Here is a 42,385-nt window from a genome sequence, read left to right on the forward strand (position 1 = left end):
AGACTGCGCGTGCTGTCTGCGAATCAGACGGAGCAGATTCGCAAAACTGTGCGGTTGCTTGGGATAACGTCGAGGAGCTACAAGCTGAAGCATCGCACCAGCGCGAAGAGCCGAAGAAGAATTCACTCGAAGCATACTGCGACGACAACCCCGATGCAGCAGAGTGTCGCGTTTACGACGATTAGTGCGTGGCGGACGACTCCAAATTTCTAATTTTTTTGGGAGATGGAAGGGACGACTTGCAGTCGTCCTTTTTTTGCTTCCGAATCGCGTGGGGTTGCGCAACCGAACCCCACCAATGTCCGACGTCAGTGTCGGTCGCTGCCGTCGATGGGAGCGGCAGCCCCAAGCCAGGGGTTACAATCAAAAACCGTGCAGAAGGGAACGCATTTGAGGCTCGTGTTATGGGGGATTTGTGGTTCCGTCCGCTCGTATGGGCGGATTACCGGCTGGCGGTGTTGTTTACCGTCATCTTGCCTCTGGTACTGCTGCTTTGGTCGCTAATTCGAAACGCGATCGCCATGCAGAGCCTAATGCTGGTTTATTGGCGTGTGGCTAGTCTGCTGGCAATTTCGGTGTACCTATTGATCCCGGGCTGGCGGATTGGATTTTTGACTGGGTTGCTGGCACGCATCTTCATTCCGATTTCCCTGTGGTTCTGGGTCGATCTGAACGAGGAAATCGACGACCAGCCACCGCGCCCGCTGAAGCTGGCACTGACGGCATGGCGCTGGGCGGTAACGCTTTACTGTCTGCTTGGCGCGGCCATCACCCTACCCTTCGCAAACTGCATTTTCGGTTCTGAGCTCGCGTCACCCTACTGCCAGGTGTGGCGCGAGGCCCCGCTGCTTTACAAACAAATGTTGCACCCGAACCAGACGCCGGGTTTTCTGGGCTTCATCGGCGGCATCGGGCTCTTTTTCTACGGGTTATCACTGTTGTACTTTTTGGTTTTTCGCCTAACCAAAAGCGGTCGCACAGCCCTCGAAGATCGTTAACCCACCTTGCTATTGCATCCGAATCGGCATCTGGGTCCGCTCATTCTAAAGCCAAGGAATCCCAGTCCTGCAATCCCCACAGCTTTGAAGGCGATCGCGCGTGCCAAGGCTTAGCCAATACGCGCTCCAGACCAGCACATCGTGCCCTACGTCGGTTATTAGCAAGTGCCATTGCTGCGATAAGGGCGGGATTGCATCATCGTTCGCGATTGGGGGGAGGGCGTGTCGATCGGACCGGACAAGTTCTGCAAGTACATCATCTCGCTCAGGAACGTTAGGGGTTCTCGCGCCAGGGTCATCAGCACCACGGCAATCCGCGATCGCCCCCGCTTTAAACCATTAGGCTCGGCTTCCAGACGGCGACGGACGTTGTCGAATGGCAACCCTTTCAGTGCAGGAGACCAACTCAGCTCGCTTGGCGAGAAATTCGGCAGCATCCGAAAGGGGTAAAGGTTCCTGGCAGTAACGATCGAAAAATTCAAAAAAATCGCATGTGAAGCCCGTATGCTTTATACCTATTGAAGATCCGAATCGCAACTCAGGCGGAGCGCGGGCACATCTGCCCCGGGGACGGGGCGGTGATTGCAAGCTCCGATCGCGCCCGCTCTCCACCTTCGTCGTGGGATTTTAGTGCAGTTAGCTAGCGGCTCCGAGTTCTCGGTCAAACACAAGCTGCGCGACCCTCAAGCAGGGGCGGCCACGCGATCGCCGCTTGGTTGATAGTGCTGGAAGAGAGCGTTCGCCTCGAGATCGCCGAGTCGGAGGGCCGCAGCACATCCTTGGCGCGCTCCTTCTGTTGTTCGAATCGAGCTGGTGGAAACCATCCCGGGTGGCTGGAACATATCGATTTACTGCGTGGCGATCGCCTGGGTCCGCAAGTAAGCCAAGACGGAGCTCATCAGTAGAATGTAATTTAATTTCTAACAGCAAGTAGGCGCAACCCCTTCCTCGTATAGCGTGTTGCCTCAGGCACGCCTCTTGTCAGGATGACCCCCCGATGCTTCGAGGCAAGGCCGATCGAGCTCAGGTGCCGCCGATTCCACGAACGGCACCAGCCAATCCATAGCAACCGCGCCCGACTACCCGACCGACGCTGCTACTACATCTCCTCGTCAGACCTCCTCGTCATCAGCGCGATCGGCCGCAGACGGTTCGTTGATTTCCTCTTTAAAACCACGCAGCGTTTTGCCCAGGGCGCTGCCCATTTCCGGAATCTTCTTCGGACCGAAAATCAGCAGGGCAACGACGCCAACAATTGCGACTTCTGCCCAACCCAACCCAAACATGTGCGTTCTCCTGTCCCTGCGGTAATCTAGCCAACCGTAACAGTCCGTTGCCCGTGCCAACGGCAGTACATCCAGCCAGTATATCCTCAAGAAAAACCCCGAAGAAAAACCCGCTCTCATCAACATGGTGGAAACCCCGTCCTTGTCGCTCCGCAGCCAGCAGCATCCGCTGATTCGCAGCCTTGCCGACGCGATTGAGGCAATCTGGCGCGAACATCTGGAGCTAGCACCCTACGAGCTGCCTGGCGACCTCGGTTACGTGGAAGGTCGGCTGGACGGCGATCGCCTGACTATTGAAAACCGCTGCTTCCAGACATCGCAGTTTCGCAAATTACACCTGGAGTTGGCTCAGGTCGGACAAATGCTGGATATTTTGCACTGCGTGATGTTTCCGCGCCCGGAGTACCCATTGCCAATGTTCGGCTGCGACTTGGTGGGCGCTCGCGGTCAAATCGGTGCAGCGGTCGCGGACCTGTCCCCGGTGAGCGACGATCGCGCCTTGCCGACGGCCTACCGCGACGCTTTGCAACATTTGCCCCCTGAAATCTTCTCCCAACCGCGCGAACTGCCCCCGTGGGGTGACATCTTCTCGGAGTTTTGTGTCTTCGTTCGCCCTGCCGGTCCCCAAGAGGAAGCAAGATTTCTGCAGCGCGTGCGCTCGCTGCTGGAGATTCACTGCACTCAAGCTTCGAGATCGGAACCGGGAACGCCCGACCAACGCCGCACCAACTTTGCCGGCCAACAGCGCTATTGCCTACAGCAGCAGCAAAATGACAAAACGCGTCGCGTCCTTGAAAAAGCCTTCGGCGTCGAGTGGGCAGAAACCTACATAACGACCGTGCTATTCGACCTGCCGGTTGCATGAGTTCCCGCTTGACGGCAACGGCAAACTGGCAATCGCCCACCCCCACCACAACGCGAGCGATCGCGCCCGACAACATTCACCTGTGGCGCGTTGGCCTGACGCGATCGCCTGCCGAACTAGCTGCTTGTAACGCCCTCCTGTCACCGAACGAACGAAAACGACGCGATCGCCTGCGCGGAGAACCCTTGCAGCGCCGATTCGCGATCGCTCGCGGTATCTTGCGTTACCTGCTCGGGCGCTACCTTAAATGCCATCCGGCGGCTATACAGTTCGGGTACGGCGATCGAGGCAAACCCTATCTCGCCGAGCCCGCTGACGCACTACAGTTCAACCTCTCGCACTCCCACGAGCTAGCGCTTTATGCGATCGCCCCACCTACCTGTCGAGCGATCGGTATAGACGTGGAGCAGCTGCGGTCGCGCCCGAACGCCGATCGGCTCGCCCGCCGCTTCTTCTCCCCAAGGGAAGCCGACGCGATCGCCGCACTTGCCGGAACGCGACTCGATCGGGACTTCCTGCGGCTGTGGACGGCGAAGGAAGCCTATCTCAAAGCTACGGGAGCTGGGTTGCGTGGGGCGATCGAACAAGTAGAAGTCGATCTCAGCTCGCCGATCGGGCAAGCCCAGCTTCTGGGCGCGGACAACTGGACCTTACAGGAGTTGGCGCTCGGCAACAGCTACATCGGTGCGGTGGCGATACGCGATCGCGACTGGAAGTTCGCTTACTGGGATTTGGATCTTCGCGATCGAGCGGAAATCCTGCTAGTCGACTAGATTACGTCATCAGTTCGCGCCAGATGCCACCTGAAGGAGTTTCAGCACTAGTGGTTTTGGTAGCTAAGAGCACCCGAAACCCGACTCCGGCAGACAATTTGGCTCTGTACGATGACAGGTTCTACATGTGATACCAACTCTAGGAAGTTCCGCGACAGATGGCAGATTGGGATCCTTGACTCCTAGGAATTGTTTGCCTCATCTGTCGTAGGAATTGTGAAAATTGGTATGACTTGCCAAAGAATTATAAAGACTTGAGGGTTTAAAAACAGATAAAGCGCAATCAGATGGATGGCAATAGGGCAAAAGCAGGGAACGTCTAGACAACTTTCAGAAAGGAAGTCACGATGCGCTCGCGTTTCAGGCTTAAAGTTTTCAAACCAGCCCCTCACAACAAGTCCGGGGAATGACTCAGAATAACCAAACCCCTCCAAGCTAATAAGGTGGGGCTTTTGGTATCCGGTTAGGATAATATACCCACGGATTTTTTCATATGCTATGTTTCCGAACTTCTAGAGTCCTAAGTTCTAAGCTAGAGAATCAAAAAAATTAGGGTTGCATTACCCTGTTTGATAGGTGTTCAGGCTCTTTCGAGAGTTCAAAACCATTGTGGATCTAACCCCACTGGCTGATTGCTTCAGTATCCTTAAGCTTCGTCGTTGGCACAAGGTGGTAGAGGCGGAGATGAACCGCTCGCTCAATAAAATTTTTGAGACGCTAGCGAGCCTCAGACGTTAGGGCTGTCGGAGGCTTTCTCGTAGGGGCGATCGCGTCGGTCGGCATCTTCTGGAAGCGCTTTGGACGTGTCACCCGTCTCATCCGGCCGCGTCCGATGGTAGGCCCCTACGCTCGGGCGATTGCCTGCAGCGCTAGTGCTTTGTTTTGCATCATCCGGAAAATGTTGTAGAACCCATTGGCTCGCGACGGCGTCAGGCTCACCTGCAACCCAGTTTCCTCGATGAAGTCCGGCGTGACCTGAACAATTTCCTGCGGCGTCAGCCCGTTGAGACCCGACACGAGTAACGCCAGCAACCCTTTCACGAGTTGCGCGTCTGATGTGCCGCTATACATGACCTTGCCATCCTCTAGCACTGCGGTCACGTATACCTGTGACACGCAACCGGACACTTTATTTTCCGGAACCCGATCTTCTGCGGGCAAATCGTCCAAACGCTGAGCATATGCCAGCAACTGCCGGTAGCGCTGCTTGGGATCGCTGTGGCGTTGGAAACGTCGGACGATGCGATCTAGGCTGGCAGGTCTGGACGCGGCGGCCGAGGTCATCGCTACTCCTGAAAAATACTTGGCTATTGGTTCCCGCGAACGGGATGCGCCATCAGTGCGGCAGGACCGCTTAACGCATCGCTCAAAAAGATCTTAGCGGGCGATCGCTTACCCTTTCAGTGCTAAGTGGGTGACTGCAACTCCTCATTCGTACGCCGAAAATAATCTGCCCACAAATCCGGGCGGCGCAATTGAGTACGGGCGACCTGCTCCTCCTTGCGCCAGCGAGCGATCGCGCCGTGGTGTCCGGAACGCAGCACATCGGGCACTTCCCACCCGCGAAACACAGCGGGTTTCGTGTACTGCGGGTAGTCGAGCAGTCCCTCCTCGAAGCTCTCGCTTTTGAGCGACTGCACCTTGCCGACCGTTCCTGGGAGCAAGCGCACGATACCGTTGATCAGCGCGAGTGCAGGAATCTCTCCACACGTGAGCACGAAGTCTCCCAAAGAAATCTCGCGCGTCACTAAATGTTCGCGAACGCGCTCGTCTACTCCTTCGTAGTGGCCGCATACTAAAACAAGCTGCGCGCGCGCGGTTAGCTCTTTCAGTAGCGGTTGCGTCAGCGGTTCCCCTTGCGGTGTCAGTAAGATAACCTCGCGTTGGGGGATAGTCGGCAGCGACTCAACCGCTGCGAATAGCGGCTCGGGTTTGAGCAACATGCCGACACCGCCTCCATAAGGTTCGTCATCGACGCGCTGGTGCTTGTCAGTTGCAAAGTCGCGCGGATTTAAGAGTTCTACGCGGGCAATTTGCTTATACAAAGCCTTGCCGAGCAAGCCGGATTGCAGTGGCGATACAAAAAAATCTGGAAATAAGGTAACAACGTCAATACGCAAAGAATCTTGCACCTTGGCAACGAGCGAAATTAGCGGCCACTGCCTCACAAACTAATCAGCGACGGACTGTGGCTCGGAGTTGCGAGTGACACCGCTGTCGATCGCAGGGCTATCGTCGATCGACCGCAGATAGCTAGCGGCAAGACGATCGGGGAACGGGGAACACGCGGAAAAGCACATGTATAATTATAAGAATTTTGTGAAGCTTCTAGCCGCCCGATCTCCGCATTTACTGCTTCGGCGATCCCCTTTGCCTCAAAGCCGCAAAGGTTACCCTGTTACCCGTGGCGAGGGGAGCACTTCCCCGTTCTTGAAAGTATGTACCGTCTGCAGGCATAGCAAGCAGGGGTAGATACAGATCGACAGCTGTAGCCGAGGTTGAGGCCGCTAGGACGGACTGTCCAAGAATCGTTTGTTGTCAAGAGCGATCTAAATGCTGCACATCGAGACCCAACCGACCCAAACGCCAGTATCGCCTCCCACTACGTCCGCCATTCTCGTCATCGGCGGCGCAGAAGACAAGGTTCACGGTCGCGAGATCTTGCGGACGTTTTGGCGGCGGGCAGGTGGGAACGCTGCAAGGATCGCAATCGTCCCCTCGGCATCGCGCGAACCGACGATTATTGGGGAGCGTTACCGCAGTATTTTTACAAACATGGGCGTCCGGCAACTCGAAGTTCTCGACATTCGCGATCGCGACCAGTGCGAGGACGACCGCTACATGAAGTTTGTGGAAACCTGCACGGGTACCTTCCTGACGGGGGGAGACCAATTACGCCTGTGCGCGCTACTAGCCGATACTCCTTTGATGGAGCGCCTGCGCCTGCGCGTGCAGCGCGGCGAAGTAACGCTAGCCGGGACGAGTGCGGGGGCTGCAGTAATGGGACACCACATGATAGCTGGCGGCAGCAGTGGCGAGAGTCCGAATCGCGCGCTGGTGGACATGGCAACGGGATTGGGCATCATTCCCGAGGCAATCGTCGACCAGCACTTCCACAACCGCAATCGCTTCGCCCGCCTGCTCAGCGCGCTCTCCATGCATCCAGATCGAATCGGTATCGGCATCGATGAAGACACTTGTGCCGTGGTGGAGCACGATAGCAGTATTGAAGTCGTCGGGCGCGGAACGGTCACCATCGTCGACCCTGCTAAACTTTCGGGGAACAACTGCGATCGCGTCGGAACCAGCGACCCGCTGAGCTTGCACGACCTGCGGTTGCACGTCCTCTGCCACGGCAATCGCTACCATTTGCGCACCCGCCAGCCCCTATCGTGAGCGACCCGCACGGATATCGCGGACCAGAAATGTTCGCCGCGAACAGTCGCGCCCGATCCCCGAGGGCGACACTCAGGAATTGCTGCGCGACTTAGTTCACCGGCAATTCGTCCGCTTCCAACCCTACGGAATTTTCGCAGTCGCCCCTCGCGTCTTTCCATCCTCACTATCATCTGCCTTGCCGTTCGAGTCCGGCCGTTCCTCCGAAACGCTGCCATGAAGATCCTTCGCACCCAGACCCTGCGCGGACCGAACTATTGGAGCATCCGCCACCATAAGTTGATTTTGATGCGCCTCGATCTCGAAGACCTGGCTGAAACGCCCTCCAACCAGATCCCGGGGCTTTACGACGGATTGCTCGACGTATTACCGAGCCTGGACGAACACTTTTGCTCGCCGGGTTGTCGGGGGGGGTTCCTGATGCGCCTGCGCGAGGGCACGCTCATGGGTCACGTTGTCGAACACGTGGCATTAGAACTGCAGGTGCTGGTAGGCAAGAACGTCGGGTTCGGACGCACGCGCGAATCCGAAAAACCAGGCGTTTACAACGTCGTGTTTCAGTACCGCGACGAACAAGTCGGTCGCTATGCCGGTCGCGCCGCCGTGCGCTTGTGTCAAAGCATTATCGACGCCGGGCGATACCCGCAGGACGAGCTTGACAAGGACCTCGAAGACCTGCGAGACCTTGCCAACAGCTCAGCGCTCGGACCCAGCACCGAAGCCCTTGTCGGCGAAGCCGAGGCGCGCGAAATTCCCTGGATGCAGCTGTCGGCTCGTGCAATGATCCAGCTCGGCTATGGGGCGTGCCAGCGCCGTTTGCAAGCCACACTGAGCGATCGCTCCAGCCTTTTAGCGGTCGAGTTGGCTTGCGACAAAGAAGGAACCAAGCGAATTCTTCAAGATGCGGGCATTCCCGTTCCGCGGGGCGTGACAATTCAGTACCTCGATGACTTAGAAGCGGCGGTCGAGGACGTGGGGGGCTATCCGATCGCGATCAAGCCCCTCGACGGCAACCACGGACGCGGCATCACCCTTGATATCACCTCTGCAGAGGACGCCGTGGCAGCCTACGACACGGCAAGTGCAGCATCGAAATCCCGCACGGTCATTGTGGAACGTTTCTATCGCGGGCGCGACCACCGCGTTTTAGTCGTGGACGGCAAAGTCGTTGCCGTATCCGAACGCATTCCCGCTCGCGTGTTGGGCAACGGGCGCTTGACTATTGAGGAATTAGTCGAGCGCGCCAACCGCGACCCCCGTCGGGGTGAAGGGCACGACAACGTATTGACACGAATCAAAATCGATCGCGCGGCAATTGCGTTGCTAGAGCGTCAAGGGCTCGCGCTCAATACCGTGCTGCACGATGGCAAAGTTGCCTATTTGCGGGCAACGGCTAACCTCAGTACCGGAGGCATTGCGGTCGATCGCACCGATGACATTCACCCGGACAATGTCTGGCTGGCCGAGCGCGCCGCCAGAACCATCGGGTTGGATATCGCAGGCATCGATTTAGTCACAACGGACATCACGCGTCCCCTGCGCGATGCAGATGGCGTGGTCGTAGAAGTCAATGCCGCTCCCGGCTTCCGCATGCACGTGTCGCCCAGCGAAGGGACGTCGCGCAACGTCGCCGCCCCAGTCATGGACATGTTGTTCCCGCCCGGAACTACCAGCCGCATCCCGATCTTGGCCATTACGGGTACCAACGGCAAAACTACGACCACCCGCCTGAGCGCACACATCATGGCACAAACGGGTCGGACGGTCGGCTACACCACCACCGACGGTATCTACATTGACGGTCGCTTAGTTGAGAAAGGTGACACGACCGGACCGCAAAGTGCGGGTGTTATTTTACGCGACCCCACCGTGGACGTTGCCGTGCTGGAAACTGCGCGCGGCGGCATTTTGCGCTCGGGACTGGCCTTTGAAGTCTGCGAAGTCGGTGTGGTGCTAAACGTGGCAGCGGACCACTTGGGGCTCGACGGTATCAACACCATCGATCAGATGGCGCGAGTAAAAAGCGTGGTTGCTGAGGTAGTCGCACCTGAAGGCACGGCAGTACTCAATGCCGACGACCCGCGTGTCCTATCCATGGCCGAGCGCGTCCCCGGCAAGGTCGCGTACTTCTCCATGGATGCAAAAAATGAGACGGTCAAAACCCACATAGCAGGCGGCGGCTTGGTAGCGGTCTATGAAGGGGGCTACCTAACCCTCCACGACGGTCAGGAGTCCCATCAGTTGGAATTTGCCGAAGACCTGCCGGTGACCCTCAAGGGCAAGGCGCCGTTTATGATCGCCAACGCGCTGGCAGCGGTGGCGGCCACCTACTCGTTGGGGGCTGATTTAGAGTCGATTCGCAAGGGACTGCGTACATTCAATCCGTCCGCGGCCCAAACGCCGGGGCGCATGAACTTGTTTGACATGGGCGACTTTCACGTATTGATCGACTATGCTCACAACCCAGCTAGCTACGAAGCCCTCGGTGGTTTCATCCGCAACTGGGATGGCAATCGCGTCGGTGTTGTTGGCGGTCCGGGCGATCGCCGTGACGAAGACCTCGCATTACTTGGAGAGCTGTCGGCTGGCTTTTTCGATTACATCATCGTCAAAGAAGACGACGACACGCGCGGTCGCGCGCGCGGCAATGCCGCCGACTGTATTGTTGCGGGCATTCAAAAAACCAATTCCAAATGCCGCTTCGAGACCGTTCTTGACGAGACGCGAGCAATTGAAATCAGCCTTAAGGAAGCAAAACCGAAAGAGTTGATCGTTATCCTCCCTGAGAGTGTCAGCCGCGCTGTCAGCCTTGTTGAGGCATTTCAAACCCTCCACGCGCGTGCTTAGCAGCGAGCAACACCCAGTTCGGTCCCGATCGAACTGTCGGACGGACACCAGCGACTGCAGCAATCAGATAGGCAACGTTTTGTGCGCTAGTCCAGGTGCAGTTAGCTTGCGGCCGACAAGCGATCTCGCAAGGCGTTGCTTTCGCAGCTTGGCATTTAGTGAAGCCTGCACTATCATTGATATCCGCACGCCAGTGTAGCTCAGTGGTAGAGCACTCGATTCGTAATCGAGCGGTCAGGGGTTCAAATCCCCTCACTGGCTTACCCATTCAGATATCTCGGGCAGATAGATGTCGGGTTTGCTCTCCAGCACCCGAACGCATCTGCACTCTAACCCGGAAATAGCGCGATCGGAAACCGCTGTTTCTCAGCATTAGCGATCCGGAGAAGTGGGATGAATCCCGGTTGCGGAAGCCCGGGAGTGACGAGTACCTCAGCCGGGATTACTCCGCCAGTCTACGTTCTGGGCTCTAGCTTGGATTATTCATGAACTCTTATGCGGAGACCCTGAACCTTTTTCCGTGAAGGGCTTGCAGACTTTTTCGCTCAATGACAGTGCGTTTTTATACACGTAAATGGAGCGTAGTCAGAGCAAGAGTTTGAGGCTTCTTCAAAATCTTCGTGAATAATCCAGGCTAGGGTGTGAGGCAGAAGTCGATGCTGCCCTGACCGCCAGGTAGCTCGTGGTAGCAAAGCCACTCGCCTTGCTCGAAGTGGGTTTTAGGGTAGCGAACGCCACCGCCATAAGACTGACCCTGAACGTTGATGTGGCGTACTTCCACCCAAGAGCCCGATTGTGTCTGATTTTCTACAATTGCCGTGCGCTCGCCGTCTGGCCAAGTCAACATGAACTGTGACGGTCCCTGGGTTTGCAGGTCGCAAACTTGATAGCTTCCATCATTATCGATGTAGCACTGGATAGGAGCTGCGATCGCTGGCTTCGGGACTGCAACTCCCAAGCCGAGTGTCGCGATCCCCAAAAGCAACTTTTTCATATCCGAACCTCTACATGTCTCGCTAGGCGTGTTGATGTCTAGCTAGGATAGGCTGGCTTTGCCCACAAGACAAGTTCGTTACGAATGCAGACAAAATTCAGTTGCGTTAGCTGCTCGCATTTGCAAGTACATGGGGTCGGACTATCTTAGACGTACTCGAACCATTTGCTTTCAAGTTCTGCCAAGTGCTCGAACCACAAATTCACCGGGCAATCATCTACCTGCAAGCTTCATAGAACGTGCAAGATACAATTGCGAGCTTTTCAAATGCTCTCATCAAACGTTGCTGCCGGGCAGATATGGGTTCATCCCAACTCTAGAAAGTGACGCGACAGATGGCAGATGGCGAACCTATACTCCTCGGGATTGTTTGACTCTTCTGTCATAGGCATTGTGCATATTGGTAGAACTTAAACTCCTATCTCTAAGGGCAGCCAAATTCGGATAAGGTTGCGTAAGGCATCGGTAAAATTTGCTTGCTTTTTCGGACTGGAAGGCACTCGTGACCCAGACTGCTTCCCCCCTAGCACTTGGGATTGATTTCGGAACCTCGGGTGCGCGCGCGATCGCGGTGGTAGCAACCGGTGAAGCAGCTGGCAGCATCCGCGCCATGGCTGGTGCCAAGTACGATCTCACTCAAACCTCAGCCCGAGACTGGCAGCTTGTGCTGGAAGCGCTCCTAGCCGATCTGCCAGTCTCGGTAAGATGCAATCTCGGCGCGATCGCCTGCAACGGGACGTCGGCGACGGTGGTGCCTTGTGCGGCAGATGGGGCGCCGCTGGCCGACCCGCTGCTTTACAACGACAGTCGGGCTGCAACAGTGCTGCCGGAACTGCGCGCGATCGCGCCGCCCGAGCACGCAGTCCTAAGCGCCTCGTCAAGCTTGGCGAAGTTGCTGTGGTGGCAGCAACAGCCAGAGTTCACGCGGACCCGCTGGTTTTTACATCAAGCTGATTGGGTGGAGTTTTGCCTCCACGGGCAGCTCGGTATCAGCGACTATCACAACGCGCTCAAACTCGGTTACGACCCCGCTCGGTTGCGCTATCCCGACTGGTTGCAGGGCTTGGCAATCGCGACGCTACTCCCCCGCGTACTCGCACCTGGCACGCCAATTGCGCCGATCGACGAGGCGATCGCGCTGCGGTTCGATCTACCGGCTGCCTGCACCGTCCGGGCGGGCACAACCGACAGCATCGCTGCGTTCCTAGCTGCTGGGGCACTCGCGCCGGGTACGGCGGTCACCTCGCTCGGATCGACGTTGGTGCTGAAGCTACTGAGCGAGCGGCGGGTGGAGGCAGCGCAATACGGCATCTACAGCCATCGGCTCGGGCATCTGTGGCTAGCCGGCGGTGCGTCGAATACGGGCGGGGCAGTGCTGCAGCAGTTCTTCAGCGCTAACGACCTGCGCGATCTCAGCGCGTGCCTCGACCCCGAGCACCCCAGCGAGTTGGACTACTACCCACTGCCGCGCGCGGGCGAACGCTTTCCCATAGCCGACCCCGAGTTGCTGCCGCGTCTTCAGCCGCGTCCGGACGATCCAGTTGCGTTTCTGCACGGTTTGCTGGAAAGTATGTCTCGCATCGAAACCTTGGGATACTGCCGCTTGCAGGAACTGGGCGCGACGCCATTGCAGCGAGTTTACACGGCCGGCGGCGGCGCGTTGAATGTTGCTTGGGAGCGCATCCGCGCCCGCCACCTAAAGGTTCCCGTCGCAGCAGCACAGCACTCAGAAGCAGCCTACGGGACGGCACTCTTGGCAGCCGGGCAGTTTGACGCGATCGTGGCGCGGTTGCCGCGCTTGGCGGAACCCACACTAGAATAAGGACCGTCGTCGATCGCCTGCCCGCGGCACGCACTTGTCATGTCAGATCCTCCTGAAACGTCGGAGAACATCCCTACGCCCGAACCTTCGGTGTCGCCAGCACTTGCAGAGCCGAAGTTCGGCTTCCACATCTATGCCGAGCGCCTCAACGGTCGCGCGGCGATGATCGGGATTGCAGTCATACTGGCAATCGAGTATTTCACGGGCAAAGGGTTGCTAACTTGGCTGGGATTGCGGTAAGTCTCAGGAGCGGCGCGATAAGCTGGAACCAACAGGGGAATATCCGCCCGCATGCAATTCCAGATATCTAGGGATTCACGAGACTTGCCATGGATCGACTTGCGTCGCGCTTGTGGCGTTTGGCATATCGCAAAGACCCGCTGACGGGCTTCATCTTGATTGTCGGAGCCGTAGATGCCGTCATCGGGGGAGTTGGGGAGCGATGGGGACTGTTTGCCCTGGGAGCGATGTTGGCGTTCGGCGCGCTCGGAATCCGCTGGATGCAGTTACAGCGCACTCGCCAGATCGCTGACTTGCCGCTCCCCCGCCGTTTTTTACCGGCCGCGCGATCGCCGCACCCGCTACCGACCCTGCAGCGCAAGCGCCACCGCACCCACTACTAGCTCTATCACGGCAAAACGGGCTAGCTCGCGCCGGTCTGGCAATAATTTTCCACTCGCATCGAGGTGGCAGCTGCGCGTACCGCTGCCAAGTAGGCATGATGAGAACGGCGTCGACGCTCAACCCATCCGAGCACAAGCCGTAACAGCTGTTGTCCGGAGAAGTTCGAGGGACTCGCCACCCAGCGCACCGAGTGCGGCAAGACTCTCTCTCGCCGAAGACGCTGTCCCCAAATAGCAACCCTGTCCCTTCACTTGTCGATAATCTGTATGGCCGACGACGCACCCGCTCGCTTGCTGGATCGCGCGCTTCGAGCGGGTGCGACCCACGCCGAGGTCTATCACGTACAGTCGCGATCGCGGCCCGTTGCCTTCGAAGCCAATCGCCTCAAGCAACTGGAATCGTCTGAATCTACGGGCACGGTCCTGCGGGTATGGCGCGACGATCGACCGGGTACGGCCGTTGCCTGCGGTCCGAGCGAACAGGACTGGCTGGTGGAGCGCGCGCTGGCTCTGGCTCGACTCAACGAGCCCGAGCCAGCCGATCTAGCTGTTGGCACCCCCTTAGAGTTTCCAAGTGTTGGCACGCCGACACCGCTCGAAGCGCAAATCGAGCAAGGGCGGGAGGCGATCGCGATCGTCCGCGATGCCTATCCCGAGGTTATCTGCAGCAGCGAGTGGGACTGTGAATGGCATACCACGCGACTGCTCAACTCCACCGGACTCGATTGCCAGTATGCCGAAACGCTCCTCAGCGGCTCATTAGGGGTGGAGTGGATTCGCGGCGATGACTTCTTGGCGGTCGATTACGGGCAGCAATCCCGCGATTGCTTGGATGCCGAGGCAATTGCCCGCGCAATCCTTCAACGTCTGGATTGGGCCGCCACCAACGTGGCGCCGCCGACGGGTCGTGTGCCGGTCGCGTTCGGTGCCGGGGCCGCACCATTGCTGTGGGACACGGTTGAAGCCGCTCTTGATGGCAAACGCGTGCGGGAGCGCTCCTCACCTTGGAGCGACGCATCCGGCACCAAGGTGGTGGCGGCAGGCATCACCGTTACCCAGGAGCCCGCGTGCGGACCTGCCAGCTGTCCGGTCGATGACGAAGGGACCCTCACGCAAGTCCTGACACCGATCGATAACGGGCGGTTGCAGCAGTTTTACTGCGATCGCGCAACTGGTCGTGCCCTGGGATGTGCCAGCACGGGTAACGGATTTCGACCGGGGTTAGGTCGGTCGCCCACCCCGCAGCTCGTCAACTTCATTGTCGCGCCGGGGCGCGGTAGGCTCGTCGATCTAGCCCGGCAGCTTGGTGACGGACTATTCATTGACCGCGTGCTGGGTGGTGGTGCCGATATTTCCGGCGACTTCTCGGTCAATATCGACCTCGGCTACCGGATTGCCGGCGGCGAGATCGTGGGGCGCGTGAAGGACACGATGGTAGCCGGTAACGTTTACTCAGCATTGGAAAACCTCATCGCGATCGGCGAGGATGGCGAGTGGAGCGGCAGTTGCTACACGCCCTCGCTGGCCGTCGCCGGGCTCTCTGTCGTCGGATAACTTCGTGCAGCTGGGGAGTAAACTTGGCGGGAGCAATAAATTCACCCGCGGTCGGATGAGCGATCGCCCCGTTCGTCCTGCTTTATGAGCCGCTTTCTCTCTCGCGCTCGGTCGCGGGCGCTGTTGCAGTCCCTGCGCTTGCGCCCCGGCGAGCGCCGCTATGCCCTGTTGGAAGCCTGCGCGATCGGGATCGTGTCGGCCGTGGCTGCACTGGCCCTCAAAGAGGGGGTCGACTTACTTAGCACCTATCGCATCCAGGCTGCCGTTCGCTTTGGCTGGATCGCACTACCGCTGGCCGGAGCGATGCTCGGCTTCCTGGCAGGCGTCATCGTCGAGAACCTCGCACCGCAAGCCACGGGTGGCGGCATCCCGCAAGTTAAAGCCATCCTCGCGCAGTTTCCGCTGCCCATGGGACTGGGCGAGGCAGTCGTCAAGGCGATCGGCACGATTCTCATCCTCGGCTCGGGAATGACCCTCGGGCGGCGCGGACCGACTGTCTACATCGGGGCTGCCCTCGCCGCGCAATTGAGTGCTTGGGTCCCTACCTCACCCGTTCACCGCCGCCAGATGATCGCCTCGGGGGCAGCAGCTGGTTTAGCAGCGGGATTTAATACGCCGATCGCGGGAGTCTTCTTCGTCGTGGAAGAACTCATGCGCGACGTGTCCGGACTGACCCTAGAGACGGCAATTTTGGCATCGTTTACCGGTGGCGTGGTATCGCAGTTGCTGGGTGCGACGGACGGCCAGCTGCCCGAGCGCCTGATGGAAGTCGGTCTGCGAGCGAGTTTCGAGACGCGTGAGCTTCCGTTTTACTTGCTGCTCGGCGTACTGGCGGGAGTAGCGGGCACGCTGTTCAGTCGCGGCATACTGCAGGCGCTGGAGTTCAACCGCCGCCTGCGGAGATCGCTGCCATGGCGCATCGCCTTAGCTGGGTTGGTGTCGGGCGGCTTCATCGCGCTGTTGCCGAATCTGTTCCACAATCAAGCTGACTTGCGTGAATTTATCATTTTCGGCCAGGGCGACTGGCAGATCACGGCAATCGCCTTTTTTGCCTACTTTCTTCTGACCATATTGGCTTACGGTTCGGGCGCGCCGGGCGGGCTGTTTGCTCCCGCGTTGGTTCTAGGTGCGGCGCTGGGATACCTAGTTGGGACCGCAGAGGTAGCACTGACCGGACAAGGCGCGTCATTTACCTACGTGCTGGCGGGCATGAGTGCCTTTTTTACAGCCGTGGTGCGCGTGCCGGTGACGGCAATTGTCATCGTCCTCGAGCTGACAGCAGATTTCAACGCCGTTTTACCACTAATGATTTCGGCTGGTATCGCCTACGTAGTCGGAGAAAGCGTCCGCGGCGCCTCGCTGTATCAATATTTGCTCGCTGCCCAAGGGATCGACCTCGATGACGACGCTAGCGCCAACACCTTGCTCGACAATCTCGACGCGTCCGACATCATGCACTCCCCTGTAGAAACGCTCTCTAGCGCCCTTGTGCTGGAGGACGTGCGCCACATCTTCGCGCGATCGCGTTATCGCGGGTTCCCGGTCGTGACCGACAACAAGCTGGTGGGCGTGGTAACCCAAGCCGACATCACGCGGCTGGCCTCGCGTCCGGGCACGATGGCGCTCGAGCAGTTGATGACCGCCCGCCCGATTTCCGTTCAGCCGTCGGCGTCCCTCAGTGAAGTGATGACCTTGTTCAACCGCTATCAACTCTCGCACCTGCCTGTGGCACGCGAGCGCGAGCTGTTGGGCATCATCACCCGCAGCGACATCATCCGCGCTGAAGTCGGCCGTCGCAGCTCTCAGTTGCCGCCGACAGAGACCGGATTCAGGGGTTCGGAGCCGTCCTATCTGGTCTACCAAACGCGATCGCCAGCGTTGGGGGACGGCCGCCTATTGCTACCCCTGGCCAATCCCAACACTGCCCCGTTCTTAATGCGCATGGCGGCCGCGATCGCCCGGATGCGCCGTGCCGAACTGGAATGCCTGCGGGTCGTTCCCGTCCCGCGCCATCAAAACCTCGCTCGCACCCGGGTTACCACCGAACAAGCTCGCACTCTGATGCATATGGCTGAGGCAATCGGGCTAGAGTGGGATGTACCGGTTCACTCAGAGATACGCCTTGCCCATGACGTGGCGCATACGGTCCTCAATTCAATCCGCGATCGCCACATTTCGCTGGTCTTGGGAGGATGGCAGGGGACTGAACCGAGCAGTAGTCCGCTGGCCGCGATCGTGCGACACGCATCGTGTGATGTGGTGCTCGTGAAGCCAGGGGATACTGCGACCGCGACCGTCGCGCGACCGTCGCGCTGGCTGATTCCGATTGCAGGCGGGCCGAATACCCAACGCGCCCTCGAACTCCTGCCCGAGCTGAGCGGCTGGACGCCGGAGCCGGAGTTCTGGCTGTGTCAGGTCTTTCCGCCCGATGCCAGCGATCTCGATTCGTCGCCGCTCGATGCAGCTGCCCGGGAACTCCAACAGTTCGCTCCCAACCGCGTCACCGCCATCCCCATTCGCGCCCACTCCGTCACCGAGGCAATCGTTAAGTTGGCAACGACAGAAGCCTGCGATGTAACTCTCCTGGGAGATAGCCGCGAGAGCTTCCTCCAGCGCGCTCTCCACGGCAACTTGCCCGCCGCGATCGCCCGCGAAATTGACAGCACTGTCATCCTCGTGCGTGCGGCCAGCGATCGATCGGCGTAGCAATGCTGACTGCATCTACGACCGAGCGCGACTCGGTATCACCGTTCTACGAGCTCCCAATACTGCTGCAAGCGCCGATCCCAGGCATCCCAATGTTGACCGAGGGCATCGGTATCGAACCAGAACAGTTCCGCCGGACGATCGGGCAATGCCACGGCAACCAGCGCGTGGTACACCTCCAACCCGTAGTCGCGGTAGATCTCGTTGGCAGCCACGCTATAGGCCGCAAGTTGCAACGGGGCATCGCGCAACCTTTCCACATTTCCGCGCGGCGTATCGGCTGTTTTCCACTCGCACACACAGGGTACGCCGTCGAAACTGGCGATGCAGTCCACGCGCCCGCCATAGCCGTAACCTGCGTGGGCGACGAAGCCTTCTACAAGCTGGACGCGATCGAGCTCGTCCAGGACGGATCGCACGCTTTCCCAGTAGGGCAGCACCGCATCCGAGCAATCCACCGATTGACCGAGTAGGTAGCGCTGAATTTGCTTGTGCGTGCCCGTACCGCGGCGGCTGGCTGTCGTGCTGATGCGCTGGGCTTCGGTTGCACCCACGCGCTGTCGCCACGCCCGCAGCGCCGCGCGATCGGCTTCGGGCTTGGTCGCGTTCAAAATCGTCGTCACGCTGGGAACACGATCGCCGCGATCGGTCACGAAATACGAGCGCCCGCCGCCGCGTACGAGTTTTGCCGAGAAATGCGGTAACACCTGCTCACCTGCCCAATTCTGTGCACGAGTCTAAGCCATATCCTCGCCCGAGCCCTCGCAGGCAGGGCTAGTCGGAGGATCTGTCGTCCGACGACTGCCGAGCAGCTTGCGCGATCGCCCAGGCTGTTTGACGCAGGACACCGCGCAACAACGCAACTTCTTCGGCCGTTGGCTGAGCGCGAGCGTAGAGGCGGCGAAATTTTTCCAGGCGCGCAGCGGCCGTGTGCGGGTAAAGGAAACCTATTTGCAAAAGAACTGCTTCGAGATGCTGGTAGTAGCCTTCCAAAGTAGCTAAATCTGCGGGGGGCTCAGTCGGCAAAGGTGTGGGGAGTGATGGGGCAGGCAGGTGAACATCGCCAGCAGCGGTCGCGCGCGCGCTCCGAGCGAGTTCGTAAGCACAGAGCGCAACAGCCGTTGCAAGGTTGAGCGATGGGTAATCTGGGTTAGTGGGAATGCCGACGCAGCGCTGGGCATAGTTCAACTCGGCGTTGCTCAACCCGCGATCCTCGGGTCCGAAAACCAGCGCCGCCGCAGCGATCGCCGGATCGAGCAGCCAAGGTAGAGCACTCTCAGGCGGTTCGAGGGCAATGGCGGCAGTGCGCGCGCGGGCAGTAGTGGCGATCGCGCGCTGACAGCCTTCGAGGGCAGCAGGCAAGTCGGGCACGCAGCGGGCAGCTTCTAGCACGTCGGCAGCATGCACGGCCATCTGTCGCGCCTCGTCGCCGAGAGGATCGCAGCGAGGTTCGACGATCGCTAAGTGCTGCAACCCGAAGTTCTTCATCGCCCGCGCGATCGCACCAACATTGCGCGCGCCAGCTGGCTCGACCAGAACGATGCGCACCTTAGACAGGGACATTCAAGCACCTCAAACTATCCACACGACTGCCGGGGCACATGCGACTGATAATGCTTTCGCACTGACCGATCGCACCGCCCTCTACTCTGAATACCTAACAAGCCGCCGACGGATAGCTGTTGTCGATCGGCCGAGAGCGACTGCGAGTAAGTCGGAGTTAGTTGCACGGGATGGCTAATAGCGGACAAGGCGAGCGGTGCAGAACTTGTTCGGTTGTACCCCCGCGGAGGGCGCCGAGGACGCCGTGGTGTCCGACCGTTGCCATCGCAATCGAGTCGAAGTTGCCCTCGCTTGCAACCCGCACGATCTCGTCTACCGGATCGCCCTTGCGGTGAATGCGCTCCCACTGACAGCCCTCGACTTCAGGCAGGTTCAGGTCTGGCATCTCGGCATCATCGCCCACGTGCAACACGCAAACTGTAATTGGCCTGTCCCGCATCAGCTCGTAGGCGCGCGCGGCACGCAAGAGTGCGGGCATCGGGTCGGGCTCGCGCGCCACCGGAACCAATATGCGGCGGAGCGTCACGTCCCCCGTTGCCAAGTTGACAAAGTCTTTGCCAGACTGCGGTACAAACAGCGCCATGGTATGGGTCTTGCGCGCCAACTCCTCGGCAAAGGAGTGGTGCAGCCAACGCGGCAGCCCCTTACGACCCTCCGTTGCCAACACGAGCGCATCAGTCGGATGGTCGTCCAAGAATTTCACCACTGCGTCCATCGCCTTGCTGCCACCTACATCGACCTTGCTGACGCGAATGCCCAACCGGTCGAATACATCTGTTCGCGAGCTGCCTTGCTCCAAATATCCCCAGCGCTCCAGCGTACCGCGAACGGACGGCGCATTGCGCCAGTCGGCATAGCGGCTGGTCTTAGCATGCAAGATAGTTAGCGCCGCCGCTCGGGCCAGGGAAATGGCCAGAGCATGGGCGAAGGCGCGAGCGCTGCTATCGGAAAAGTCGGTCGGGTGTGCGATTGACTGGATAAAGGGGGCAGTCGAACGGGTGAATTGACTCACGAAACCTTGCTCCTCCAATTCCTGACAAGATCGACTGGTCGTTGACTCGCTCGGACTCGGGCATGCCTACAGCACGCTCACAGCTCGTTGCGAACGCGATCGGGGACGCCCACGGGCGTACGATTGGCCAGCGATCGCAACTGTTGGCTGCGAATAAGTTCCACAAAGTTCTGACTCGATCGCCCTTCGAGTTCGGCGGCCGAGGCAATTGCGTTCAGCAAATGGTCGGCGGCAGCCACGGCACTGTAGCCGCGCCGTTGCGCCACTTGCAAAGCAGCTTCGTCAGCCCCAATCTGCAAGCGCGTACCGCGTGCCTCGCGCCAAATGCGGTTGACGGCGAGTGCGGTTACCCCAGCCGCCGCAGCGACTCCGACTGCATCGCCTTGTGTCAGTTCGGCAATGCTCGCGATCGCGCCAGCCAAGGCGATCCCTTGGTACAAGTCCGGCTTGAACCAGCGCACCTTCAGCAGCCAGCTGACTTCGCGCAACAGCAGCAAGTCGCGTTGAGGTTCCGGCAACTGCTGCCAGAGTGAGAAGTTGATTTGAATGCGGCGAGCGTCCCGGTTCCAAGGTCCGGGAAAAGGCACCTCAATGACTCGTGACTGCTGAGGCTTGGAGACGATCTTCGTCAACATCCGGCCTGAGGCAGGCATTAAGTCGAGCAAGCGGCGAATTTCGGTGTCGGGGTGCATCGCTCGGTCGGTCGTGCTTCCACTCAACATAGCTCAAATTATCATCTCGCGAAGATTTCGCGGATCGTGCCATCTAGGTAAAGTGCGCGACGCCGCTCGGCGCTCTGCTGGCGATCGCGGCCCGCACCCGCTGCCTACCGTTGCAGATTGTTAGCGCGGCAAGGGACGACCGTCGCACCGACCAAGATGAAATAGCCAAATCCGCGCTGCTGGTATTGCCCATCAATGGAGCGTGCGAGCCTCGCACTTCAAAGCATCCCATAGGTGGCGGCTGCTATGAAGGTAGCCGACAACCACCAGCCCAAATCCACACGATTGAGATACTCGACAAAACCCCTAGCAACAAACTGAAAGGTTTCCATAATCCAACGCAAACCTGCCAAGCACGCGCCCAGAAAAGCCCAAACTATTGCGGCTAGCGCCAAGCTTGCTACCACGCCCAGGTTGACATTGTCCTGACGCTAGTGGCGAACCGCTCCAATCACCCTGACGATCCCCACTGTCACCAGACTCATCGCGATCGCAGCTTGAGGCTCAAACCCCAACACGTAGCAGAGGATCGAAACGGCGAAATTCGCGACGTCGCCGATCGACCCGAGACTGATGTCCAAAATGGAGCGGTCGTCGATCGATCTGAGACTGACGTCGGCAGCTACGGCGAGGACGCAACCGAGAATGAGGGGCATCATGGGCATTGCCGCCTCGCGAGCGCGGCGGGCAGAATCGCAGCGGACGCGGTCGTAACTGCTGGCATGGCGGTTGCCATCAGTCCGCACTCCCAAACGCGAGGGTGACTTTCCCGCAAACTTAGTTGGCGGGGAATGCCTCCATCATCTTCTTCGGGTCGGGCAAGTTGAAGTTTTGCGTTAAGCCAACGAACTTCGTGCGATCGCGGCTGGCAAAGCGGCGGTTGCAATTTGGGAATTGCAACCCGGCAACAACGCTTGACACGAAAAAACCACGCTGCCCATAGCGAGTGCCATCAATAGCAGTTGAGGGGCTGGTCCGGACACATCAAGCCTGAAATGAAGGTGCATCGAGACTTCCACCCCGAGAATTGTCCGGATGCTCTCTTCCATTGCCGTAGAACAAACTTGCCCGGCACTCCTGCAATTTAGAGCACTCCCAAAAATGGCTGCAGCTGAACGCACGAGCGGATCGGACAGCTCGACTAAGCTTGCTCGGGTGCACCGCGCCCCGATCGATTCCTCGACCTCCCAATCTACGTGCGACGGGATAGACGTGCGACGACTCCCAGCAAGCCACCGGTAACGCGACTTGCGAGAGTTGGTATTTGCATTAGCTGTCGAGCGATCGCGCCAACGCCGCTTCCAACGCTTGCTGGCTCAGCTCGGTAAGTACGAACACTTCCTGCACGGTTTTGCCACTGCGGGCAATGACTTTAAACCCGCCGCGGATCGGCACGGATACGCGCAACTGCAACTTAGGCACGCGTCCTTTCGAACGCCCGATAACACCCGGCGTTACCGTGCGCACTGCTGTCTCCCGCGCGAGCAATCGCTCCAGCACCGGAATAAGCCCTGACACGTGGGTGGAATGATTCCAGACTAGACGGCCGCGATCGCGATTGCCCATCATGCTAAGCAGCCTCGAGCGGGGCCATTGTCAACCCCTCGCGGCGCAGTTGCTGGTGATAAAGTTCGGCTGGCTCTTGCGGTCCGATCCAGACAACCGCTTGCCCTTCGAAATGTACCTGCTCGGTCAGGCTCCGAGCGCGGTCGGGCGTCATCCCGGGAATGTGCTTTTGCAAGCAGTTAGCAACGTGATCGAACGTGTTGAAGTCATCGTTCAACACGATGACTTTGAAGTTGGGATAGGGTTTGCGCGCGGTCTCGCGCTGGCGCTCGATCGTGGTGAGCGGTGAAGGGGTTGCCCGCACGCTGGAAATTGCGATCGCCATAGCGTCCTAGCTAAATCCACTCGATAGAACTTGATAGATATAGAACGGCGCTGATGCTACCGTCAACTGCTTCGCATCCAGCCTAAACGGAGCAATCACAGGCTGATTTCATTTTACCGGGGTCCGAACGCCTTCGAGGGTAGCGACTTTGCCAATCGCCGGCCACCCGGTCGCGGCAACTCTCGTCCCGGCACCTACGCTGGACTCAAGGCAGTTACTACTGCTGGGATAAACGCTTGACGGCCTTGCCGCCGAGTCGGCGGTGCGCGTCTGCTAACAGAGCCGGAATGCGGTCGGCATGCGGGCTATTCGTCAGGCAAGGGCGCAGGTCAAGCTGACCGACGCGTTCGGCACGCTGCCCGCGAAACCAGTGACCGCCATTCCCGAGCAAGTTATAGCGTGCCTCGGCAAACTCGTTCATATCGTAAGCAATCGCCAAGTTCCGCATCCATAAGATCGCGGGAATGTTAATGTTTCCGGGCGTTTGCTCCGGGGTCGGCAACCCTTCGTGCCACGTCTTCCACCAGGTTTCGCCGAGGGTATCGATCGCTACCTGCTCCAAGCGCTCTTCAATCGGCGGCAGCAGCTCGTCGGCCCGATCGAGCAATGCCAACACCTTCAGATGCTCGTCAAAGTCGCTCGGGCGCGCGGCACCCAATGACAGCGTATGGACTTGCGGGTGGCTGAGACAAAACAAATCGTTAAACGCCATCGGGCTCAGCGGACGGCATAGCTCCACGAGCTTCGGTGGTGGCGAGTACAGGCGACCGCCTTTATCTGAGGGGCTAATGATAAACACGCCCATGTCATGACGGCGGGCCGCTTCAATCGCGCGCCAGTTGTCCTGGAAAACGTAGTACCAGTGTAAGTTGACGTAGTCGAAACTATCGGTGGCGATCGCGTCGCAAATGACGTCAGTCGGTCCGTGGGTCGAAAACCCGACGAACCGAATCTTGCCCTGCTTTTGGAACTCGCGCACTACCTCCAGGCAACCGCCGGGTCGGACCGCGTGGTCGAGCAACTCCGGCGTGTTGATGCCGTGGATGCCCAACAGGTCGATATAATCCAGCTTCAAAAACGCCAGCGATCGCTTCAAGGTGCGCTCGAACTCCAGCGGGTCCACCTGCGGCGACACCTTGGTCTGCACGATGAGACGATCGCGATCGAGCTGCGGCAGCACCAGCCCCAGTTGCAGCTCCGAGCTGCCGTACCCGCGCGCGGTCTCTACGTGGTTGATGCCCACCTCAACCGCCCGTCGGATCGTAGCCTCTAAATTTTGCTGATTGGCTGCCGGCACGTCTGCCAGCGGCACATCTTGCCACTTGAACTGGTAGCGCATCCCCCCGCAGGAGAATACCGGCATCCGTAATTCTGTGCGACCGAAGCGGCGATAAAGCATCGGTGATATTCGTATGGCGCAGGGCTGGATTGCTGGCAACGGCAAGCGATGCGATCGCCCTACACCGAAAACGTGATAGCCACGCCCATCACCATAGCGAATGGTCGAGCCAGCATGCAGAGAAATTTTGACGATCGCAATCCTCGCTGCGATTAAAACTCGCGGACTCGAGGCTGCCCGTCGACGATCTCGCCGACGAGAACGATATCGGCAACGCCGACAAACAATCCGTTCTCCAACACGCCGGGGATGTTGTTGAGCGCGCGCTCTAGCTCGCCCGGATCGGCAATTTGGTCAAACTTGACATCCAGAACCAAGTTTCCTTGATCGGTAATGACCGGACCGGCTTTTTTTACGCCCATCCGCAACTCTGCCGTACCGCCCAGATTGGCGATCGCGCGCGTCACCGGAGCCAAGGCCATCGGAATAACTTCTACCGGCAGCAGAAACGACTCGCCGAGCCGGCTCACCAGCTTGCCACTATCTACAACGACAACAAAACTCTCCGCTGCCGCATCGACCACTTTCTCTCGAGTATGAGCTGCCCCACCGCCCTTGATCAAATTTTTCTGGGGATCGACTTCATCCGCTCCGTCGATTGCAACGTCAATGCGCTCGACTGCGTCTAATGTCGCCAACGGGATTCCGTACTGCTTGGCCAATACCTCTGCCTGAAACGACGTAGGAATGCCAACTACATCTTCGAGTTCGCCGCGCTTGAGGCGATCGCCGATAAACTGAACGGCATACGCTGTCGTCGAGCCCGTACCCAGCCCCACAATCGAATGAGACCGCACGCGATCGGCAGCTGCTTTGCCGACCTCCTGCTTCACGACCTTGACCGGATCGGCTGCCTGACTCATAAACTTCCTCTTTTTGGTGCGATTGCCTAGCAACGGAACCAACTCTACTACGAATTGCTTCCCGGTACTTTTGCACCATTGGCTGGGAACGATTTCGGAAAAAACGTGGAAAAGGAAATAACAAGAGCTCAAGCACACTCGCAGAGTGGAATCGGCGAGAAAGCATCTAAAGTAAGCATTACCTTAGGTGTTTTGCTCCCGGTTCACCTCGGAGGAAATCTTATTTACCAATCTCACAGGGTCAGTGCACCAAAAGCTCTTACTTATAAGGTACAACGATAAACCTAGCTGGATGCCAGCCGCATTTATTGCCCGCGAAAAAACTTTGGAACGACCCCTTGACTGGATGGCGAGCTCCTAAGAGTTGGTAGTTTGAGCGGCAAGCATTTCCTTGAGCTTGGCAAGTTCGCCTGCCCAACGCGGATCGGGTTGAACAGGACCCGCTTCCGTTACGACCTTTGCACCTCCCTTGCCTTGACCGCCGCGCGGCTTCTTACTGCTGCGCTTCTTGGGTGCGGCAACCGTCGATGTTTCCGCACTGTCGCCGTCGGTGGCATCTTCGGATTTACTGCTGCGCGGTTTTGCTCGCTCGATCTTAAGCGGGCTGTCCATAAACGTCTGACCGTTACATTTCTCGATCAACCGATCTGCTAGCTCATCAGTGGGAACGGTCACGAAAGCAAACCCGCGACACTTGCCGGTCTTGGGATCCTTCATGATTTTGACCGAGAGTCCCTCAATCTCCTCGCCGAATGTGGCTTGCAGCTCTTGACGCTCTACATCTTCTCGGGGCAAATTCCCCACATATAAGCGGATGGACATCAGATACTTACCTCCAGACGTTTACATGAATTGCCAACTTCGCAAAACCTTTCTACCGTAACATGCCGTTCATTAAGACATCAGCCGTAACGCACTCAAGCTGAATCGGGCATTACCACACGGCCCGCCGAACGATATATAGAAAACTCGCCAATACTATCCTTTAGTTGCAGCATCTACAAGCTGCCCCGCTCCCACCCTTCAGTCGTGGTAGCGGCTGCCTTACAACAAAGCGATAGCACTCCAAACTAGCTCGCTTAGAAAACGCGAGCAGCGCTACAACACACCTCAACCAACCTACCACGCCATCTACCCAGCAGCCAATGCTCTCTCACGCGATATCAGGTCCCAGCTGGCAATCGCTTGCAGTCACAATGGTGGCGGACATGCCTGGGTATAAATGCTCATGACGTGTTCGTGCTGAGCATTTTTAGTTCGATTGTCTTGGTTATACTGGCGCGCAACTCATGGTTTCGGTCGGTAGTTGCGATCGCGGGGTCTATCTCTTTTGAGAGTGGCTGTTTTGTAAGGGGTTTGTTATCAATTTTCACATTAACCCTCGCAAGGCAGCGTTGATGTCCGAGATTTCGACTGCTATCTCGTTCCACTCGTAGCGTTTACTACGCCAACACAGGAGGATCCACTATGGAGCTATCCCTCGAACAAAAGTTCTCTCTCCGCTCCTTCGAGTCGCAGGTTCAAAACATGAGCCGCGAGCAAGCCCAGGAGTTCTTGGTCAAGCTCTACGGACAGATGATGATGCGCGAGAACATGTATAAAGAGTTCCTGAAGCACGAATGGGGGTTGGAGAAGTAGCCCCATCAGAGTCTGACTCAGCGGCGACCTCTTTCTCTTGCTTGATTCGATCGGGAATGAAGCTTGGGATGGTGGCACCTCAGCCCTTTTAGTCTGTCGGCTAAGGCAGCGGCATCCAAATTTTTAAAAAACGGATATTTGATTTTGAAGTTTGATATCGGCATTAATATGCTGGGATTTACATATAAAGCTCTTATGCAGAGTTCATTCACGAATATCGCACGGATATATTTGACATCCTGATGAGGAACTGTACCCTATCCGTAAGCGATAAGCGCAGCCGAAATCCCTCTTACACATTTTGCCCAACTGTTTGCAGCCAGCCTCCCACAAACATCGAGTGAATTACAATTAATGCGATCGCCTAAACGGTTTCAGACATCGATGGGCTCATCAATTGAGGATCTATGGACTCCACATTCGAGAATGTTTTCCAGCTTGCCCAACGGGGGTTCCGGGTTGCAGTTGGTGCAGTTGCGACTTTCAGTGAAACGCTGCAGGATCCGCAGCAACGCTCGCGTTTGTTGTCACAGCTCAATGCGGAGCTGGGGCAGCGCGCACAGGAATGGGAAGGCAAGGGCGAATTCACCGAGCGCGAAGCCCGTCGCTTCGTAGAAAATCTGATGCAGCAGCAGTCTGGACCGGCTGCTCCTCCGACGTCAGAAGGGATGTCGAAGGGGCGTCCTGTTCCGACCCCAGCAACGCCGCTTGCAGGCGGGCTGAAGTCCGAACTGCAGATGATGACCGACGAGGTCGTAGCGCTGCGTGCAGAGCTGGAGAAGTTGCGCGCGGCCGACGATCGAGCGTAGTTGAGTGCCGGCAGGCGCTGGCAAGACCTTTCACCGGGTGAGCAGCGAACGACTCGTCTCAAGTGCCAGTGACGATATTCGATCGCTGGGAACAATGCCTACATATGCGGTGACGTCTACCCCGGCACCCTCTAGACTGTTTACAGCTACAGTCCCGGTGTCAGGTTTGCCTTGGATTCTTCGAAAACTGCTCAAACCCAATCGCGAAGCGAGCTGCGCGATATCGTGCGCGCCCAGTTGCAGGGTCTTCTCGATATCGGGGACTTGCAGGGCGCGAAATTGTTGCTCGTGCCCGTACAGCCGGTCGATATTGCCGAGGCAATTGAGGGACTGCCCGAATCCATGCAGGCGATTGCCTTTCGCCTGCTGAGTAAGGACGAAGCAATCGAGGTTTACGAGTATCTTGATTCGACCGTACAGCAATCTTTGCTGGAGGAGTTCAAGCGCCAAGATGCGATCGAGGTGGTGGAGCAGATGTCTCCAGACGATCGCGCGCGCCTGTTCGACGAACTGCCAGCTAAGGTGGTTCGTCGCTTACTAGCGCAAATGAGCCCGCCCGAGCGGCAGGCAACGGCATTGCTATTGGGATATCAAGAAGATACTGCCGGGCGTATTATGACGCCGGAGTACATCTCCTTGAAGGAAACCCTCACGGTTGAGCAGGCTTTGGAGCGCATTCGTTCTGAGGATAAAGCCTCTGAAATCGTTTATTACCTTTACGTCACCGATCCATCGCGCCGACTGACCGGAACCGTCTCATTGCGCGAGTTGGTTACCAGGGCGCCGGAAACCCCTCTGACAGAAATCGTCAATCGCGACACGATTTTCGTTCACACCGACACCGACCAAGAAGAAGTCGCCCGCCTGATTCAGCGCTACGATTTGCTGGCTATTCCGGTGGTCGATCGCGAAACGCGTTTGGTTGGGGTTGTCACCGTGGACGACGTCATCGACATACTCGAACGCGAAACCACCGAGGACATCTACACCCTCGGTGGCGTGCAGTCCGATCGCGACAATTATTTCCAAACTAGCCTAGTCACCGTGGCTCGGCGGCGGGTAGTGTGGCTGTTTGTACTCCTCTTGACCAACACCGTAACGGGAACGATCATTCGCTCCCAGGAGTCCGTTTTGCAACAGGTGGTAGCGCTTGCCGCATTTATTCCCTTGCTAACCGGTACGGGCGGTAACGTGGGCGCGCAGTCGTCCACGGTCGTGATTCGCGGCTTAAATACCGACGAGATTCGAGCGCTCGGTCCCCTGCAAGTGATTTTGCGGGAAGCGCGGGCGGGGTTGCTGCTCGGGTCTATTCTCGGAACGGTGGCCACCCTCTGGGCAGCCTGGCTGCAGGGCAGTTGGTTGGTCGCGATCGTCGTGGGGATTAGTTTAATTGCGATCTCGTTGTTAGCATCAGTGGCAGGATCCTCACTGCCGTTTCTATTCCGCCGGTTCGGACTCGATCCGGCGCTGATGTCGGCACCGTTCATCACAACAGCGGTCGACGTGTTAGGCGTCCTGATTTACTTCAATATTGCACGACGCATTCTCAGGTTGTGACCTTTCCAATCGGGGAGGATCCTGCATCATCGTTTGCATCTCCCCTAGCTCTCTTACACCTTTACTACTCCCTATCCTTGCCGTGTCCGGCCGACAGCGATTCATGAATGGGGAACTTGCCGAACTGGCGGCGATCGCGACCGCAACAGTAGGTGCTGTCAGCACGCTGTTTGTTGATGTGCAGATCGCCCCAGTTGCGTTGCTGCTCCTCGCGCTAGCGCTGTTTCTGGAGTTGGCAAACCGCCGGCGATCGGAGCAGCGATCGCGCCATCAGTCCGACCAAATAAGGCGGCAGCTTCAACAGCAGTCTCAGGCGATCGCGCTTCTGAACGATCGCTTGGCGGCAGCAACTGCTCCAGTTCCCCCTCGCATCGGCGACACGGACGCTCGCGTGGTGCGCGAGCAATTAACCGCGGTCGAGCAGTCGCTGTCGCAAGTGGTGCAATACCTCGATCGCTCCGCACTCCCCGGACGCGTCGAGCGGATTGAAGGCGAAATCGCACGCCTGCAGAATACTCGCATCGCTGTTTCTAGGGAACCCATGTCGACGCCGGATCCATCGCCACCTGCGGTTGCCTCACCGCCCATTGCCTGGACGCTCCGCCATACCCTCCCCGCCCACACCGATGTGGTGTCGGCGTTGGCGATCGCGCCCGGTCGCTTCGCCGTCAGCGTCAGTTGGGATCGAACGCTACAGGTTCGAGATCTAACCTCGGGAGCAATTATTGCCGAGCCGGTCACAAGCCCGCGCGGTTTTCGATCGGTGGCGGCCGGTCGCCTGCTGGCAACGGGCAGCTTCGACCGCGAAGTCGAACTCTGGCAGTGCGAAGGCGAGCTGCCGACTCTGGAAATTGCAGCAGCGCAAACATTAACCGGTCACCAGGGCTCGGTCCGGGCTCTGGCAGCGCTGCCGGATGGCATGTCGTTGTTCAGCGGTAGCTATGACGGCACGCTTAAGAGCTGGGATTGGGACGGGCGTCTGCTGGATAGTTGCGCCGATGCATCTGGGGTTATCCACGCCCTCGCCCTCGAACCCCACGGGCGTTGGTTGGCTAGCGGCGGCGGTGCCGGAACGTTGACGCTGTGGTCGCTCGACCCGCTAGCGCCGACTGGATACCTGCAAGGTAATTTGCATACGGTCGAGTCACTGGCTGTCAGCCCCGATGGCACGCTAGTTGCTGCAGGATGCATCGACGGAGCCGTTAGGATTTGGGCGGTGCCGACCGGCGATCGCCCCAACGCCAGCGAGCCGATTGCCACGCTGGGCGGACGCAACGGGCAGGTCATGGCTGTCGCATTTGTACCCGACGCGCCGTTTTTACTCGGCGGGGGTGTCGATGGTGCGATCTCGCTCTGGCACGTTCCCAGCTGGCAGCCCATCGCCGCTCTCAATGCCCAGGGCAATACAGGCAGCAAAGTTGCATCGGAAGGGATTGCGTCGTTTGCGATCGCCTCAGATGGGAATTACCTGGTAGCAGGGGGTGCGAACGGCACCCTGTGGATTTGGGAGCGATCGCGATAGGACTACCAATGTTCGCAAGCGCCTGGAACTATCTCGGCAAATGAGGGTGGCCCTGTCTTGGCAAATGAGTATGAACTGGAAGCCTTTCACTCTATAGGTTTGAATGATTGAGATGAAGCGTTGCGCCCCCAATGCCCTCGATTGTAAGAATGGCTCGCCCGGAGGTGCAAGCTCCAGTGCACATGCGATCTCAGGCTAATCTGGTTTGCCTTCCTCTTGGTTTCGCGCTCGAGCTCGTTCCTCTTCATCCTGCTGTTTCTTCATCTGTCGGAGAGCTTCCTGACTCATCCCAAACACGAACCCACCGGCTGCTCCGACGATCCCGTACACTCGCTGCAAGCGTTGATAAACTTGGCTTTTGTAAGGTGGAGTAGCGACCTTATAAAGGAATATCAGCAAGAAAAATCCGATGAGAGCTGTCATCAGGCCGGAGAAGAGGATCCGCTTGCTGTTCATGCTATTGCTCCGGGTTCGTGTGGATATCGGTTGCTACGCCGGGTTTTCGCCTTCCTCGTAGCGTTGGGGTGCGGTCGGTTCGCCGGGTGTTGGTGCCTCTGGGTGCTTGCTGGTATTGCCGTTGTCGAACGCAGTCACCGCCGAAGATTGCTTTGGATCGGTTGGCGGCTCGTCGTCGCCGGATTCATGGCCGTCGGACTTGCCAAGAACTGCTGCTTCGATCTTCTTAATGACTACATAAAGGACGGGCACGAGGAGTAAGCTCAACACCGTTGCTACGGCTAAGCCGCCGAACAAGGCATAGCCAATTGCCCAACGCGAGGCGGCACCCGCACCGCTGGCGATCAACAGGGGGAAGAAGCCGGCAAGCGAGGAGATTGCCGTCATAATGATGGGTCGAAATCGCGACCCGGCAGCTGTCTTAGCCGCTTCGATCAAATTGAGTCCTTCCTCGCGCTTCTGGTTGGCAAATTCGACGATTAGAATTGCGTTCTTACTTGCCAAGCCGATCAACATCACGAGCGCGACGTTCACATAAACGTCATTCACCAGCCCGCGCATCGACACGAACCAGAGCGCCCCAAGCAAAGCCAGCGGCACGGTAAGCAGGATGATCAGCGGATCGATGTAGCTCTCATACTGCGCTGAGAGCGTGAGGAACACCATGATGATTCCGAAGCCGAAGATCAACACGGCAAGGCCGCCAGCTGCTATTTCCTCTTTGGCAATGCCGATCCACTCGCTTTGAGTTCCGGGGATCGCGGCTTCAGCTTCGGCTTTATTCATGGCCGCGATCGACTGACCGCTACTCGACCCCCGTGCGGGCAGTGCTTGCAGTTTGATCGCGCGATAGCCGTTGTAGTGGGTAATAATCGGGGGTCCCGTGATCGGCGTGATAGTTGCGAATTCGCCGAATGGGATCATTTTCCCGTCGCGCGATCGCACGTTAAGGTCTTTGAGGTCTTCAGGCGTGTTGCGATAATCTCCGACTGCTTGGATGTAGACCTTGTAAGTACGAGCACCGAGCAAGAAGTCATTGGCATACGACGAGCCGATAGTAGCACCGATGGTGGACAAGGCCTGTTGGTAATCGACGTTGGCTGCTTGTAAGCGCGTGCGGTCCAGCTCGATCGAGAGTTGGGGCGTGCCAGCAGTAAATTGCGTCCGCGCCGACCCGATGACTGGGTCTGCATTCGCCGCCTTCAGCACACCAGCCGCACTTTCAAGCAAATCGTCAATGGTCAGACGACCGCCGCTACGATCCTGGAACTGCAGTTCTTGCTCTCCGGTAATGGAGAAACCTTGAATGACTGGAGGGTTGAATGCTGCAACGATCGCTTGCTGGTTTTGGGAGAAATGGCGGTTGAACTTAGCGATCACGCTATCTGCAGAGGACTCGGAGTCCTTGCGCTCGCTCCAGGGTTCAAATCGTGCAAAAAAGAGTCCCTGATTTGAACCCGCTCCTTCAAAGCTGAAACCACTTGCCGTAAAGGTCGAGCTCACCTCGGGTAGCTCGAGGAGGAAGTCATCAACTTCACCCAGCACCTCGTCGGTAGTTGCAAGCGGCACGCCGTCTGGAGCTTGGACGATACCGAGCAAGATGCCTTGATCCTCTAGGGGAACGAAACCCGTGGGCACGCTCACGAACATGTAGTAGGTGGTCGCTATCCCGATTCCGAAAACGATCATCACCAGGAAACGCACGCGGATCAAGAAATCGACGAACGATTTATAGCTGCTCTGCAGCCAAGCGAGGGCCCGGTTGAAGGGGGTGAATATCCTATCCATCAGTCCACCCTGTTGTTTCCGACGCAACAGGATTGCCGACATACTCGGGCTAAAGCTAATGGCGTTGAACGTGGAAACCAACACTGCGAACGCCAGAATGAGCGCGAATTGTTGGTACAAAGCACCCGTCGTCCCAGGGAAAAACGCAACGGGAATAAACACGGCCATCAACACCAAAGACGTCGAGATAACTGCCCCAGTCAGTTCGCCCATCGCTTCGACCGAGGCTTCCTTTGCGGTCATCCCAGTTTCCATCTTGGTAGTGACCGCCTCTACGATGACGATCGCGTCGTCCACCACCAAACCTGTTGCCAGGATCAAACCAAACAATGTCAAGCTGTTGAGCGAGAAGCCGAACGCAAAGGCAAAGCCCAGCGCGCCGATCAACGCCACCGGAATGGCTACTGCCGGAATCACCGTCGTCCGCCAATCCTGCAAAAAGACAAAGATTACCGCAATCACGAGCCCAATTGCCTGAAGGAGCGTGATGACGACTTCCTTGATCGAGACCTCGATGAAATCCGTGGTGTCATAAACGAGCTCGTCTCCAAGTCCTGGGGGGTAATTCGCCCGCAGCTCGTCCATCGTTTCTTCAAGGCGCCGTCCGAGATCGAGCGCGTTACTTCCCGGAGCCTGATAGATGGCAATTCCAATACCGGGAACGCCATTCACGTAGCCGTTAGAGGTATAGGATTCCGCTCCCAGTTCTGCATAGCCCACATCGCGCAGGCGCACGAGCGTGCCATCGTCTTCCGTCTTCAACACCAAGTCTTCGAACTCGGCAGCATCTGCGAAGCGACCGCGGACTCGTAAAGGGAACTCATAGGCTTGCCCCTCGGGAACGGGCTCGGCACCGATCGTTCCCGCGCCGATCACGATGTTCTGGGCCTGCACGGCTGCCGTGACGTCGGGAACCGTCAACCCGCGACTGGCGAGCGCATCGGGATCGACCCAGAGTCGCATCGCATTGAATTTGTCGCCGAAAATCCGCGTGTCGCCCACGCCGCGCACGCGCTTGAGGGGGTCGATGATGTTGGCGTCGATGTAGTTGCTGAGAAAGATCGCATCGTACCGTTCGTCCGGCGAATAAATTCCGTAAATCCGCAAGATGCTGGTCGAAGCAGATTCGACGGTCACCCCAAGGCGCTGCGTGGGCTCGGGCAGCGATGATAGGGATTGAGAAACGCGGTTTTGAACGTTGACTTGGTTGATATCTTTGTCGGTGTACGACGGGAAAAACACCTGAATGCTGCTGTTGCCCGAATAACTTTGGGAGGTCATGTAGTCCATATCTTGGACGCCACTGATCTCCCTTTCGACGATCGTCGTAACGGTATCTTCAACGGTGTTCGCGTCTGCACCGGTGTAAAGCGCATTGACCTGCACCTGAATCGGGGCAATGTCGGGCACGTAGTTGATCGGCAGTAGGGGGATACAGATACCGCCGATCAAAAGGATGACCAGCGTGGTGACCGTCGTCAGGACCGGTCGTTTGATGAAGTTACCCGCAATGGAAAAGACAGCCATAACTGGTTCCTTACGACTCCGTTTGCGACGCTGCTGGTGATTGGGTCTGCGATCCTGCTTCTTGAGCCGATGTTTCTTGAATGGGGGCGCCGTCTCGCAATCTGAGAATGTTGGAAACGGCAACGCGATCGCCGGCTTCCAAACCGCTCACGACTTGAAAAGAGTCGCCCTGAACGTCACCAAGTTCCACGAGCTTTTGGACGACAACGGGTTGCCCCTCCGCCTCTTCGGCGACGAATGCAAACGAGCGCCCGCTGATCCTTGTGATGGCAATGGTCGGAACGAGCAAGCCGGGTCCGGTTTCCCAAATGATCCGCGCCTGAACGTATTGTCCGTCGCGTAGTTTGCCATCGGTGCCGGGAAAGAAGCGGGCTTTGGTCAGGATGAGCTGGGAATCGCTGTTTACAGTGGGAGCAATGAAATTAATAATCCCTTCACCGATCTGCTTGTTCGAAGCTGGGTCGTACAGTTCCACGATCAGCCCTTCGCGCAGCTGACCCGAACGGTTGGAGGGCACCTGAATGCGGAGGTCGAGGGCGCGGTTTTCGGCAACCGTGACTACGGCATCCCCAACGTTCAGAAAGTCGCCGACTTTAACGAGGATGTCGTCGAGGATGCCAGAAATCGGAGCGGTGACCGTTTTAAACCCTAAGGTGATGCGCTGGGTTTCCACATCGGCTTCAGCACGCCGTACGCCGGCCTCGGCTTGAGCGATCTGAGCTCTGGCAGCCTCTACGCGATCGGCGGCGGCGGCGAGAGAGTTGGTAGCCTCGTCGAGTTCCTGACTGGCTTGGTCGTAGCGAATCTCCCCGATCGCGCCTTGCTCGACGAGGAATTCGGCGCGCGCGAAATTAACTTCCTTGAGCTCGAGATTTGACGCGGCAGTCGCGAGCTCGGCTTCGGAAACGCGCAACTCCTGACGGGCCGTATCGAGCACGGCTTCGGCACTGGCACGTTGAGCGATCGCTGCATCGAGCTGCGTGGCAGTTTGATCGGGCTCGATTTCCAAGAGCACCGTTCCCGGCTGAACGGATTGCCCATCTTGGACCGTGACTTTGACAATGCGACCTTGAATCTCGGACCTAACAACGGCAAGCTCGGTGGCTTCAAGGTTGCCGACGAAACGCGAGCTCGTTTCAATGGTGCCGGAAGAGACCGCCGCTAACGTGACCCTAACCGGAGGCGGGGCGCTAGCCTTAGGCTCGCTGCTACAAGCGGCACTCAGGACAATAGCGGACAAGGCTGCCCCGATCGCAAACGGACGCAGCGACAGACGGAGAACGGTGCGGCGAACTGAGTTCATGGCTGACAGCTCGATCGAAGCTGTGGCAAACACAGGTAATAGATGTCGATCGCAACTCATTTCAGCGTCAGGATAGTGCGATCGCCTATATGGTACATGACTCTTTTAGTCTAGTGGGCATCTGTAAAAATAAGGATTCAGCCGCGAGCCTAGCCAGTATCAACGGCAACATTTCCAAGTAAATAACTGCTTGGGGAGTGTCAAGTTATTTTTATATGTAAGTGAATCTCAGTTGGTGAAGAATCTGAGATACTCGATGGCAAATCGCGCTAGCGCCGACTTCCTTTATACCAACGGCATCGTCTAGTTCTCGGCAATTTTCGCCAGCCCTAGGTAGAGCATCTTAAAGACCGCTTTTTCTGAAAAAAGCGACCCCTTGGTCTTCAATATCTTCCCCAATAATTACTTCGGCAATTCAATCGTGTTGGTCGTGTCAATCACTCGCCGGATTTCCTGCGGGAAATTGAAGTAGGGGATAACTTGCTCCTAGTGTCGAAACCCGATCGCGCTGATGGTTGGGTAGGTGGCTTCCGATTGCTAGGCAAATTCCGCTCGCGCATCCTCGGCGATAGACTGAAGTCTATTCATACGTTTCAGAGCTCCTGTCCGTTTTATGCCCCCGTCAAAGGGTCGCTCCTTCAATATCAGCATTCCCGAGGCCTTGTAGAAGGTCGTATTGCGACTTCAACCCGATCGGGGACCCTCAGATATCGACCGGAACACGATCGCGTTTGCCGTCCTGCTTGTCAACGACGACTCGGTAGCCGATCGGAATTGGCGCAACGCGGTCATTCCAATTAACGACGAGCTAACGGGTGATTCCACCGCTCGGTAGCTGTCCGCGTGCGACCGTTACTTTGCCTTGCCACTTCGGAAATGGACGCCATCTCTCCGCGATCGGGACGCGGTAACGGGCGTGCGGGCTCGGAAAATCGTGTTTCAATGGGCAGGAGACCCGACCTGCGACACCCGAGAGGCACCTGAAAACATGCATTTGCAGCGCGCGAGCGGTATCCTGCTTCATCCGACTTCCCTCCCCAGCCGTTACGGAATCGGCGACCTCGGTCCAGAAGCCTATCGCTTTGTCGATTTCCTTGCCGGGAGCGGTCAGCAGCTATGGCAGGTCCTGCCGTTAGGTCCCACGGGTTATGGAAATTCGCCGTATCTGTCGTATTCGGCGCTAGCGGGCAATCCGTTGTTGATCAGTCCCGATATCCTGCGCCAAGAGGGCTTGCTTGAAGACAAGGATCTCGAAGGCATCCCCGACTTCCCCAGCGATCGCGTAGACTTCGATCGCGTCTATCAAACCAAGTTTCCGCTCTTCCACCGGGCGTTTCAAGCGTTCAAGACGGCTGAAAAAGCAACCGTGCATGCCGGCGAGAACGATAACGATGGCGATAACGAAGGCGAAGACGATACCTACCAGGTCTTTTGCGATCGCCACGCGCATTGGCTCGACGACTTTGCCTTATTCATGGCGATTAAAGATGCCTACGGCGGCAAAGGCTGGCATCGATGGGACGAGGCGATCGCTCGGCGCGAGCCAGAAGCCCTTGCGGATTGGCGCGGGCGGCTGTCGGAAGAGGTGGGCTTCCACAAATACCTACAGTTCGAGTTCTATCGGCAGTGGCAGAACCTCAAGACCTACGCCAACGAGCGCAGCATCTACATCCTCGGCGACATCCCGATTTACGTCGCCCACGACAGCATGGCCGTCTGGGCACACCAGGATATCTTCCACCTCGACGAGGAAACCCTCGAACCCGCGCTGATGGCTGGCGTCCCGCCCGATTACTTCAGCAAAACGGGCCAGCTCTGGGGCAATCCGGTCTACAACTGGGAGCAAATTCAACTCAATCACTTCAAGTGGTGGCTCAGCCGGTTTGAAGGCACTCTCGATTACGTCGATATCATCCGTATCGATCACTTCCGCGGCTTTGAAGCCTTCTGGGCAGTGGAGAAAGGCGAGCCCGACGCGCGGAACGGACGCTGGATCGAAGCACCGGGGGAAGAGTTCTTCACGCTACTGAACGAACAGCTCGGCGACTTGCCGATTGTGGCGGAAGACTTGGGCATCATCACACCCGAGGTAGAAGCCCTGCGCGATCGCTTCAGCTTCCCGGGTATGAAGATCTTGCACTTTGCCTTCGGCTCGGACCCGGGCAATCCGTATTTGCCGTTTAATTACAACAACCGTAACTGCATCGTTTACACGGGCACTCACGACAACGACACGACTATCGGCTGGTTCTCGCAGCTGAGCGATTGGGAGCGCGGTCGCGTCGAAGCGCATCTCGGCTGCATTGTTCCTGAAGGCATTCAGTGGAGCTTGATCCGGATGGCGTTGAGTTCGGTGGCGGATTTGGCGATCGTGCCGCTACAGGACGTACTCGGGCTGGGTAGTGATGCGCGCATGAACACGCCTAGTTGCCCGGAAGGGAACTGGTACTGGCGTTACGCCGAAGCCGACCTCACCGACGAGCTACGCGATCGCCTCCGCGATCTGACCGTCATGTTCGGTCGCGCGCCCGCTCATTGGGACTAACTGGCTCGCCGGTAAACGCGGTGGAGCTGCGCTAGATTCGGGGTCGGGGCTTAAAATCGGGTGGCGCTCGCACTCCCGGTCTAACTGGCTCGTGCGATCGCTGCCCCATCTGACACCATCGGTCTAGCTTGCTCGTCCTCCTTTCGCCGACCTCGGCGCGCCCAACAGCCATGCCCACTCGCCGCCAACTACTGACCGGAATGAGCGCGCTCGCGATCGCCCAACTTGCGGGGTGTGGCTGGCGCGGTGCGGATCTGCGCGTGCGTTTGCTGCAGGGATCGTTACCCCCGCAGCTGGTCGGAGCGTTCCGAAGAGAGTTTGGCGATCGCCTCGATGCCAAAATCCGCCCCGTCAGGCAGTTGAAGGAGATTGCCGATCGCCTCGAACTATTGCACGACCCGAGCAAGCGATCGCTACTGCAGGGCTTGTTGGCTTTCGGACAATCGCCCGTTCCCGCCGACTTGGCAACCCTCGGCGACTTCTGGTTGACCGAAGCGATCGCCGATGGACTGCTGCAGCCTCTAGAGGTGGAGTCGATTCCCGGCTGGGAGCGCGTCCCGGAACCATGGCAGGCAGCCGTGCGGCGCGACAAAATCGGCCGGTTTGCGGCAGATGGCAACTTTTGGGGCGCGCCCTACCGCTGGGGCTGCACCGCGATCGCCTACCGCAGCGACCTGTTTGCCGACAACGATCTCGAGCCGCCACAAGATTGGTCCGACCTCTGGCGGCCGGAGCTGCGCGATCGCTTTTCGCTGCTGAACCACCCGCGCGAAGTCATCGGGCTGACCCTGAAGAAACTCGGGCGATCCTACAACACCCCAGATCTCGCAAGCGTCCCCGAGCTTCAGACTGAGCTAGACGCCTTGCAGGAGCAAGTTAAGTTCTACAGCTCAGACAATTACCTGCAGCCGCTGATGCTCGGACATACTTGGCTGGCCGTCGGGTGGTCGGCAGATTTCCTCGCGCTGCGATCGCGCTACCCGGCCCTCAAAACCATCATGCCGCGTTCGGGAACGGCATTGTGGACCGAAACTTGGGTGCAACCGCGATCGGCACGGACTGAACCCACCAAGCTGAGAGAGGAGTGGCTCGGATTTTGGTGGCGGCCGGACATTGCCGCACGCCTTACTGAACTGAGTGATGCAGCTTCGCCGGTATTGCTCGCGCTCGATCCAGAGGTGATTCCCCCGACGGTACGTGGGGAATCGGTCCTCTACCCCAATACCGGCGTGCTGGATGCCTGCGAATTTTTGTCGCCGCTGACGCTTTCCGCGCGGCAGCAGTATCTGAGCCAATGGCGGCAGTTGCGCGAGCGTCGTCGTGCTTGACGCTGCGACCGCCTCATCTTAATGGTTGTAGGGGTTGACCGCATGCTCTTGCCAACAGCTTCCGACTTGACAAGCGGCTTGCTGCTGGTTAAGGGTGCGATCTCAGCTCCGCGTAATTACTTGCCGTACCTGAATCTTCAGATGAGGATGCTGCAGGAATTGCTGTCATCGGACTCGGATAGTATTCTGGCGGATTGGGTATGACCGGCGGTTTATCGCGATTTTGGTGGAGGTACGCGCGTGCAAGTAATCCCGACTGCAATTCCCGATGTGGTCGTGCTCGAACCGGAGGTGTATGGCGACGATCGCGGTTTCTTCAGCGAAAGCTATAACCGTAACGGTTTCAACGCGGCTATCGGACGCGAGGTAGAGTTCGTCCAGGACAATCACTCGCGATCGGCGCGCAACGTTCTGCGCGGACTGCACTATCAAATTCAGCAGGCACAAGGCAAGTTGGTGCGGGTAGTTACTGGAGACGTGCTGGATGTCGCCGTGGACTTGCGCCGGAGCTCGCCGACGTTTGGTCGGTGGGTTAGCTGCCGAGTGAGTGCGGACAACAAACGGCAGATGTGGGTACCGGAAGGCTTTGCGCACGGATTTTACGTGCTATCAGAATTTGCCGACTTTCTCTACAAAACCACGAACTACTATGCGCCGCAGCACGAACGCTCGCTGCTGTGGAACGACCCCGAGGTCGGCGTCGTGTGGTCCGAGGAACCGATTGCACCCGTGCTCTCGCGCAAAGATCGCGAAGGCAAGCCCCTGAGTGTAGCGGAGGTGTATCCGTGAGTGCCGACACCTATCCGACGAAAACGCTTTTGCTCGGTGCAGCCGGCCAGCTCGGTAGCGAGCTCGTGCCATTGTTATCCGCCCGCAGCGAAGTTGTGGCGGTGACGCGCGATCGCCTCGATCTATCTCAGCCAAAGCAGCTGCGCGGTTTGGTTGAAGACGTGCGCCCGGACGCGATCGTGAACGCGGCTGCATACACGGCGGTTGACAAAGCCGAGGCCGAGCCGGACCTTGCACGAGCAGTCAACGCCGATGCCCCGACTGCGCTAGCAGCCTACGCTCGGGATGCCGGTATTCCCTTGCTGCACGTATCCACCGATTACGTCTTCGACGGGAGTAAAGGTTCGCCCTATCGCGAAGACGACCCGACCGGACCGCTCGGCATTTACGGCGCAACCAAACTGGCCGGAGAGCGAGGCATCCGCGCGACCTGCGATCGCTACGGCATCGTGCGGACGGCATGGGTATACGGGTCGCGCGGCAAGAGCAATTTCGTCAAAACCATGCTTCGTCTTGGTAAGGACCGAGAGGAGCTGCGCGTGGTCTGCGACCAAATCGGTTCCCCGACGTGGACTGGCGACCTCGCTCGGGCGATCGCCGAGTTACTGCCCCATCTGAACGATCGCGATCGCGCCGGAATCTACCACTGCACCAACAGCGGTGTTGCGAGCTGGTACGATTTTGCCGTTGCCATTTTCGAGGAAGCGCGCGTCCTGGGTTTTCCACTGAAAATCGAAGGCGTGCGGGCGATCGCGACTCACGAATACCCTACCCCTGCCAAGCGTCCGGCCTATTCGGTGCTCGACGGGGAAAAACTGGCCGGGCTGCTGGGCGATCGCTTACCACACTGGCGCATCAGCTTGCGACAAATGCTACGGGAGTTTTAAAGATACCCAAGCTTCAACGGCACTGCTCACCAAAGGGGGAGATGAGTGCCAAGCCACATTTCATCAACATCTCAGCGATTGTGAACGGCCTCTCGGCTAAGCCCTCTTCATCGCCAACGTCACTCCCTTCTCCAGCAAAGGATGTACTCACACCCAGTTGTTCCCCAACTGCAACACCATCACACGGCGTCGAAGCCCTACTAATTTCTTCGCATCCAAATTCTGCTGCCGACGGTAGCCGCTGCATCGGTTCCGCAGACTTGTATTGCAGGCTTCTTATTTATGCCCATGCACTTCCTCTGCGCCAATGATAACCGTTTAAGGATGCTTGGTTTAGTACCATACTCGTCGCGGTCGCCCATGGGACCACTGAACCTAGCCTGCCACTGCCAGCCCCTCGCGCCACACCTGCCGATCACGACTCCAGGATACTGAGCTCGCGAAAGCCATTGGTGGGTGACTGACCCGAGACTCTGGCGTAGCGGCGCTCCCCATCGGCGCAATGTAGCACGCAGACCCCCGGAGACGCCCAGTCCCAAAACTCACCCATAGCCCGAGCGAAACACTGTGCTTTGCACAGCCCCATCCAACTGCCAATCAAGATGCGGCTTTTGCGCTCCTGTCAACTTGACGCCCGCCCTGGACTTGGCTAGCCCTGATGCCAAATTGAAAAAAGGGAGTAACGGATGCCATCGGTAGAAACAGCGACCCGAGGAAACTAAACGCTCACGGAATATGACTTCATTCTCGGCGCCCTATCTATCATGCATATTCTTTGATTTGGTATGACTTTTTCCATTGTCTTTTGGTGAGCAAAATTAGCAGGTTTTCGGGGTGCTCGAAGGCCTTATTATCCCATTGTCAAATCTCAATAGCTTCGGCTTGTTGAGAATCGCTACAAGAACTAAAGCCCTTGCTGCCC

At 58.1% G+C, this 42,385-nt stretch carries 40 protein-coding genes and 1 tRNA gene (1 of these 41 running past the window's edge); 21 read left to right on the forward strand and 20 right to left on the reverse strand.

Annotated features, from left to right (window positions below; all coding sequences use genetic code 11):
* Both KR51_RS03730 and KR51_RS03735 read left to right on the forward strand, forming a co-directional pair.
* Positions 1-185, forward strand: the 3' portion of a protein-coding gene (locus KR51_RS03730) for a Calvin cycle protein CP12 (RefSeq protein ID WP_022604974.1). The gene continues 37 nt to the left of window position 1, outside the view; only the last 185 of its 222 coding nucleotides appear in the window; its start codon lies beyond the left edge, outside the window; it ends in the stop codon at positions 183-185.
* A 219-nt stretch (positions 186-404) separates the two neighbouring features.
* Positions 405-998, forward strand: coding sequence for a DUF3177 family protein (locus KR51_RS03735; RefSeq protein ID WP_022604976.1), 594 nt, complete (start codon positions 405-407; stop codon positions 996-998).
* 158 nt (positions 999-1,156) lie between these two features.
* On the opposite strand, the gene KR51_RS03740 is transcribed toward KR51_RS03735, so the two are convergent.
* On the reverse strand, positions 1,157-1,435 hold the full coding sequence (locus KR51_RS03740) for a hypothetical protein (protein ID WP_040655042.1): 279 nt from the start codon (positions 1,433-1,435) through the stop codon (positions 1,157-1,159).
* Between the two features lie 675 nt (positions 1,436-2,110).
* Entirely contained in the window at positions 2,111-2,284 is a 174-nt protein-coding gene (gene tatA / locus KR51_RS03745; protein WP_022604977.1) for a twin-arginine translocase TatA/TatE family subunit, read from the reverse strand.
* Between the two features lie 124 nt (positions 2,285-2,408).
* Here tatA and KR51_RS03750 point away from each other — a divergent pair, with 124 nt between their 5' ends.
* Both KR51_RS03750 and KR51_RS03755 read left to right on the forward strand, forming a co-directional pair.
* The gene (locus KR51_RS03750; protein WP_022604980.1) at positions 2,409-3,149 is read left to right on the forward strand and encodes a phycocyanobilin:ferredoxin oxidoreductase; all 741 of its coding nucleotides are present in this window, start codon (positions 2,409-2,411) and stop codon (positions 3,147-3,149) included.
* Positions 3,146-3,922: a 4'-phosphopantetheinyl transferase family protein gene (locus KR51_RS03755; protein WP_022604982.1), complete on the forward strand. Its 777-nt coding sequence runs from the start codon at positions 3,146-3,148 to the stop codon at positions 3,920-3,922. Before KR51_RS03750 ends, KR51_RS03755 begins: the two co-directional genes overlap by 4 nt.
* A gap of 843 nt (positions 3,923-4,765) precedes the next feature.
* Here the strand turns inward: KR51_RS03755 and KR51_RS03760 are convergent.
* Together KR51_RS03760 and trmD are read right to left on the reverse strand one after the other, a co-directional pair.
* Positions 4,766-5,206: a SufE family protein gene (locus KR51_RS03760; RefSeq protein ID WP_022604984.1), complete on the reverse strand. Its 441-nt coding sequence runs from the start codon at positions 5,204-5,206 to the stop codon at positions 4,766-4,768.
* Between the two features lie 122 nt (positions 5,207-5,328).
* A complete protein-coding gene (gene trmD / locus KR51_RS03765; protein WP_022604986.1) occupies positions 5,329-6,042 on the reverse strand; it encodes a tRNA (guanosine(37)-N1)-methyltransferase TrmD in 714 nt (237 codons plus the stop codon).
* A 433-nt stretch (positions 6,043-6,475) separates the two neighbouring features.
* On the opposite strand from trmD, the gene KR51_RS03770 reads away from it, so the two are divergent.
* The 3 genes from KR51_RS03770 to KR51_RS03780 all read left to right on the forward strand — a co-directional run bounded on the left by KR51_RS03770 (position 6,476) and on the right by KR51_RS03780 (position 10,426).
* Positions 6,476-7,318 (forward strand): cyanophycinase, encoded by an 843-nt coding sequence (locus KR51_RS03770; RefSeq protein ID WP_022604987.1) that lies wholly within the window; start codon positions 6,476-6,478, stop codon positions 7,316-7,318.
* A 216-nt stretch (positions 7,319-7,534) separates the two neighbouring features.
* Positions 7,535-10,165, forward strand: a complete 2,631-nt coding sequence (gene cphA / locus KR51_RS03775) for a cyanophycin synthetase (protein ID WP_022604989.1) — start codon at positions 7,535-7,537, stop codon at positions 10,163-10,165.
* 189 nt (positions 10,166-10,354) lie between these two features.
* A tRNA-Thr gene (locus KR51_RS03780) sits at positions 10,355-10,426 on the forward strand.
* A 373-nt stretch (positions 10,427-10,799) separates the two neighbouring features.
* Here the strand turns inward: KR51_RS03780 and KR51_RS03785 are convergent.
* Complete coding sequence (locus KR51_RS03785) at positions 10,800-11,159, reverse strand: hypothetical protein (RefSeq protein ID WP_022604991.1); 360 nt, start codon at positions 11,157-11,159, stop codon at positions 10,800-10,802.
* 502 nt (positions 11,160-11,661) lie between these two features.
* Between KR51_RS03785 and KR51_RS03790 the strand changes: the two genes are divergently transcribed.
* The 5 genes from KR51_RS03790 (at position 11,662) to KR51_RS03810 (ending at position 17,864) form a co-directional block, all read left to right on the forward strand.
* Positions 11,662-12,981, forward strand: coding sequence for an FGGY-family carbohydrate kinase (locus KR51_RS03790; protein ID WP_022604993.1), 1,320 nt, complete (start codon positions 11,662-11,664; stop codon positions 12,979-12,981).
* 39 nt (positions 12,982-13,020) lie between these two features.
* The gene (locus KR51_RS03795; RefSeq protein WP_022604995.1) at positions 13,021-13,221 is read left to right on the forward strand and encodes a hypothetical protein; all 201 of its coding nucleotides are present in this window, start codon (positions 13,021-13,023) and stop codon (positions 13,219-13,221) included.
* Between the two features lie 89 nt (positions 13,222-13,310).
* Positions 13,311-13,604: a hypothetical protein gene (locus tag KR51_RS03800; RefSeq protein ID WP_022604997.1), complete on the forward strand. Its 294-nt coding sequence runs from the start codon at positions 13,311-13,313 to the stop codon at positions 13,602-13,604.
* Positions 13,605-13,871: 267 nt separating this feature from the next.
* Positions 13,872-15,158 (forward strand): TldD/PmbA family protein, encoded by a 1,287-nt coding sequence (locus KR51_RS03805; RefSeq protein ID WP_022604998.1) that lies wholly within the window; start codon positions 13,872-13,874, stop codon positions 15,156-15,158.
* A gap of 84 nt (positions 15,159-15,242) precedes the next feature.
* Positions 15,243-17,864, forward strand: a complete 2,622-nt coding sequence (locus KR51_RS03810; protein WP_022605000.1) for a chloride channel protein — start codon at positions 15,243-15,245, stop codon at positions 17,862-17,864.
* Between the two features lie 38 nt (positions 17,865-17,902).
* Here KR51_RS03810 and KR51_RS03815 read toward each other — a convergent pair whose 3' ends face one another.
* From KR51_RS03815 to KR51_RS03860, 12 genes are all read right to left on the reverse strand, one after another.
* Positions 17,903-18,571, reverse strand: coding sequence for a PD-(D/E)XK nuclease family protein (locus KR51_RS03815; RefSeq protein ID WP_022605002.1), 669 nt, complete (start codon positions 18,569-18,571; stop codon positions 17,903-17,905).
* 67 nt (positions 18,572-18,638) lie between these two features.
* On the reverse strand, positions 18,639-19,427 hold the full coding sequence (locus KR51_RS03820) for an RNA methyltransferase (protein WP_022605004.1): 789 nt from the start codon (positions 19,425-19,427) through the stop codon (positions 18,639-18,641).
* Between the two features lie 157 nt (positions 19,428-19,584).
* Positions 19,585-20,439, reverse strand: coding sequence for a universal stress protein (locus tag KR51_RS03825; RefSeq protein WP_022605006.1), 855 nt, complete (start codon positions 20,437-20,439; stop codon positions 19,585-19,587).
* A gap of 77 nt (positions 20,440-20,516) precedes the next feature.
* Positions 20,517-21,131 (reverse strand): DUF3318 domain-containing protein, encoded by a 615-nt coding sequence (locus KR51_RS03830; protein WP_022605007.1) that lies wholly within the window; start codon positions 21,129-21,131, stop codon positions 20,517-20,519.
* Positions 21,132-21,379: 248 nt separating this feature from the next.
* On the reverse strand, positions 21,380-21,568 hold the full coding sequence (locus KR51_RS19205; RefSeq protein ID WP_156914960.1) for a hypothetical protein: 189 nt from the start codon (positions 21,566-21,568) through the stop codon (positions 21,380-21,382).
* Between the two features lie 24 nt (positions 21,569-21,592).
* Positions 21,593-21,913 (reverse strand): hypothetical protein, encoded by a 321-nt coding sequence (locus KR51_RS03835; RefSeq protein ID WP_156914961.1) that lies wholly within the window; start codon positions 21,911-21,913, stop codon positions 21,593-21,595.
* Between the two features lie 25 nt (positions 21,914-21,938).
* Positions 21,939-22,082 (reverse strand): hypothetical protein, encoded by a 144-nt coding sequence (locus KR51_RS19210; RefSeq protein ID WP_156914962.1) that lies wholly within the window; start codon positions 22,080-22,082, stop codon positions 21,939-21,941.
* A 348-nt stretch (positions 22,083-22,430) separates the two neighbouring features.
* Positions 22,431-22,727, reverse strand: coding sequence for a DUF2103 domain-containing protein (locus KR51_RS03840; protein WP_040655080.1), 297 nt, complete (start codon positions 22,725-22,727; stop codon positions 22,431-22,433).
* A 4-nt stretch (positions 22,728-22,731) separates the two neighbouring features.
* Positions 22,732-23,052 carry an ATP-dependent Clp protease adapter ClpS gene (gene clpS / locus KR51_RS03845; RefSeq protein WP_022605009.1) on the reverse strand — a complete coding sequence of 107 codons (321 nt, stop codon included), beginning with the start codon at positions 23,050-23,052 and terminating at the stop codon, positions 22,732-22,734.
* A gap of 217 nt (positions 23,053-23,269) precedes the next feature.
* A complete protein-coding gene (locus KR51_RS03850) occupies positions 23,270-24,451 on the reverse strand; it encodes an aldo/keto reductase (RefSeq protein WP_022605010.1) in 1,182 nt (393 codons plus the stop codon).
* Between the two features lie 152 nt (positions 24,452-24,603).
* Positions 24,604-25,314, reverse strand: coding sequence for a ribose-5-phosphate isomerase RpiA (gene rpiA / locus KR51_RS03855; protein ID WP_022605011.1), 711 nt, complete (start codon positions 25,312-25,314; stop codon positions 24,604-24,606).
* 357 nt (positions 25,315-25,671) lie between these two features.
* Complete coding sequence (locus KR51_RS03860) at positions 25,672-26,136, reverse strand: RNA recognition motif domain-containing protein (RefSeq protein ID WP_022605012.1); 465 nt, start codon at positions 26,134-26,136, stop codon at positions 25,672-25,674.
* 645 nt (positions 26,137-26,781) lie between these two features.
* On the opposite strand from KR51_RS03860, the gene KR51_RS03865 reads away from it, so the two are divergent.
* The 4 genes from KR51_RS03865 to KR51_RS03880 all read left to right on the forward strand — a co-directional run bounded on the left by KR51_RS03865 (position 26,782) and on the right by KR51_RS03880 (position 30,840).
* Positions 26,782-26,952: an NblA/ycf18 family protein gene (locus tag KR51_RS03865; protein WP_022605013.1), complete on the forward strand. Its 171-nt coding sequence runs from the start codon at positions 26,782-26,784 to the stop codon at positions 26,950-26,952.
* Between the two features lie 407 nt (positions 26,953-27,359).
* Complete coding sequence (locus KR51_RS03870; RefSeq protein WP_022605014.1) at positions 27,360-27,761, forward strand: hypothetical protein; 402 nt, start codon at positions 27,360-27,362, stop codon at positions 27,759-27,761.
* A 171-nt stretch (positions 27,762-27,932) separates the two neighbouring features.
* Positions 27,933-29,318, forward strand: a complete 1,386-nt coding sequence (gene mgtE / locus KR51_RS03875; protein ID WP_040655045.1) for a magnesium transporter — start codon at positions 27,933-27,935, stop codon at positions 29,316-29,318.
* An 82-nt stretch (positions 29,319-29,400) separates the two neighbouring features.
* A complete protein-coding gene (locus tag KR51_RS03880) occupies positions 29,401-30,840 on the forward strand; it encodes a WD40 repeat domain-containing protein (RefSeq protein ID WP_156914963.1) in 1,440 nt (479 codons plus the stop codon).
* Between the two features lie 195 nt (positions 30,841-31,035).
* Here the strand turns inward: KR51_RS03880 and KR51_RS03885 are convergent, their stop codons facing one another.
* The 3 genes from KR51_RS03885 to KR51_RS03895 are packed head-to-tail and all read right to left on the reverse strand — an operon-like array spanning position 31,036 to position 35,914.
* Entirely contained in the window at positions 31,036-31,296 is a 261-nt protein-coding gene (locus KR51_RS03885) for a hypothetical protein (RefSeq protein ID WP_022605017.1), read from the reverse strand.
* Between the two features lie 33 nt (positions 31,297-31,329).
* A complete protein-coding gene (locus tag KR51_RS03890; RefSeq protein ID WP_022605019.1) occupies positions 31,330-34,611 on the reverse strand; it encodes an efflux RND transporter permease subunit in 3,282 nt (1,093 codons plus the stop codon).
* Between the two features lie 10 nt (positions 34,612-34,621).
* Positions 34,622-35,914, reverse strand: coding sequence for an efflux RND transporter periplasmic adaptor subunit (locus KR51_RS03895; RefSeq protein ID WP_022605021.1), 1,293 nt, complete (start codon positions 35,912-35,914; stop codon positions 34,622-34,624).
* Between the two features lie 676 nt (positions 35,915-36,590).
* On the opposite strand from KR51_RS03895, the gene KR51_RS19215 reads away from it, so the two are divergent.
* The 5 genes from KR51_RS19215 to rfbD all read left to right on the forward strand — a co-directional run bounded on the left by KR51_RS19215 (position 36,591) and on the right by rfbD (position 41,463).
* Positions 36,591-36,749: a hypothetical protein gene (locus tag KR51_RS19215; RefSeq protein ID WP_156914964.1), complete on the forward strand. Its 159-nt coding sequence runs from the start codon at positions 36,591-36,593 to the stop codon at positions 36,747-36,749.
* A gap of 27 nt (positions 36,750-36,776) precedes the next feature.
* Positions 36,777-38,459 carry a 4-alpha-glucanotransferase gene (gene malQ, locus KR51_RS03900; RefSeq protein WP_269634873.1) on the forward strand — a complete coding sequence of 561 codons (1,683 nt, stop codon included), beginning with the start codon at positions 36,777-36,779 and terminating at the stop codon, positions 38,457-38,459.
* A gap of 170 nt (positions 38,460-38,629) precedes the next feature.
* Positions 38,630-39,787, forward strand: a complete 1,158-nt coding sequence (locus tag KR51_RS03905; protein WP_022605025.1) for an extracellular solute-binding protein — start codon at positions 38,630-38,632, stop codon at positions 39,785-39,787.
* A 240-nt stretch (positions 39,788-40,027) separates the two neighbouring features.
* A complete protein-coding gene (rfbC, locus tag KR51_RS03915; protein WP_022605029.1) occupies positions 40,028-40,576 on the forward strand; it encodes a dTDP-4-dehydrorhamnose 3,5-epimerase in 549 nt (182 codons plus the stop codon).
* Positions 40,573-41,463: a dTDP-4-dehydrorhamnose reductase gene (gene rfbD, locus KR51_RS03920; protein ID WP_022605031.1), complete on the forward strand. Its 891-nt coding sequence runs from the start codon at positions 40,573-40,575 to the stop codon at positions 41,461-41,463. Before rfbC ends, rfbD begins: the two co-directional genes overlap by 4 nt.
* The last annotated feature ends 922 nt before the right edge of the window (positions 41,464-42,385 follow it).

This window comes from Rubidibacter lacunae KORDI 51-2 (assembly GCF_000473895.1).
GTDB classification, from domain to species: Bacteria; Cyanobacteriota; Cyanobacteriia; order Cyanobacteriales; family Rubidibacteraceae; genus Rubidibacter; species Rubidibacter lacunae.

Excerpts from the sequence above, each read along its gene's own strand:
- KR51_RS03740 (WP_040655042.1), bottom strand. The coding sequence starts at position 1,435 with ATGCTGCCGAATTTCTCGCCAAGCGAGCTGAGTTGGTCTCCTGCACTG.
- KR51_RS03905 (WP_022605025.1), top strand. The coding sequence starts at position 38,630 with ATGCCCACTCGCCGCCAACTACTGACCGGAATGAGCGCGCTCGCGATC.
- cphA (WP_022604989.1), top strand. The coding sequence starts at position 7,535 with ATGAAGATCCTTCGCACCCAGACCCTGCGCGGACCGAACTATTGGAGC.
- KR51_RS03870 (WP_022605014.1), top strand. The coding sequence starts at position 27,360 with ATGGACTCCACATTCGAGAATGTTTTCCAGCTTGCCCAACGGGGGTTC.
- KR51_RS03860 (WP_022605012.1), bottom strand. The coding sequence starts at position 26,136 with ATGTCCATCCGCTTATATGTGGGGAATTTGCCCCGAGAAGATGTAGAG.
- KR51_RS03840 (WP_040655080.1), bottom strand. The coding sequence starts at position 22,727 with ATGGGCAATCGCGATCGCGGCCGTCTAGTCTGGAATCATTCCACCCAC.
- KR51_RS03800 (WP_022604997.1), top strand. The coding sequence starts at position 13,311 with ATGGATCGACTTGCGTCGCGCTTGTGGCGTTTGGCATATCGCAAAGAC.
- KR51_RS03805 (WP_022604998.1), top strand. The coding sequence starts at position 13,872 with ATGGCCGACGACGCACCCGCTCGCTTGCTGGATCGCGCGCTTCGAGCG.
- KR51_RS03785 (WP_022604991.1), bottom strand. The coding sequence starts at position 11,159 with ATGAAAAAGTTGCTTTTGGGGATCGCGACACTCGGCTTGGGAGTTGCA.
- KR51_RS03770 (WP_022604987.1), top strand. The coding sequence starts at position 6,476 with ATGCTGCACATCGAGACCCAACCGACCCAAACGCCAGTATCGCCTCCC.
- KR51_RS03830 (WP_022605007.1), bottom strand. The coding sequence starts at position 21,131 with ATGCACCCCGACACCGAAATTCGCCGCTTGCTCGACTTAATGCCTGCC.
- KR51_RS03895 (WP_022605021.1), bottom strand. The coding sequence starts at position 35,914 with ATGAACTCAGTTCGCCGCACCGTTCTCCGTCTGTCGCTGCGTCCGTTT.
- KR51_RS03750 (WP_022604980.1), top strand. The coding sequence starts at position 2,409 with ATGGTGGAAACCCCGTCCTTGTCGCTCCGCAGCCAGCAGCATCCGCTG.
- KR51_RS03890 (WP_022605019.1), bottom strand. The coding sequence starts at position 34,611 with ATGGCTGTCTTTTCCATTGCGGGTAACTTCATCAAACGACCGGTCCTG.
- KR51_RS03735 (WP_022604976.1), top strand. The coding sequence starts at position 405 with ATGGGGGATTTGTGGTTCCGTCCGCTCGTATGGGCGGATTACCGGCTG.
- KR51_RS03760 (WP_022604984.1), bottom strand. The coding sequence starts at position 5,206 with ATGACCTCGGCCGCCGCGTCCAGACCTGCCAGCCTAGATCGCATCGTC.
- clpS (WP_022605009.1), bottom strand. The coding sequence starts at position 23,052 with ATGGCGATCGCAATTTCCAGCGTGCGGGCAACCCCTTCACCGCTCACC.
- KR51_RS03755 (WP_022604982.1), top strand. The coding sequence starts at position 3,146 with ATGAGTTCCCGCTTGACGGCAACGGCAAACTGGCAATCGCCCACCCCC.
- KR51_RS03820 (WP_022605004.1), bottom strand. The coding sequence starts at position 19,427 with ATGTCCCTGTCTAAGGTGCGCATCGTTCTGGTCGAGCCAGCTGGCGCG.
- tatA (WP_022604977.1), bottom strand. The coding sequence starts at position 2,284 with ATGTTTGGGTTGGGTTGGGCAGAAGTCGCAATTGTTGGCGTCGTTGCC.
- KR51_RS03885 (WP_022605017.1), bottom strand. The coding sequence starts at position 31,296 with ATGAACAGCAAGCGGATCCTCTTCTCCGGCCTGATGACAGCTCTCATC.
- KR51_RS03810 (WP_022605000.1), top strand. The coding sequence starts at position 15,243 with ATGAGCCGCTTTCTCTCTCGCGCTCGGTCGCGGGCGCTGTTGCAGTCC.
- rpiA (WP_022605011.1), bottom strand. The coding sequence starts at position 25,314 with ATGAGTCAGGCAGCCGATCCGGTCAAGGTCGTGAAGCAGGAGGTCGGC.
- KR51_RS03850 (WP_022605010.1), bottom strand. The coding sequence starts at position 24,451 with ATGCTTTATCGCCGCTTCGGTCGCACAGAATTACGGATGCCGGTATTC.
- KR51_RS03865 (WP_022605013.1), top strand. The coding sequence starts at position 26,782 with ATGGAGCTATCCCTCGAACAAAAGTTCTCTCTCCGCTCCTTCGAGTCG.
- KR51_RS03795 (WP_022604995.1), top strand. The coding sequence starts at position 13,021 with ATGTCAGATCCTCCTGAAACGTCGGAGAACATCCCTACGCCCGAACCT.